Below are 55,597 nucleotides of genomic sequence, written 5' to 3' on the forward strand. Positions count from 1 at the left end.
GAGCCAGGGCGCTGCCCGCCGCGGTGAAAGCGAGTGCCGCGCACGCCGTCAGAATCCTGATTGCGCGATGCGGCCGTTGAGTTGACGAGCGAATCATGCGTTGTCTCCTTGTCTTGAGATGGCGCTTCGATGAACGTGAGCGCCGCGGCTTTCAGCGGCGCGATTTCGACAGCAAATGTCCGAGCCCGAGATTGGTCGCGATCTGCCAGATATAAACGCGCGAGTAACGCACGCCGTAGCGCCGCTCGATCAACTCGCGCAGGCGCGCGTTGGTCCAGGTGGCGCTTTCGAAGCCGTGCTCGCGGGCCGATCCCTGCAAGGCGGCGGCGATCCAGTCGAGCGCTTCCCGGTCGAGCACCGACGCGCGCCCGCCGACGCCCATCTGCGCGAGCGCGTCGAGGCCGCCCTCGGCGACGATCGCCTTGTAGCGCCGCACTGTCTGCACCGACAGATGCAGCGCGTCGGCCACCGTATCGACCGATGCGCCATCGAGCAGCATTCGCCCAGCCGTCATGCGTCGCATCACGCTCGGCAGTGTTTTCGGATGGGTGTGCATCGCGCGCGGCGCTCGAATGGTTCGGATTACATGCGAACCGCCCAATACGTCAGGCGCGGCACGGCGAGCCGCAAGCCGTATCCGGCGCTCGTCCCTGCGCCGGCCCATATGCAGGCCAGCACGCCGGCCCATGCGCGCCGAGAGCGGGTGCAACGTTGCGGCGTCCGTATGCGTTCATGCGTGCCCCCTTGTCGAATGGAGACGGCGGGACTTGATCGGGCGTGCTTGACGTCAGGTCGATGCGCGGCTTCGCGTGCGAGCCGGCTTACAGGGAAGTACCAATAAACGTTTTCGGGCGCGATGGGCAACCATCGGCGAAAATTTTTTGAGCTTGATAATTCGAAATGAATTGCCTATGAACGCTGCCAATAGGCAATAGATACCCATGCGGCAGCGCGCCGGCGATGCGCGGCGCGCAATGCCGCACGCGTGCGTTTCGACGCGTGTCCATGTCGACGCGCAGCGCGCGCCCTCACTCCGCCCGGCTGGGTTCGCAACGGCGCTCAGACGCGATAGAACTCGATGTCCTGGCCCGCGTGCACCGCGCGCTTGAGCCACTCGGGCATATCGCCGAGGCCGTCCCACGTGTCGCCATTCGCGTTGCGGAATATCGGCACGGCGCTGCCTGCCGATTGCGGCATCAAAGGCAACTGCGGCATCGGCCGCTTCGTCTTGGGCGCGCCATGAGCCCCGTTGGTCTTGGTGAAGGAGGGCGGTGGGGTCGCCGCCGCCGGCGCTTCGGCCAATGCTTCGGCCAACGCTCTTTCCGTAATGCCGAACTCAGCCATTCGGCTACGCAAATACGCAATGATGCTGTCTCGCTTTCTTTCGTCCACGGCTTTCCTGATTCAACTTTTTGATTTTCAGAGGACGAACCGAAACCCCGCGCGGACCGGGGCGGTTCGATGACTTGAATATATGTGTTTTATGAAGCGTGACGCAGGGCCTGCCTCACGTCAATTAGTGTATTTACCGCACGCCTATTAATTCGCCCGGCGACTTTGCCTTTAATGCGGGCATTGCCCCGAATGCGAACGTTCGCCCGCTCAAACGCCGCCGGACGGACGCGCGCAACGCGAACGCGCGGAAAGTCACGACGGGGAGCCACGAACCGGAGGCGAAGCCAGTGCCGCCGATGCAGCATGGCGGCCGAAAACCTCGCTTAACTCTATTGTATGCTGCCTGCGCCAACTGTTAAATCGTTTTAACGGCTATGTTGTTCCCCAGGTAATTCCGCACCGTGGGCGCGAATGGCGGCAATCAGTTCCGCCGGCGTAATTTCATAACGCACTTCGCGGTGAATGCCCGGTTTGCGCTCGTCGATTTCAATGAGCAGAACGGCTTTGCCGTCCGCCGCGGGTTCGAGGCGCAGCGAACGCACTTCCTGTCCGCTGGCGTCGTCGTATTCCGTCAGGAGCGTCATGGCGCCGGTGGCGGCGCTTCTCGGTATCGACATTCTTCCTCCCGTCTTGCGACGTCGTTGTTGTTGTTTCGCCGCGCCATCCACCAGCGTGCACGAAATTCGGGCGCGCTGCGCAAGGTGTCGGCTAGGCGAATAGAGCAGACGCGAAAGGCGGCGCGGCCCGCGCCGCCTTCCGGTATCTCATTATTGCCTGTCAAAAGCGCGCCCGTCCAGCGTCTGACTTTTGGCAGGCTTGCGACCCCGAATTTTACTCAGGCGGCGCCGGCGATCGCGTCGCGCGCCTGGCTCGCGATCTCGAACGAGCGCAGGCGCGCCCGGTGGTCGAAGATCTGCGCGGTAATGATGAGCTCGTCGGCCTGAGTCTGGGCGATCACCGAGCGCAGGCCGGCCTCCACGTCGGCCGCGTCTCCCACGACGGAACACGCGAGCGAGTGCTCGACGCCCGCGCGCTCGGCGTCCGTCCACGCGATCGCGTTCGTCGGCGGCGGCAACTGGCCCGGCGTGCCACGGCGCAGATTGATGAACTGCTGTTGCAGCGACGTGAAAAGAAAGTGCGCTTCATCGGCGGTATCGGCGGCGAAGACATTCACGCCGACCATCGCATAGGGCTTTTTCAGGGTCGCGGAGGGCCGGAACTGCGCGCGATAGACCTCCAGCGCGGTCAGCAGATAATCCGGCGCGAAATGCGATGCGAACGCGAACGGCAGGCCGAGCGCGGCGGCGAGCTGTGCGGAAAACAGCGACGAGCCGAGCAGCCAGATCGGCACATGCAGGCCCGCGCCGGGCACCGCGCGCACGCGCTGGCCTTCGACCGGATCGGCGAAATAGCGTTGCAGTTCGACGACATCGTCCGGAAACGAGTCGGCGCTGCCCTGTAAATCGCGGCGCAGCGCCCGCGCGGTCGTCTGGTCGGTGCCAGGCGCGCGGCCGAGGCCGAGATCGATGCGCCCCGGAAACAGCGACGCGAGCGTGCCGAACTGCTCCGCGATCACGAGCGGCGCGTGATTCGGCAGCATGATGCCGCCCGAACCGACGCGAATCGTCGACGTGCCCGCCGCGATATGGCCGATTACGACGGACGTCGCCGCGCTGGCGATGCCCGTCATGTTGTGATGCTCGGCGAGCCAGTAGCGCAGATAGCCCCAGCGCTCGGCGTGGCGGGCGAGATCGAGCGAATGAGCGAAGGCGTCGGCCGGTGTCGCGCCGAGCGGAACCGGAGAAAGGTCGAGTAGCGAAAAGGGGATCATTGCGGCTTTCCGAAAACGTGGCGATGCGCGATGCGGATCGCGCCGCAGGCCACGCGCTGAAAAAACCGATTGTGCCGAAACTCGGCGAAGTCTGCCGGATCGGTCAGGCGAGCCGTGGATAGCCCCGCGAAATCGCGTCGCGTTCGAGCGCGAGGATCGGTTCGTAGTCGGCGAGCGTGCGCTTTGCCACGCCCTTGAGCCGCAGCCGCCGGGCGAGCGGGGCGTCGCGGTCGAGCGCATCGGCGAGGGCGCGAAAAAGCGTGTCGAGCGCCTCTTGCGGCACACGCGCCGACGCGATGAACGGCAGCGCGCCCGCGCTGGCCGTCATGCCGATCACGCGCGCGCGCCCGGCGGGTTCCGGCAGATGCGTCTGCGCGAACGCATACGTGACGCAATCGATCGCAGCGACATCCGCGCGGGCGTCCGCGAGCGCGCGCAGCGACGCGAGATGCGCGCCGGTTTTCGTCACCGAGGCGAAAAACCGTCCGTCGTTCGCGAACGGCGCGACCGCGTGGCGCAGGAAGTTCATGCCGCTGTTGGAATCGTCGTCGTTATAGGCGGCGCGCAGGCCGCGGCAGGCTTCAAGCGACTGCGCCTCCACATGCGCGCCCGCGACGATCACGCTGCGATACGTGCCGTTCTCGCAGCCGGGCGCGTCGAAGTCGGGCGTCGCGACGAGCCGCACGCGATTCGCGAGCGCGTGCACGAGCGGATAGCCGCAGGTCTGCGACAGCAGCACGTCGTCGCGCAGCCAGAATGCGGTGAGATCCGGACCCGGATCGACAATCTCGAGCGTATCGCCGCGCGCACGCAGCCAGTCAGCGAGACCGTCGCGGACATGCGCGAGCAGCGCGCGCCAGTCGTCGGCGAGCGCGGGCGTGACGTTGTACATCGGCAGGGCGGCGATCCAGTGCATGCGCGCAATCGTACAGGGCGGCGCGTCAGCTCGCGAGGCGGGCCGTGTCGCGGCCACGCGCGGCTTCGTTGCGGCCCGCGTCCGCGCCCGCACCCGCGACTGGCGCGGCGAACGGATGCACCGGCTCGGCACCTTGCGCGAACGCGTGGCGGCGCGCCCATTCGCCGTATCCGCGCACGATGAAACCGCCATTGCTCGCGCGATAGGCGTCGCGCCGGCGCGCATAGATCTCGCCGAGCGCGAACCACGGCACGCCGGGCAGGTCGTGATGCACGGCGTGATAGTTGTTGTTGAGAAAGAGCAGCCGCCACGGCCACGCAGCCTCGTTGACGACCGTGCGTTCGCTTTCGCGCTCCGCCGCGCGATGCTCCTGAAATGAGCGCACCGAAGCCAGCGCGAGCGATGCATAGCCGACGCCGAACACGAACGCGCGCCACGGAATGCCGCAGCGGGATTCGAGCCAGCCCGCGAGCAGCGCGAGCAAGGCGAGATGCACGGCCCAGCTCGCGACGATCCGCCAGCGTCCTTCCGCTACGGCCTGCGCCGCCTCCCGCCACGACGCCGCGATCGAGAACCACGGCCCGATCAGCATGCGTCCCGCGAAGGTATTGCGCGCGGCGAGCGCGGCGCGCAGGACCGGGCCGGCGTTCGTCCATTGCGCGGGCGTCACGTAGTAGCTCTCGGGATCGCGGGCGGGGTCGGTGAGATGCACGTCGTCGTGATGGCGCAGATGCGATTCGCGATAGACCTCGTACGGAAACCACACCGCGAGCGGCGCGAGACCGAAAAGCATGTTGACGAGCGGCCAGCGCGTCGGATGCGCGTGAATCAGCTCGTGCTGCAGCGACATGTACCAGCACGAGAGCACCGCGAGCAGCGCGACGGAAGGCACGAGCCCGAGCGTGCGCGCATTGAGCGCGACGCCGAACCAGCCGCCGTAGATCGCGGCGATCACCATCCACGTCGGCCATTCGCTGCGCCAGCCGAAAGTGTCGCGCCGGCGCTGGAGTTCCTGGCGTTGGTCGTCGTCGAGATAGCGGGGCATGGCGGACTTGAGCAATGGCGAAGGGCCATCCTAGCGGGGCGCTTCATCCGTCCAAACCAACGATTCCGCCTAAGGTTTTCGCGATCGGCGAATAAGCTTCGATGACGAAACCGAATATTGGCCACGCTTTTGCGCACGGTATTCTTTGTCCCTTTAATACCCATCGCGCCCCCATGCACGAGCCGATCGAGCCGCACCGCACCCTGCCGCGCAAATCCGCGCGCCTCATCGCCGGACTGATCGCGTTCAATGTGCTCGCGTGGGTCTGGGCGCTCGTCGCGTTCCGTCACCATCCGCTGCTGCTCGGCACGTCGCTGCTCGCGTATTCGCTCGGCCTGCGCCACGCGGTCGACGCCGACCATATCGCCGCCATCGACAACGTCACGCGCAAGCTGATGCAGGAAGGCAAGCGCCCGCTGTTCGCCGGTTTGTTCTTTTCGCTCGGCCATTCGACGATCGTCATCGCGGCCACCGCGCTGATCGCCGCGACCGCGCTCGCCGTGCAGGGAAGCTTCGCTGAATTTCGCGAGATCGGCGGGATCATCGGCACGTCGGTGTCGTCGCTCTTTCTGTTCGCCATCGCGGCGATGAACCTCTTCGTGCTGCGCGGTGTGTGGCGCGCGTTCCGGCGCGTGCGGCGCGGCGAGGCGTGCCGCGACGAAGACATCGACCTGCTCGCCGCCGGCGGCGGCCCGCTCGCGCGTCTGGCGCGGCCGCTTTTCCGGCTGATCGGCAAGAGCTGGCATATGTATCCGCTCGGCTTTCTGTTCGGGCTCGGGTTCGACACGGCGACCGAAATCGGCCTGATGGGCATCGCGGCGGCCGAAGCGGCGCGCGGCATGTCCGTCTGGTCGATTCTCGTGTTTCCGGCGCTGTTCACGGCGGGCATGTCGCTCATCGACACCGCCGACAGCCTGCTGATGACGCGCGCCTACGGCTGGGCGTTCGTGAAGCCGGTGCGCAAGCTGTACTACAACCTCACCGTCACGTTGGCCTCGGTGCTGATCGCGGTGCTGGTCGGCGGCATCGAGGCGCTCGGGCTGATCGCGGACCGGCTGCAACTGAAGGGCGGGCTGTGGGATCTGGCCGCGTCGCTCTCGGAGCACTTCGGCGTGCTGGGCTATGGCATCGTCGGCGTGTTCGCTGCCTGCTGGCTCGTGTCCGTGCTGATCTACAAATGGCGCGGCTATGAAACGCTGGATGGCGGCATCGCCCGGTAAGCTGCTGGGCATTCTTCCTGCTTCGTGGATGCGCCAGCCGCTCATCCACTTCCCGTATCGAGCGGCGTTCAGGGAGAACGATCATGAACGAGCCGCAAGCCGGGGCGAACTCGCCGAATCTCGATAGCGCCGAACAGGAACAGGCCGCCGAGCATTCCGCGCCACATCCGCTCGTGATCCACGAGATCGTGCGCGAAGAGGGCGAAGTGGCGATGGAGCGGACCTTCGGCGCGCTCATGTGGTCGGCGCTCGCGGCAGGTCTCTCGATGGGCTTCTCGTTTCTCGTCCAGGCGATTCTCGAAAGCGCGCTGCCGGAAACCGGCTGGCGCGGACTGGTGTCGAGCTTCGGCTACACCATCGGTTTCGTGTTCGTGATTCTCGGACGCCAGCAGCTCTTCACGGAAAGCACGCTGACGGCGGTGCTGCCCGTGCTCACGCGGCGCGATGTCGGGACGCTGATCAAGGCGCTGCGGCTCTGGGCGATCGTGCTGTTCTTCAATCTCGTGGGCACGACGATCTTCGCCGCCATCCTGCAGATTCGCGGCGTGTTCTCGCCGGAAGTCGGCGACGCGCTCGCCCACCTTTCGATGATGCCGCTTTCAGCCGATTTCGCCGTGACGCTGGTGCGCGGCGTGTTTTCCGGCTGGCTCATCGCGCTGATGGTGTGGCTCCTGCCAAGCGCGCGCGCAGGGCGGCTGCTCACGATTCTGCTCGTGACCTACACCGTCGCCGTGAGCAAGCTCACGCACGTGATCGCCGGATCGGTCGAATCCGCCTATGCGGTGATGATCGGCGCGGCCAGCCTCTCCGATTACTTCCTCGTGTTTCTCGTGCCGACCTTCATCGGCAACGTGATTGGCGGCGTGTCGCTGGTCGCGATCGTCAACCATGCGGCGATCGCGCCGGAGATCACGAGCCTGCCGCGGACACGCCGCGACTGAACGGCGCAGGGCTTACTTGTTGCTGCCCGCGCCCGTGCCGTACAGGCCGTTGCCGAAGCCGGTAGTGCCATCCGGCTTCTGGTCCTTGCCGGCGGTCGCGGCGCGTCCCTTCGCGGCGTCCTTCGACTGCGGCTTGTGCGATTCGTGCATCGGCGTGCCCGAGGGCTCGCTGCGCGCGCTCGAATCCGACTGACGCTGCTCCTGTGCGCCGGCCCCGCCGCCGCTCGTGATCTGCGCGACGCCGTAAGTGCTGAACGCCGCGACGACGCTGGCGACGATCGCGTTCGCGAGCATCGGCCAGATCCGGCGCGCTCCGTGCGCACGCTCGTGACGATGGATGGACATGACGACTCCCGGCAAGATCGAAAGACTTGCTTTCGAGCAGGAACGATGCCAGGCCGGGCCGGGCGCGTTCGAGCCGCGCGTGTCATGACACATCGTGAGTTCGCAGGCCGTTGCCCGCCCGGCTCGTCACGAGACACGGGCGTCAACGATGGGATCGCGCCGCGGCGCGAGTGGCGAAAGCGGTGGTTCAGGCCGCTTTCGCCCAGAGCCTGTTGGTCGATTTCCTGCGGCTGCCCGAACCGTCGCGCGGACCGCTGTCGACGGTGTCGAGCGCAATGCGCAGCGCTTCGATACGCTGCTTCTGCGCCGGAACGAGCGCATAGCCTTTCGTCACGGCCGCAAGACGCTCGCGCCAGTATTCGACGTTGAGCGTGCCTGAAGCCTGCTTGTGCATCGTGCGGAGCTGCGCGAGCGCGCGCTCGATATGCTGAAGCTCAATATCGGCCAATGCCGAGGGCAAAAGGCTGCCCGCGGCCTCGCTTTTCTTCTTTTTCATGTGGTCTTCCTCTCGGCCATGCGGCGCGCCATCCCAACTTCGGATTTGCGCACCGTTCAGGCACCCCGTTCACCCGCGCTATTTTTTGAACCCGTCGCGGGTGGCCCTTGCTCTTTTCTTCGGATGACCGACCGTGGCCCTGATCAATGGGTCCGATCGTTAGCAAAAATGTACGCAAGGCGAGCCCGGTGGCTCCGTCTGTCATCGCACACTCGTGCGAGCGGACCGGGGAATTTCGATGTTGCGCCGCGAGAGGGGCGGCGCAACCAGCGCGAGGCGGCGCTTATTCGTCGTGCCCGGCCGTGCGCTTGCCGCTGCGGCCGATCTGCTCCTCCATCGCGAGATCGAGCTTGCTCACCTTGCGCGGCTTGGCCGGCTCGCGCGCGTTGACGAACGCGACGAACTCGTCCATCGGCATCGGCTCGGAGAGCTTTTTCGAGCCTTCTGCCGAGCGCTCGGCGAGATAGAAGTAGCCGCCGGGCATGGAGATGGCGGCGTAGCTGGCGTTGCCGCTGCGCGTTTTGAGCCGTTCGACGGCGCTGATGGCTTTGGTCGAGCGCATGGCTTACTTGTCCGTCGAGTCCTGGCTCGGCGTGTCCGAAGGCGCGCACTTCTTGCCCGCGCCCTCGATCCACAGATTCGACGGATGACGCTTGCCCGGATAAAAGCGATACGTGGTCTCGCCGTTGTCGTAACGCACCTTGATGACGTTCGAGTCGCCGAATTCGAGCATCACGCCTTGCGGAATGGCGGTCTGCTGATATTTCGCGTCGTGCTTCCTGGCTTCGTCGGCGATGCATTGCACGATGCCGTTCACCTTGTTCTGAGTCGACGATTTTTCGACTTCGGGTTGTCCGGCGTCTTCGTTGTGAAACTGGGCGCAGGCGGCGAAAAGCACAGGCAGCGCGAGCGCCGCGGCGAGTTTTTTCATGGTGTTTCCCGTTTTGTCTCTGTGTGCCGAACACGACATTAGAGCACAAGCCCTTTACAGTCCGGTCAGGTTCGCGGGGATGCTGGCGAGCGTTGCTGAAGGCGGCGCAGCAAGGGCCGCGCCCGCGTTGCGCATCACGCGTCCGGCGGCACGCCGAGCAGCGGCAGCGCCCCGCCGACGATGCCCGAGAACACCGGCCCGGCGACCGTGCCGCCGTAGTAGGTGCCGCCCGTGGGCTCGTCGATCATCACGGCGACGATCACGCGCGGATCGCTCATCGGCGCAATGCCGACGAACGACGCGCGGTACTTGTTCGCCGCGTACGAGCGCCCGACCTGCTTGCGCGCGGTGCCCGTCTTGCCGCCGACGCGATAGCCGTCGACCGCCGCCGCGCGCCCGGTGCCGTGATCGCCGATCGCCATTTCGAGCATGTTGCGCACGGCTTTCGCCGTTGCGGGCTTCGTCACTTCGAGCGGCGCGCGGCGCGTTTCGCCTTGAATCAGCGTCGCGGGGTGAAAGCGGCCGTCGCCCGCGTAGGCGGTGTAGATCTGCGCGATCTGCACGAGCGAGAGCGACAGGCCGTAGCCGTAGGCCATCGTCGCCTGCTCGATCGGCTTCCAGCGCTCGGGCGCGCGCAGCCGGCCGGTCGCCGCGCCCGGAAAGGTCAGTTCGGGCGCGCGGCCGATGCCGTAATCGCGATACTTGTCCCAGATCGTCTGCGCGGGAATCTGCAGCGCGAGCTTCGTCAGCGCGACGTTGCTCGACATCTGCACCGCCTCGGCCACGGTGATGACGCCGTGGTTCGACGTGTCGTGAATCACGTTCGGGCCGATCTTCATGCTGCCCGGCGCCGTGTCGATGCGCGTTTCGGGCCGCACCTTGCCGAGGTCGATCGACAGCGCGGCGACGAGCGGCTTGATCGTCGAGCCGGGCTCGAAGGTGTCAGTGAGCGCGCGGTTGCGCAACTGCTCGCCGGTCAGGCGCGTGCGGTCGTTCGGATCGAAGCTCGGATAGTTGGCGAGCGCGAGCACTTCGCCGTTTTTCGCATCGAGCACGACGACGCTGCCCGCGCGCGCCTTGTGCTTCGCGATCGCCGCCTTCAGTTGCGAATGCGCAAGCTGCTGGATGCGCCGGTCGATGGTCAGCTGAATGGTCTCCCCGTTCTGCGGCAGCGCCGGCTCGCCGATCTGCGACACGACGCGCCCGAGGCGGTCGCGGATCACTTCGCGCTGGCCGGCTTCGCCCGTGAGACGCGCGTCGGCGGCAAGTTCGACGCCTTCCTGCCCGTGATCTTCGTTGTTGGTGAAGCCGACCACGTGCGCCGCCGATTCGCCTTCGGGATAGAAGCGCTTCGTGTCCGGCACGAGCGTGATGCCCGCGCGCCCGATCGTCGCGATGCGCTCGGCGGTTTCGGCTTCCACCTGGCGTTTGAGCAGCACGAACGCGCGGTTGCCGTCGATGCGCCGCTGCAGTTCCTTTGGCGGCATGTCGAGCAGACGCGCGATTTCATTGCCGTGATCGCCGTCGAAGAGTTTCGGCGACAGCCACACTTCGTAGGTGGCGAGGCTCACGGCCAGCATCGCGCCGTTGCGATCGACGATGCGCCCGCGCGTCGCCGACAACGCCAGCGTGCGCTGATAACGCTTCTGTCCTTCGCCGAGATAGAACTTGTGGTCGATCACCTGCACCCACAGCGCGCGCCCGGCGAGCGCCATGAAGGCCGCCGTCACGCCGATGAGCACGAGCCGCGAGCGCCACGCGGGCAGGGTATGCACGAGCACCGTGCTGCGATGATGCGTCTGGAAATCACTGCCGCCGCGCGTCTTCTTCTTGAACATCGTGATCTTGTGATTTAGCTTGGTTGTGCCGGGCGCGATGCGCGCTCAAGGCAGGCGCGCGAGCGCGGCGTCGAGATCGGCGTTATCCGGCAGACGAATGCCGAGCTCGGTTTCAAGGACGCGGCGCAGCGCGGGCACATCGCCGAGTTCGCGATGCGTGCTGCCTTCGTGTTCGTCGTGCACCGAAAAACGCCGGTTGAGCAGGCCGAAGCGCTTGCCCGGCGCGAGGCGCGCGGCAAGCAGGTTGTGCAGGAAAATCGACTGCGGATACGTGGACACGAAATGGTTGGCCATGTCGTAGTCGGCGTCATACTGCGGGTCGAGGTCGAAGCGGTATACATTCGTCCACGCGCCGTTCACGAGCGCCTTCAGGATAAAGGCGGTCGGCTCGCCGCCCGCGTCGTCGAGGCGAAACGCGCCGTGAGGCGTGATCTGTTCGAGGCCGGTCTGAAGGGCGAGCGGCGCGGAGAGCGTCATGCCACCGAAGCCGACATCGGCGAGAAAGGTGCCTTCGTCGACATCGACGAGCAGCAGCATGTGCGTGCGCGCGGGCATGTCGGGCGCGTCGCGGCCCCACAGGACACGGCCCGCGAAGCCGCGCACGCGAAAACCCAGCGTCGTCAGGACGCTGCGAAACAGCAGATTGTGTTCGTAGCAATAGCCGCCGCGACGGCTCGCGACGAGCTTGTGCTGGATCGATTCGAGATCGAGCCTGACGGGACGGCCGAGCAGCACGTCGAGATTTTCGAAGGGAATCGCCTGGGGATGCAGCAGATGCAGCGCGCGCAGGGTATCGAGCGTCGGCTCGGGCCGGGCGGGGCCGCCGAAGCCGATGCGCTCGAAGTATGCGGTAAGGTCGATGGAAGTGTCGTGTGCGTTCATGGGTGTGCCGGCCTCTGGGGTCGTCGATGTCGCAATGTCCGCGCGCTCGGTCGCAGGCGCGCATATTTTACGACACGAAAGGTTAAAAATTACAAAATGCATACATTTTTCGACGCATTCGCTTGCGGCGCGTCGTCCGAATGAACTGTGCCGCATCGATGCAGGTCTTTCCAGGTTCAACGCGCAACTGACAAGGGGCGACACGCCATGCAGAACGAAGCGAACGAATCGAAACAGTCGAACCAAGCGGAGCCCGCATGCGAGACCTGCGCGGGCAAGCATCCCGCGCCGCCTTGCACGCTCGTAATCTTCGGGGCGGGCGGCGATCTCACCAAGCGCCTTCTGATGCCGTCGCTCTACAACCTGTCCGCCGACAAGCTGCTCGACGACAGCATGGAGATCATCGGCGTGAATCACGGCGAGCGCGAGACGTCCGAATGGCGCGACGAGCTCACGCAGTCGTTGCGCTCGTTCGCCTCGGACAAGGCGGCGACCTTTCACACGTCGCAACTGAACGAGGACGCGTGGAACTGGGTCGCCGGACGGCTCGAATATTTTGGCGGGGAATTCGAGGAAGACGAGACCTTCGCGCGGCTGAAGGCGCGGCTCGCCAAGGCGAAGTCGGGCAACGTCGTGTTCTATCTCGCGGTCGGCGCGCGCTTTTTCGAGCCGATCATCAAGCATCTCGGCGCGGCGGGGCTGCTCGAAGAGAAGGAGGGGCGCTTCAGGCGCATCGTGATCGAAAAGCCTTTCGGCAGCGATCTCGCGTCCGCGCAGGAACTGAACCGCTGCCTGCTCGAATTCGCGGACGAATCGCAGGTGTATCGCATCGACCATTTTCTCGGCAAGGACACGGTGCAGAGCATTCTCGCCGTGCGCTTCGCCAACGCGATGTTCGAGCCCGTCTGGCGGCGCGAGTACATCGACAACGTGCAGATCACCGCGGCGGAGACGATCGGCGTGGAAGGGCGCGGCCCGTTCTACGAGCAGACGGGCGCGTTTCGCGACATGCTGCCGAACCATCTGTTCCAGTTGCTCGGCATGGTGGCGATGGAGCCGCCCAATTCGTTCGATGCCGAATCCGTGCGCGACCGCAAAGCCGAAGTCTTCGACGCGATCCGCCCGCTCACGGCGAACGATGTCGTGCTCGGCCAGTACGAAGCGGGCCCGGCCGGTCCGGGCTATCGGGACGAGCCGGGCGTCGCGAAGGACAGCCGCACCGAGACCTATGCGGCGGCGCGCGTGTATGTCGAGAACTGGCGCTGGGCGGGCGTGCCGTTTTATCTGCGCACCGGCAAGCGGCTGACCGAGCGGCGCACGGAAATCGCCGTGCAACTGAAGGCCGTGCCGTTTCTGCTCTTTCGCGACACGCCCGTCGATGCCCTTACGCCGAACGTTTTCACGCTGCGCATCGATCCCGAGCACGGCACGAGCTTCGACTTCAACGTGAAGGTGCCGGGCCCGGTCATGCAGATCGGCAAGGTGCGCTCGAGATTCAGCTACGCGGATTTCTTCGCGGAGCGCGCGAACGTCGGCTATGAGACGCTGCTCTACGACTGCATGCTCGGCGACGCGACGCTCTTTCAACGCGCCGACAGCATCGAGACGGCGTGGGCGGCGGTCGATCGCGTGCTGCATCCGGACAGCCCGCTCGCCGTGCACGGCTATGCGGCGGGCAGCGCCGGACCGGAGGCGGCCGATCAGCTGCTCGCGCAGGACGGCCGCGTGTGGCGGTCGCTCACCGATCCGCACAAGAAAGACTGATCTCATCCATCCGAGAACGACAACCAATAGGACAACGAGCGTGAGCACAGCATCCAAAGCCAGACACAAGACGCATGTCACTGCCGACAAACTCGCGATCAAGGCCGAGCGCATCCTCGCGATCGATATCGGCGGGACCGGGCTGAAGGCCGCGATCATCTCGGAAGACGGCGAGATGAAGAGCGATCGCGTGCGCGTGGCGACGCCGCATCCGGCGAAACCCGACGTGGTCGTCGAGACGCTGATCGAGCTGGTGAAGCCGATCGTCGCCGAGCCGCCGACGCATATTTCCATCGGTTTTCCGGGCGTCGTGCGCGACAACGTGGTCGTGACCGCGCCGAATCTCGGCACGACGCAATGGCGCGGCGTGCCGCTCGCGCAGTTGCTCGCCGAACGACTCGGCAACGTGCCCGCGCGCATGATCAACGACGCCGACATGCAGGGGCTCGCGGCAATCGAAGGGCGCGGCATCGAGATGGTGCTGACGCTCGGGACCGGCGCGGGCACCGCGCTTTTCCGCGATGGCGAGCTGATGCCGCATCTGGAGCTCGCGCATCATCCGGTCGCGAAGGACAAGACCTACGACGAATATATCGGCAACGCGGCGCGCGAGAAGGCGGGCAAGAAGCGCTGGAGCCGGCGCGTGGAAAAGATCATCGGTATTCTCGCGACGCTCGTGAACTACGACCGTCTGTGGATCGGCGGCGGTAATGCGGCGCACATCAAGTTCAAGCTGCCCGACAACGTGGCGATCGTGTCGAACGCGGCGGGCATCGAAGGCGGCGCGCGGCTGTGGCATCCGCGCTCGGTGCGCGAGACGCGCCAGTTGCCGCACTTCAACCAGCGCGAAGGGGCGAACTGATGAACGCCAACGGCAAATACGGCCTCTTCAGCGCGACCGGCGACGGCGCCGCGGCGTTCGACGCGCTCGCGCAAGTGGAGCTCGTCGTGACCGATTGCGACGGCACGCTGCTCTACACCGACAAGGCGCTCGGTCAGCCCGCCATCGACGCGGTGCGCCGCCTGCTTGACGCCGGCGTGCGCTTCACGGTGGCGAGCAGCCGGCCGGGCAAGGGCATGCGGCATATCGTCGAGGCGCTCGGCGTCGATATGCCGTACGCGTCGTACAACGGCGGCAGTCTGGTGCGGCCGCGGACGTGGGAACTGCTGTCGTCGCACAAGCTGCCGCGCGATGTCGTGCAGACGTCGCTGGAGATGTTCGCCGCCGCGAATGTCGACGTGTGGGTCTTCATCGACGATAACTGGTATCTCACGAATCCCGACGCGACCTACGTGCCGCTCGAAACCCGCACGGTCGGCTACGAGGGCGTGCGCGTCACGCGTTTCGACGACATCGATCTCGACGCGGTCGACAAGATCGTCGGCTCGACGGCGGATACGGCGCACCTCGCGCAGGTCGAAGCCGCCTTGCAAAAGGCGCTGGAAGGGCGCGGCCACGCGGCGCGCTCGCAGACCTACTACCTCGACGTGACGAGCCTCGAAGCGAACAAGGGCACGGCGGTGCGCGAACTCGCGCGGATCGCGAACGTGCCGCTCGACCGCGTGGCCGTGCTCGGCGACATGGGCAACGACATGGCGATGTTCGAGATCGCGGGGGTATCGATCGCGATGGGACAGGCGTCGGAAACCGTGCAGCGTCGCGCGAGCCTGGTCTCGAAAAGCAACGACGAGGACGGCTTCGCGATCGGCATCGACGCGCTGCTGGCGGCGCGGCACGAGGCGCGAAACGGGTAAGGCGGGCAGGGTGGGCATCGACGCGAGGCGCCGCCAGCGTGGCGAAGCGCGAGGCGTCGAAGTACAGGGCGATCCGCGAAAGGGTTCAGAAGCGTGCGCTGCGGATCAGGCTCACGCCGGTTGCATGACTACGAGGTGAATCAGCGACGGCGCATCGGCGCGCGCGGTGCGCCGCCGCCTGCGCGTTCGTCCTTGTGACGGAAGTTGATGCGGCCCTTGGTCAGGTCGTACACCGAGAGTTCCAGCGTCACGCGGTCGCCGGCGAGAATGCGGATGTGGTTCTTGCGCATGCGGCCCGAGGCGTACGCGCCCACGACGACGCCGTTGTCCAGCGTCACGCGGTAGCGGCTGTCGGGAAGCACTTCGTCAACGATGCCGTCGAGTTCGATGAGTTCTTCTTTCGCCATATGGGGCTCCTGTGGTCAGTTGTAATGGGTGCTGCTGTACACGATGGACATTGCGTGTTTCACGCCAATGAATGCCCGCGCCGGGCTGCCCGGCGCAATCGTCGCGGCGATTGGTGAGAGGCGATGCAAAGCGCGGCCTGGCACGCCCGGCACGATCAAACGTGCCCTTCGGAGCGCGCCGCGTCTCGCTTTCAGGCTCGTCGTGAGCTTGACGGCATAGGCCGGACGACCGTGCATGCCGCGTTGGCGGCGCGCCGTGGCCGGCATGACCGGGGCGGCGACATCGGCGTACAGCGAGCCGACGTGCGGTGTGAAACGAAAAACGATGAATCCGGGAAGTGAGCGCGCTTGCGGTACGCTTACGTCATATGCGGTCGAGGGGCCAATTTGCAAGGCCTGCCGACATTTTCGCGCAAATCGGTTGATTAGACAACGAATTTCGTTGAAAGGTTCCGGTTTGGCCGCCAGCCGTTGCGCCGGAGACGGGGTGGGCGCGGTGGGTGTTATAGCCATCCGGCCTTCCTGAAGCGCCAGTAGAGCACGACATCGACGACGAGCATCACCCCGAGCACCGCCGGGTAGCCGTACGCCCAGTCGAGCTCCGGTATTCGATGAAAGTTCATGCCGTAGATGCCGGCGATCATCGTCGGCACGGCGAAGAGCGCGGCGAACGAGCCGAGGCGCTTGGTCACTTCGCTCTCCGCGAGCGCGATCAGGCCGAGATTCACCTGGATCGCCGTGACGATCATTTCGCGCCGCCCCTCGATGGTCTTCACGATGCGCAGCAAGTGATCGTACACATCGCGGAAATATTCCTGCATGCCGGAACAGACGCCGGGCGAGCGGCCGCCATACAGTTTGCTGACAGCTTCGAGCAGCGGCGCGGTGTGATGCTGAAGAATCGTCATGCGGCGCTTCAGCGAATACAGATCCTCGATGATCTCGCGCGATTCCACCGAGCCTTTCTGCTCGAAGATGCGCTCTTCCACTTCGTCCACTTCCGCACCGAGCGTTTCGAGCACGGGAAAGTAGCGATCGACGACCGCATCGAGCAGCGCATACATCACGAACGCGGGGCCGTGCTTGAGCAGATGCGGCTCGCGCTCGCAGCGCTTGCGCACCTCCTGAAAGCCTTGCGTCGTGCGATTGCGCACCGAGAGCACGTAGTTCCTGCCGACGAACACGTTCATTTCGCCGACGAGCACGTCGCCTTCTTCATCGAACTCGACCGTATGGAAGACGGCGAACAGCGAGTCGCCATATTCCTCGATCTTGGGCCGCTGATGGCCATGCTGCGCGTCTTCGACCGCCAGTTCGTGCAGTCCGAACTGATGCGTCATGTGCGCGAGCTCGCCGGGACCGGGCTCTTTCAGTGCAACCCAAATGAAAGAGTCGGGCAGATCCCGATACGCGTTGATATCGTCGATCTCGACGTCGGCGAGCTTGCGGCCGTTCTGATAAGCCGCGCAATTGACCAGCATGAGGCGCCCTTTATAGTTATGTCGATGTGACGGGCCACGCGTCGACGGGCGCTCGAAGTCGCATGATTCGCTTGGGGCGCGAGCGCGTGGCCTCCGTCTTCGAATCTTAGCCGGACATGCGAGGTGTTGCCAGCGAGCGAGCATCTCCTGCCGCTCGTTGCGTGCCGTCAGTTCGATGCGTAGTCTAGACTGTGCTCCGACGGCGCCGGCAGCGACGCGACGTGCGTGGCTTGCGAGTCGAATTTGGTGAGCTTGCCCTCGACCGTCGCGCCGATATCCATGCGCAGCTTCTGGTAGAAGATGTTGCCCGTCACGCGCGCGTTCGACTGAAGTTCGACGAAATGCGCGACGGTGACGTCGCCGGTAACGCAGCCGTTGATGATGACATCGTAGGCGCTGACGTTGCCGCGAATCGCGCCCTGGTCGCTGATGACGAGCAGCGTTTCTTCGCCGGGGCGGCCCGTCACGTTGCCCGTGACCTGGCCGTCCATGCGCAGGCCTTCGCTGAACTCGAGATCGCCCGAGATATGGACGTTATGCGCGACGAGCGTCGCGAGTTTGGCGAGCTTGACGTTGTTGGGATCTTTCTTCGACGAGAACATGTCGGGTCCTTGTGATGCGGTAAAAGGGTTGCGTGAAGCGCGCTGCTCAGTGGGATCAGTTGGGTCCGCGCTGTTTCTTGAGGAACGCGAGGTCCGTTTGCAGGCGCTGAATGTCGGCGGCGCTGTCCTTCACCCGTTGTTCGAGCGAGGCGCGGCTCGCCGCTTCCTGCTCGAACGCGAACTGTGCGTGCGCAAGCTGGTCGCGCAGCTTTTGTTCGGAGACGGGCGGCGCGCACAGCGTATCGAGCTTGCGCACCTCTTCGTGCGAGCGCTTGAGCGCGAAGCCCGCGGCGGCGAGCGCCGCGATCGCGCACACCGCCGCGATCGCGCCCAGCCAGATGCCGCCCCCGCGCTTGGGCGTGAGCGAATAGGACTGGCGCGTGAGCTGCGAGCGCCGCTTCGAATCAACTTTGCGCATTCGGCTTGCGCTTGAAGAGCGCCAGATAAGGATTGGGATTGATCTGCGCGCCGTCGACGATCACTTCGAAATGCAGGTGCGGGCCCGTGGAGCGCCCGGTCGAACCGACCTCCGCGATTTCCTGCTGGGGCATCACGTAGTCGCCGGTCTTCACGAGGAGGCGCGACGCATGCCCGTAGCGCGTCACCATGCCGTTGCTGTGACGAATATCGACCGCATTGCCGTAGCCGTTGCGCTCGCCGGCCTGCACGACGCGTCCGCCCGCGCTCGCGAGAATCGGCGTGCCGGTCGGCGCGACGAGATCGACGCCCGGATGAAAGCTCAGACGCCCGGTGAACGGATCGTAACGATTGCCGTAAGGCGAGCCGCTGCGCGAGCCGGGCGCCGGATCGCGGCCGGGAAACGCCATGTACGAGGCGTAGTGGGCAAGCGTCTGCGTCTGCAGTTGCGAGACTTCGTCGTTCAGGCAATCGATGACGCGCTGCGAGCCCTTGAGGCGCTGGCGCGGCGTGCCGCTGCTTGCGCGCGCGGTATCGCACAGCCGCGGCGGCAGCGCCGGCCCGCCCGCGCCGTCGAGCGCCGCGTTGCCTTCCTCGCTGTCCGGCAGCGGTGGCACATCGTGTACGCCGGGGGCGCTCGCGCCGCCGTGCGCGGCCTTCAGGCGGTCGTCGAAATCGTGCAGCTCGTGAACCTGCGCGGATAGCCCTTCGACGCGCGGCGTGAGCTGGATCAGCGCGGCGTTCAGACGGCCGAGTTCCTCGATCTCGTACGAGCGGCGCGACATCAGCGCCTGCTCTTCGCCGAGATGGCTGCGGGCGAACATCGTGCCGATCGCGATGCCGAGCGCGAGCGCGGCGATCAGAAGCGCAATGGCGCCGATGATCGCGATGGCGCGCGCGGTGCGCGCTTCCACGAAACGGATGCGCTGGCGGGACATGGTCCGCCGTGACCAGATGACGAAAGCCATCAGCGCGGGCGGCGGCTCAAGAAGCCGGCAGAAGAAAAACTAGGAAAATTCACGGATGGGAGTGCGCCGCGCTCTCCACGGCAAAACAATGAAACTGGGCGGCGATTATGCCGTACGCTTCATCGGCCGGTCATGTTTAAACAGGATATCGAAGCAAAATTCCACGATTTTGTGCGGTTAAATTTTGTTGCGTGCAAACGGTGAGGTTCGCTAGCACGTTTGTCTGGTCTGCACTGTCATAAAACTTCGATTCATCAGGATGACTTGACGTCGACCCATGCCATCTGCTGGCCATCGCCCATCAGGAAGGCGCGATTCGCTTCCGCCGCCGCGCGCAGATAGTCCCACACGGCGGTGATGCGCTTCAGCTTGCGCAAGTCCTCGCGGCACGACAGATAAAAGGCGCGCGTGACGACGATCTCGTCGGGCAGAACGGGCACGAAGCGCGGATCGGGCGAGGTCATAAAACACGGCAGGATCGCGAGCGCGCGCCCTTGCAGCGCGGCGAAGTACTGCGCGATCGCGCTCGTGCTGCGCCAGCGCGACACCGCGCCCGGCACGGCGCGTTCGAGATACAGCAGCTCGTAGCTGAAGGCGAGATCGTCGATATAGCTGGCGAAGCGATGCCGGCGCAGGTCCTCGGCGCTGCGGATCGGCTCGTGCGCGTCGAGATACTCGGCCGTTGCGTAGAGCTTGAGCCGGTACTCGCAGAGCTTCGTATAGACGTACTGGCCCTGCTCGGGGCGCTCCAGCGTCACCGCGATATCCGCCTCCCGCTTCGAGAGGCTCACGAAATGCGGCACCGGCAGCAGGTCGATGGAAATGTTCGGATGCGCGTCCTGAAAGCGCGCGAGCTGCGGCGCGAGAAAGAAGCAGCCGAAGCCTTCCGTCGAACCGACGCGCACATGGCCCGACAACGCATGCCCCGTATTGGCGATCTGCTCGGTGGCCGACTGCACCGTCGTCTCGATCGAATCGACGAAGCCGAGCAGGCGCTGGCCTTCGGCGGTCAGAATGAATCCGCCGCTGCGCGACTTGTCGAACAGGAGGGTGCCGAGCGCGTCTTCGAGCGCCCGGACGCGCCGCGCGACCGTCGTGTAATCGACGCCGAGGCGCTTGGCCGCCCCGCTCGCGCGCTGCGTGCGGGCGACTTCCAGAAAGAAGCGCAGGTCGTCCCAGTTGAGGCGGCCGAGGTCGAGTTTGCCGGGGCTTTGCATGGCGTTTTTTTGCATATCGATCGGGTGTTTTTATAGTGCCATGATGGACTTTTGCATAACTATACTCAAGCAAACGAGCCTGCCCAAGCGCGGGCCGAATTTCTATAAAACGGAGACGACATGCTTTTCCCCTGCGCCGCCCGGCGTGTCTTCGTTTTTCGCCTGTCCGCAACTCATCCACAAGGAGTGACTCGTGAATATCGCTGCTGAACATCCGGCGCAGAGTGCGTCCGTCCGTACGGCCAAACTGCTCATCGACGGCCAGTTGGTGGATTCGAAAACGGCCGAGTGGCGCGACATCGTCAATCCGGCGACGCAGGAGGTGGTCGGCCGCGTGCCCTTCGCGACGACGGACGAAGTGAACGCCGCCGTTGCCGCAGCGCACAAGGCGTTTCAGACCTGGCGCACGACGCCGCTCGGCGTGCGCATGCGCCTCATGCTCAAGTTTCAGGATCTGGTGCGCCAGAACCAGAAGCGCATCGCTCAGACGCTCACGGCCGAGCAGGGCAAGACACTTGCCGACGCCGAGGGCGACATCTTCCGCGGGCTCGAAGTCGTCGAACATGCATGCTCGATCAGCACGCTGCAGCAAGGCGAGTTTTCCGAAAACGTCGCGGGCGGCGTCGATACGTACACGCTGCGTCAGCCGATCGGCGTCTGCGCGGGCATCACGCCGTTCAATTTCCCCGCGATGATTCCGCTGTGGATGTTCCCGATGGCGATCGTCTGCGGCAACACTTTCGTGCTGAAGCCATCGGAGCAGGACCCGCTTTCGACGATGGAGCTCGTCGAACTGGCGCTCGAAGCAGGCGTGCCGGCGGGCGTGCTCAACGTCGTGCACGGCGGCAAGGAGGTCGTCGACGCGATCTGCACGCATCCCGATATCAAGGCGATTTCCTTCGTCGGCTCGACGGCCGTCGGCACGCACGTCTACAACCTCGCGAGCCAGCACGGCAAGCGCGTGCAATCGATGATGGGCGCGAAGAATCACGCCATCGTGCTGCCCGATGCGAACAAGGAGCAGACGCTCAACGCGCTCGCGGGCGCGGGCTTCGGCGCGGCGGGTCAGCGCTGCATGGCGACGTCGGTGGCGGTGTTCGTCGGCGCGTCGAAGGACTGGATTCCCGAACTGGTCGAGAAGGCGAAGACGCTCAAGGTCAACGCGGGCACGGAGCCGAACACGGACGTCGGACCGGTCGTGTCGAAGACGGCGAAGGAACGCATTCTCGGGCTTATCGGCAAGGGCGTGGAAGAGGGCGCGACGCTCGCGCTCGATGGCCGCGGGATCGGCGTGACGGGCTACGAGCAGGGCAACTTCATCGGCCCGACGGTCTTCACGAACGTCAACACCGACATGTCGATCTATAAGACCGAGATCTTCGGCCCGGTGCTGTGCGTGCTCGAAACCGACACGCTCGACGACGCCATCGCGCTCGTCAACCGCAATCCGATGGGCAACGGCGTGGGTCTCTTCACGCAAAGCGGCGCGGCGGCGCGCAAGTTCCAGAGCGAGATCGACATCGGACAGGTAGGCATCAACATCCCGATTCCGGTGCCGGTGCCGGCGTTCAGCTTCACGGGCTCGCGCGGCTCGAAGCTCGGCGATCTCGGGCCGTACGGCAAACAGGTCGTGCAGTTCTATACGCAGACGAAAACCGTCACCGCGCGCTGGTTCGACGACGCCACCGTGAACGACGGCGTGAACACGACCATTTCCCTTCGCTGAGGAGGCGTCTCATGCAAATCGGCTTCGTGGGTCTGGGTCACATGGGCGGTCCGATGGCCGCCAATCTGCTGAAGGCGGGCCACGCCGTGACGGCGTTCGATCTCGTGCAGGACGCGCTCGACGCGGCGAAAACGGCGGGCGCGACGCTGGCCGTGTCGCCGCGCGCGGCGGCTGAAGGCGCGGAGGTCGTCATCACCATGCTGCCAGCCGCCCAGCACGTGAAAGCGGTCTATCTCAACGATGACGGCGTGCTGGCGGGCGTCGCGAAAGGCGTGCCGCTGGTGGACAGCAGCACGATCGATCCGGCCACCGCGAAACTCATCGGCGCGGCGGCGGGCAAGCAGGGCAATCCGTTCGCGGATGCGCCGGTGTCGGGCGGCGTCGTCGGCGCGCAGGCGGGCACGCTGACCTTCATGGTCGGCGCGGACGAAGCGCTTTTTGAAACGCTGCGTCCCGTGCTGGCCGGCATGGGCAAAAATATGGTGCGCTGCGGCGAGACCGGCACGGGTCAGATCGCGAAGATCTGCAACAACCTGCTGCTCGGGATTTCCATGATCGGCGTCGCCGAAGCGATGAAGCTCGGGGAAACGCTCGGCATCGATCCGACGAAACTGGCGAGCATCGTCAATACATCGACGGGGCGTTGCTGGAGTTCGGATACGTGTAATCCCTATCCGGGCATCGTCGAAACGGCGCCCGCGTCGCGCGGTTATTCGGGCGGCTTCGGCGCGGATCTCATGTTGAAGGACCTGGGCCTCGCCGTCGATGCCGCGCGCGGCGCGAAGCAGCCGGTCTTCATGGGCGCGCTGGCACAACAGTTGTATCAGTCGATGAGCCAGCAGGGACTCGGCGGATTGGATTTTTCGGGCATCATCAAGCTATACGCAAAGCAACAAATCGAGTAAAAGTGAATCAAAGAAGTAAATGATCTGGCACGCACGTGCGTGCCAGATCGGCTTCAATAAATAACGGCTTTATTCAGTTGCACTGCACAACGCATCGCGCAAAAGCATACTGGGCGCGATCATCGGGAATACGATGATTCGCTTTCCAAAAAAATGTCCTATTCTGAAAGCACGACGCCCGTATGCCGTTCGAGTCGAACGCTCCGGTTGCGCCACGGTGCTGGTAGAACGCCCGTCGTTTTCGGGCAATCAGATGAGGAGTACGCGATGCAAGTAACACGACACTTCAATATGGAATTGCGGCACGCCACGGTGCCGACTTATGTAGCCAGCTATTTCTTTCCGTTGCTGCTATTGGCATACGAAGTCTGGCGTGTAGGGTCCTGGGTGGCGGTAAACGGCTTCAACTTCATGAACTTCAACTCGATGGGTTACGAGTTCGCGTTGATGATTGCCGTGTTCTGCATGCAGATCATCGTGGAAATCGCGTTCCTCGCGGGCGCCGTGCTGACGAAGCATAAAGACGTCGGGCATCGGGTGGCCAATTTGTTGCTCGGTCTTTTCTGCTCGATGGTCGTGCTCGGTTTCGACCTTGCGCTGCAATATGGCCTGAGCGGAACTTAATAGGGCAATACCTGATTCGTCTTAGTAAAAAATCAACGCCGGCTGATTATCAGCCGGCGTTTTTATTTGTGCATTGCAACTTGAAGCCGATTTAACAACCCGCCGCGCTTGGCAGCGACGGCGGCGTTTCCGAACGTTCCTCATAGCATTTTCTGTCCGCATCCTTCAATGCGCTGCGCAGGCCTTCTTCAACCACCGGGTGATAAAAAGGCAGCTTGAGCGCTTCATCCAGCGTCAGTTCGAGTTGCAGCGCCCACGCGAGCAGATGACCCAGATGTTCCATCGCCGGGCCGCAGCCTTGCGCGCCGCGCAGCTTGCCGGTTTTCGCGTCGGCATAAACATGCAGCAGGCCGCGATTCTGCCGCATCACGCGGCTTCGGCCCTGGTTCTCGAACGATGCCTCTCCGGTCACGGTCATCTGCTTGTCGAGCTTGTCGTAAGACGCGCCGACGATCGCCACCTGCGGCTCGCTGAACACGAGCGAAAACGGCACCTTGCGTTTGACCGCCCGCACGTCGGGAAAGCGCGCGGCGTTGTCGCCGGCCAGTTTGCCCTCGTCGGCGGCGTCGTGAAGCCACGGACGCGTACCGTCGCAATCGCCCGCGACGAAGATCGCGCTCTTGCCGCATTGCATCGTGGTTTCGTCGAATCGCGGCACGCCTTTTTCGTTCAGGTCGATGCCCGCATTTTCCAGCGCAAGCGGCTTGAGGTTCGGCGCGCGGCCCGTCGCGGCGAGAACCAGATCGAACGACTCGGCGCGCGTTTCGCCCTCGGCGGAGGCAAAGCGCAGGAACGGCTTGCCGTCGCGCAGGGACATCTCGTCGAGCTTCGCGTCGGCATCGAGGTGGAATTCGTCGGCGAGCGCGGCGACGAGTGCATCGCGCACGGGCTTGTCGCTGAGCGCCGCCACGTGGCCGCTCTTGCCGAACATGAAAATCTCGACGCCCAGACGCGCGAGCGCCTGCCCGAGTTCAAGCGCGATCGGCCCCGCGCCGAACACGGCGATGCGCTTGGGCAGCGTGCGCAGTTCGAACAGATCGTCGCTCGTGATGAGCGTGTCGCCGAACACTTTCAGCTCGTCGGGCACGGTGGGCGCAGCGCCCGTCGCGATCACGATGCGCTTCGCCGCCACGCGCGTATGGTCGCCGACGGCCAGGCGCGTCGGCGATTCGAAGCGCGCCTGGCCGCGCAACAGCGAACCGTCCGGCAGCGCATCGATTTCGGCGAGCACACTCTTGACGAAGCTGTCCCGCTCGCGGCGCACATAGTCGAGCACGCGCGCATGGTCGGCGTCGAGCTCATGCGTGCCTTCGATGCCGCGCGGCGCGAGCGCTTGCGCATCGTGCAGGCCATTGGCCGCCGCGAGCAGCAGCTTGGACGGCATGCAGCCGACGCGCGCGCAGGTCGTGCCGAACTCGCCGCTCTCGATCAGCACCGCGCTCACGCCCGCGAGCCGCGCCGCGCGAAACGCGGCCATGCCGGCCGTGCCCGCGCCGATCACGGCGACGTCCACTTCAATTTCGTTCATCGCGTTTCCCGTCGTTTCATCGTCGATGCGTGCTTCAGCCGTTGTCCGCGAATCCCGGATAGAGCGTCATGCCGCCATCGACGAAAAGCGTCGTGCCGACGACGTAATCGCTCTCGTCGGACGCGAGCCAGACAGCCGCACGGCCGATATCCTCGACCTCGCCGACGCGCCCGTACGGAATCAGCGTCAGCAGCTTGTCGAGCTTCTCCGGTGTGTTCCAGACGTCCGCGTTGATCGGCGTGCGGATCGCGCCGGGTGCGATGCCGTTGACGCGGATGCGCTGCGGCGCGACTTCCTGCGCGAGCGTTTTCATCATCATCTGGATGCCGCCTTTGGACGCCGCGTAGTTCGCATGCCCCGCCCACGGAATGACTTCGTGGACCGAGCTCATGCAGATGATCTTGCCGAGCGCTTTCGACACGTCGCGCATGCCGCGCCGCTCGAACTCGCGCACCGCGCGCTGCGCCGTGAGAAATTGCCCGGTGAGATTGGTTTCGATGACAGTCTTCCAGTCGGCGAGCGTGAGCGCGGTGAATTTTGCGTCCTTCTGCAAACCCGAATTCGCGATGACGATATCCACCGTGCCCCAGCGTTTCACGACGGCATCGAACATGGCATCGACTTGCGCTTCCTCGGCGACGTCCGCGCCCACGGCGATCGCCTCGCCGCCTTTCGCGGTAATCGCAGCGGCGAGTTTCTCGGCGGGTTCCGCGTGCGCGTGATAGTTGATGGCGACGTGCGCGCCCGCATCGGCAAGCGCGATCGCGACGCCCGTGCCGATGCCCGAACTCGCGCCCGTCACGAGCGCGATCTGGCCTGCCAGGGGTTTATGCATGTGCGTGTCCGTCTGAAGGTCCAACGGGCGCGCCGCAAGATGCGCGCCCGGCGGCGCTCACGCGTCCAGCAAGCCCTGATACACCTCCGCGTACTGAAGCGCCGCCGCTTCCCAGCCGAAGTTCTGCCCCATCGCGCGTTTGACGACCGCTTTCCAGTCCGTGCGCCGCGCCTTCAGCGCGAACGCGCGCCGAATCGCGCCGACGATGCCCGCACGGTCGAAGCTGTCGAAGACGAAGCCGGTCGCGAGATCGTCGGCGAGATTTTCGAGGGAGGAATCGACGACGGTATCCGCGAGCCCGCCCACGCGATGCACGAGCGGCAGCGAGCCGTAGGCAAGCGCGTAGAGCTGCGTGAGACCGCACGGCTCGAAGCGCGACGGCACCATCACGACGTCGCTGCCCGCGATGATCGAATGCGACAGCGTCTCATCGAAGCCGAGCTCGACCGCGACCGCGCCCGGATGTGCCGCCGCCGCGTTCTTCATGCCGGTTTCGAGCGCCGGGTCGCCGGTGCCGAGCACGGCGAGCTGGCCGCCGCGCTGCACGATGTCCGGCACGGCCGAGAGCAGCAGATCGAGACCCTTCTGCTCGGTCAGCCGGCTGACGACGCCGAAGAGCAGGGCGTCGTCGTCCTTCGCGAGGCCCATGCGCTCCTGCAGCGCCGCCTTGCACTTCGACTTGCCCGAGGCCGGTTTCGCCGCCGTGTATTTCGACGCGATGGATTCGTCGACGGCCGGGCTCCATATCGAATAATCGACGCCGTTCAGAATGCCGGCGATATCGTGCGTGCGCGTCTGCAACAAGCCGTGCAGACCCGCGCCGTGCGCCTGCGTCTGGATTTCGCGCGCGTAGGTCGGGCTCACGGTCGTGATGCGGTCGGCGTAATAGAGGCCCGCCTTAAGGAAGGAGACGTGACCGTAGAACTCCAGGCCTTCCACCGCGTAGAAGTCGGCGGGAAGCTGGAGCAGGCCGAAGTCCGCCGCCGGGAACGTGCCCTGATACGCGAGGTTGTGCACGGTCATCACGCTCGCCACGCGCGGCGCGCCGCTGCGTTGGAACGCGCGCAGGTAGGCGGGCGCGAGTCCCGCGTGCCAGTCGTGCGCGTGCACGATATGCGGCTTCCATGCCGGATCGGCGCCCGTCGCGATACGCGCCGCCGCCCAGCCGAGCAGCGCGAAGCGGCGGTCGTTGTCGGCATACGGATGATTCGCCGCATCCATGTACGGATTGCCCGGACGGTCGTAGAACCGGTCCGCGCGCACCACGTAGACGATCACGCCGTGCGGCTTCAGCACGCCGCGCTCCAGCCGCACGTTGCCCGCGCCGAACGCGCCGCCCAGATCGGCGACGGGTTCGAGGTCCGCGAGCCCCGCGAGCACCGCCGGGAAGCCCGGCAACACGACGCGCGCATGCGTGCCCAGTTGCGATTGCGCCGGCGGCAGCGCGCCGACCACATCGGCGAGGCCGCCGGTCTTCAGCAGCGGATACATTTCTGCTGCGGCATGCAGCACGCAAACGGTCATCGGCGCTCCTGTCGATTCGGTTCGTTTCGTCGCGTCCGGCTAGCGCTGCGAGAGCCGCGCCAGCGCATCGCGCGTGATCAGCGTGACGCCGGATTCGGTGCGGAAGAAGCGCGCGGCGTCGTCGTCCGGATCCTCGCCGACCACGAGACCTTCCGGCACCGTGCAGCCCCGGTCGATCACGACCTTCTGCAGGCGGCAACTCGGCCCCACGGTCACTTGCGGCAACAAGACTGCCTCATTGATGTTACAGAACGAGTGCACCCGCACCGCCGACGAAAACACCGACTTCGACACCTGCGATCCCGAGATCACGCAGCCGCCGCACACGAGCAGATTCGTGATCGCGCCTTGCTGGCCGTTCAGGTCGCGCACGAACTTGCCGGGCGGCAGTTGCTCCTGATTCGTCCAGATCGGCCATTTGCGGTCATACAAATCGAGTTCCGGGATCGTCGAGGCGAGGTCGAGGTTGGCCTCCCAGTACGCGTCGACGGTGCCGACGTCGCGCCAGTACGCGGGCGCGTCCGGATCGCTGCTGGAGGTCACGCACGACATGCCGAACGGATGCGCGATCGCCTTGCCCGTGGTCACGACGCGCGGAATGATGTCCTTGCCGAAATCGTGATCCGTGTTCGACGTCTCGATGTTCTCCTGCAGCATGTCGTAGAGATACTTCGCGCTGAACACGTAGATGCCCATGCTCGCAAGCGCGACGTCGGGCTTGCCGGGCATGGCGGGCGGATCGGCGGGCTTTTCGAGGAAATCGGTGACGCGGCGGTTTTCATCGACATGCATCACGCCGAATGCGACCGCGTCCATGCGCGGCACCTCGATGCAGCCGACCGTGCAGTCCGCGCCGCTCTCCACATGGTCGAGCACCATGCGCGTGTAGTCCATCTTGTAGATGTGATCGCCCGCCAGCACGATGACGAACTCCGGCCCGATGGAGCGCACGATATCGAGGTTCTGATACACGGCGTCAGCGGTGCCGCGATACCAGCTCGAATCGACGCGCTGCTGGGCCGGCCAGATATCGATGAACTCGTTGAACTCGCCGCGCAGAAAACCCCAGCCGCGCTGCAGATGGCGGATGAGCGAATGCGCCTTGTATTGCGTGACGACGGCGATGCGGCGGATGCCGGAATTGAGGCAGTTGGACAGCGCGAAATCGATGATGCGGTACTTGCCGCCGAAATGCACGGCGGGCTTCACGCGCTTGTCGGTGAGCGGCCCGAGACGCGTGCCGCGCCCGCCGGCAAGGACGATTGCGAGGGTCGACTTCTGCAAATCGGTGCGATTCTTAGACAGCGTCTCCATGTCAGCCTCCTGATTTGACCTGCGACTATTGATGTATTGCCGTGTGTTCGTCCTCGTATGCTTTTCGATGTGGCCGCCGCGCAGCCGTTGCAGCATTATCCGGCGCGCGTTCGGATTCGTGTGCCGGAGTTCGCGATTTTTTCGCTGAGCGCAGCGCGCCGGTTTATGCGGTGCGGTTCGAGCAAGGCGCGTGCCGAACGCGCACGGGCGTGCTGTGCGCCGCGTCCGGCCCGCCGATGTGTTGCAGCCGCGCGACCGTTTGGGCTTCTGATCGATCGCGCCGCTCGACAAAGCGCGTTCGCTCAATTTATAACGAGACGCCATGCCGCAGTGCGTCGAGGCGCGGCACAATACGATGCATGCGATGCCCGACGCCGCTTTACGCGCGGCGCCTGCGGGCGTGGTATCCGAAGCCGCCGTCGCGCTGCGCTGCACGACGCCGGCGCGACAAACGTTTCACCTGACCGGACACGATCAATCGGGAAAGCAGAACATGAACAACGTCCTGAGCATTCAATCGCATGTGGTGTTCGGCCATGCGGGCAACAGCGCGGCGGTCTTTCCGATGCGGCGTCTCGGCGTCAACGTCTGGCCGCTCAACACCGTGCAGTTCTCCAATCACACGCAATACGGCCGCTGGACCGGCAGCGCGTTCGACGCCGACGAACTCCAGAACGTGATCGAGGGCATCGGCGCGATCGGCGTGCTGGCACGCTGCAACGCGGTGCTGTCGGGCTACATGGGCACGCCGGAGCAGGGGCGCGCGGTCGTCGAGATCGTGAAGATGGTGAAGGCGGTGAATCCGCGAGCGCTCTATTTCTGCGATCCGGTCATGGGCCAGACGGGCGGCTGCACGGTCGCGCCGGGCATCGAGGATTTCCTCGTCACGACGATGCCCGAAATCGCCGACGCGATCATGCCCAATCACGTCGAGCTCGAAAAGCTCGTCGGGCGTCCGATCGAAACCGTGGAAGAGGCCGTCGATGCCTGCCGGGAAATCATCGCGCGCGGCCCGCGCACCGTGCTGGTGAAACACCTGCTCGACCGCAACAGCCGCGCCGACACCTTCAACATGCTCGCCGTCACGCCGACCGAAGCCTGGTTCGCGCAGCGTCCGCTTTATCCGTTCGCGCGGCAGCCGGTGGGCGTCGGCGATCTGACGAGCGCGGTGTTCGTCGCGCGCACGCTGCAGGGCGATTCGTTGCGCAACGCGCTGGAGCACACGCTCGCGGCGGTCAACGCGGTCGTCAGGGCGACTTACGAGGCGGGGCGCTACGAGCTGGAAATCGTCGCGTCGCAGGATGAAATCGCGAAGCCGATCGACCGTTTCCCCGCGATTCGCGTGACCGGCACGGAGATGGTCAAAGGCGGCTAGTCCGCTTTGCCGTTCGCCTCCATCAGGCCGAAGCGCCAGGACAGGCGCCGCGTCGCGGCGAGCAACGCGCGGGCGAGCGGACCGTCCGCGGCGCTGTCGAAGCCGCCCGCCGAGCCGATCAACGCGATCACGAGGCACACGCTACCCGTGTGATCGAACACCGGCGCGGCGAGCGTGTGGATGCCGGGCACCGGCGCGCCGAGCGCGGTGTCGAGGCCGTCTTTCCGGATGCCGTCGAGGCGCGCCGCATCCGGTTTCGCGTCCGCCGCGCCCGCGAGACGGATGCCGTCCTGCTGCATCAGGCTCGCGCGCATGTCGGCGGGAAGATGCGCGGCAAAGACGCGTCCGATCGCCGTATTGACGAGCGACATCGCTGTGCCGATGCGCAGGCTCACGTGCTGCGGCCGCGCCGACTCCTCCAGCCGGATCACCGTGGGACCGAGCGGCCCGAGCGCGGCGGCCGCTACGGTCATCGAGGTGCTCGCGGCGAGCGCGACGATCTCGCTTTCCGCGTCGCGGATCGGCGAAAGACGCTGCAGCGCGATGAGCCCGAGCTCCCGGCTCAACGCGCCCGCATGAAACAGCCCGGCGTCGTCGCGCGCGAGCAGGCCCACCTTCACGAGACTCACCAGATGCGCGAACGCTTTCGCCGGCGGCATGCCGGCCGCGGCGGCGAGATCGCGTAACGTAAGCGGCTCGCCTGCGGCGACCAGCGCGCGCAGGAGATCGCCCGTCGCGTCGAGCGCGTTGATGCCGCGCTGCGGCCTCGCGTCTTCGTCGAATGTCGTCATGGGAGTAGGTCCGTGATGGTGCGCGCGGCGTCTTTCAGCGCGCGGGCGAGCGCGCCGTCCCAGGCGACGTCGGCGAGGCCGGTCGGTCCGATCGCCGTGAGCGCGAGCTGCATGCGCCCGGCGCTGTCGAACACCGGCACGCTCATGCTGCTGACGCCCGGGCTCGGCGCATCGACGCTGCGTTCGATGCCGCGCGTCCGTATCTCATCGATGCGCGCGTCCATGCCGGGCGCATCCGTCTCCTGCTGATGCGCAAGCATCGCGGCGACGCGGCTTGCGTCGTCGAAGGCGCGGAATACGCGGCCCGTCGACGTCGAGGACAGCGACATCACCGTGCCGACGTGCAGATTCACATGCAGCGGATGGCCGCCGCGTTCGTAGCGCACGATCGTCGGCCCCTGCGGCCCGGCGACGCTGACCGCGACGCTCATGCCCGTGGCGAGCGCCAGCGCCGCGACGCGCGGCGCGGCCGCCCGGTACGCCGGCTGATGCTCCAGATTCAGCAGCCCGAGCCGCAGCGAAAGCGGGCCCGGCTCATAATTCCCCGTGAGCGCGTCGCGCTTCACCAGCCCGAGCCGCGTGAGACTCACGAGATAGGTATGCGCCTGCGCGCTCGACAGTTCCGCTGCTTCGGCGAGCGCGCCGAGCGCAAGCGGCTCGCGGCGCGCGGCGAGCGCCGCGAGCAGTCGCGCGCCGACTTCGACGCTCTGAATCCCGCGCTGCTTCTTTTCCTCGCTGGTTTCGGAACTGGCCAAGTGCACTCCGCGTTCGATGAAAAAGGCAGATGTTATCCGAGCAGCAAGCGTCCGATGAGGCGATTCAGTATTTACCCGGAATTTGCAAATAACAAGTGCGCTTGCTGTTGACAAATATCGGCATCGCGCCGATCATCCACGCATCCTCACGAGAATGGAAGCGAGACACGATCATGGCAAAAGCATTCGCATCGCAGGCCGATCTGGAAGAGAAGAAGATCACCTTCACGCAACTGTCCGAGAACGCCTACGCCTACACGGCGGAGGGCGATCCGAACTCGGGCGTCATCATTGGCGACGACGGCGTGCTGATCGTCGATACGACCGCGACGCCCGCGATGGCGCAGGATCTCATCGAGAAAATCCGCAGCGTCACCGACAAGCCGATCAAATACGTCGTGCTGTCGCACTATCACGCGGTGCGCGTGCTCGGCGCGTCGGCGTATTTCGCGGAAGGCGCGCAGCAGGTTATCGCGAGCCGCGGCACGTATGAAATGATCGTCGAGCGCGGCGAGCAGGACATGAAATCGGAGATCGAGCGCTTTCCGCGTCTTTTCGCGGGCGTCGAGACCGTGCCGGGCCTGACGTGGCCGACGCTCGTCTTCGAGCGCGAAATCACGCTGTTCCTCGGCAAGCTCGAAGTGAAAATCGCGCATCTCGGCTCGGGCCACACGAAGGGCGATACGGTCGTCTGGCTGCCGTCGCAGAAAGTGCTGTTCTCGGGCGATCTGGTCGAATACGACGCGGCCTGCTATTGCGGCGATGCGCAACTCGAAGAATGGCCCGCGACGCTCGAAGCGCTGCGCGCGCTGAAGGCCGACAAGCTCGTGCCGGGGCGCGGCCCCGCGCTGCTGTCGCCGGCCGAAGTGGACAAAGGCCTCGACTACACGAAGGATTTCGTCACGACGCTGCTGCAGGCGGGCCGCGAAGCCGTCGCCGATAAGCTCGATCTGAAAGGCTCGATGGCGCACACGCGCAAGGCGATGGACCCGAAGTTCGGCCACGTCTTCATCTACGAGCACTGTCTGCCGTTCGACGTCTCGCGCGCCTACGACGAAGCGAGCGGCATCAAGCATCCGCGCATCTGGACGGCCCAACGCGACAAGGACATGTGGGCCGCGCTGCAGGACTGACGTTCTTCTCTGGCGGCGCGCTCTAGCGAAAGCGCGCCGCATTCCCCTCTAAAGGCTCAACAGGCGCGCAAGACGCCGGCCTAAACACGCCCATCTGGAGCGAGACATGTCGAAGTCGATCGTTACGGCGGCGCTCAACCCGAGCGCCGCCGGGGAAGCGCACGCCCTCACCGACGAGGCGCTGTTGCGCAAAGTCGCGTGGCGCATCATTCCGTTTCTGTTCCTCTGCTACGTGGTGTCGTTTCTGGACCGCATCAATATCGGCTTCGCGCAATTGCAGATGAAGCACGATCTCGGCTTCTCCGATGCGATGTACGGTCTCGGCGCAGCCGTCTTCTACGTCGGCTATGTGCTCTTCGAGGTGCCGAGCAATCTGTTGCTCGCGAAATTCGGCGCGCGCCGGACGTTCACGCGCATCATGCTGCTGTGGGGCGCGGCGTCCGTCGGCATGATGTTCGTCGCGACGCCCGGCCATTTTTATCTGCTGCGTTTTCTGCTCGGCGTGTTCGAGGCGGGCTTCTTTCCGGGCATCGTGCTGTATCTGACGTACTGGTTTCCGGCGAAACGGCGCGCGGGCGTGATGTCGGTGTTCTTCGCGGGCGTCGCGGTCGCGGGCGTGTTCGGCGGGCTCGTGTCCGGCTGGATCATGCGCGACATGGCGGGCGTCATGGGGCTGCACGGCTGGCAGTGGATGTTCGCGATCGAAGGCGCGCCAGCGGTGCTGCTCGGCCTGATCGCGTTGCGCCTGCTCGTCGATACGCCGCGCGATGCGCGCTGGCTCACGCAGCCGGAGCAGGAGCGGCTCGCGGCGCTGTGCTCGGAACCGTCCGGCGACGCGGGCGCGCACGACCGCCACGGTCTGCTCGATGCGCTGCGCAACCCGCGCATCTATCTCTTCGCGTTCATCTATTTTTCGCTGACGTGCGCGTCGCTCACGCTGAGCTTCTGGATGCCGCTGATGATCCGCGATTTCGGCATCACCGACGTGATGTCAGTGAGCCTGTACACGGTGGTGCCGAACGCGATCGGCGCGGTGGGACTGATTCTGATCGCGCGTCATTCCGACCGCGTCGGCGAACGGCGCAAGCATTTCGCGTGCTGCACGATCGGCGGCGGCCTCGCGCTCGCGGCGCTCACGCTGCATCCGCCGAGCTTTGCGCTGATGCTCGCGATTCTGTCGCTCGCCGCAACGCTGATCTTCGCCGCGCTGCCGATCTTCTGGGCCGTACCCGCGAGCCATCTGCCGGGCAAGAGCGCGGCGGCGGGCATCGCGTTCATCAGCAGTATCGGCATTACGAGCGGGATCGTGAGTCCGTGGGTGATCGGGCAGATCCGCACCTCGACGGGCAGCATGGATCTCGCCGTGCATCTGCTCGCCGTGCTGCTCTTCGCGAGCGGCGCCGCGCTGTTCTTTGGGTTGCGGCGTCGCGCGTGAATTCAGGAGGCCGCGGCTGCGGCCAATGCCTTGAAATTCTCCGGCGTCGCGAAGGCGAGATATTCGGCCTGCATCTCGGGCGTGAGGAATTCGAGCATCGTCGAGTTTTCGATCCAGAGTTCGATCACATGGAAGAAGTCGTTGCCGCGCGTGCAGTGCACCGCGCGCCAGCCCTCGCGCTCGCCGATCGCGACGACTTCCGCCGCGCCGAGTTTCGTCGCCATCGCCATATGGAAGGCGCTGTACTGCGGGCGCTTGAACGTGCCTGCGCCGTAGCTCACGCTGTCCTCTTGATCGCCGCCCGGCGTGATCACCTGATCGCTCGGATACACCTCGATGATGCTGCCGCGATCGTCGCCCGCGACGGCCATCCACGCGCCGGGAAACGGCGAAAAGGGCGCGGCGAATCCGCCCCATAATTCGGCGAGCACCTGCGCGACGTGTTTCGGATCGTTGGCGGGCATGGAGGCGTGGAAGATCATCGCGATGGACTCCGGTGGATGCGGGGAGAAAGTCGATTCGCAGTGCTGCGGTGCCGGGATTCTTGCAGAGTCTATTGATATGAGTGTTTTCATACGCGTCAGGACTCAGCGCTTATCCGACAAACGCAGCGCGAATTAAGCGGCCGCCGCGGATTGCCGCGCCGTCATGCCGATGCGAAAGCGGCCAGATCCGCCGTCAGCCGTGCGGCATCGCTCAGAAAGATACCGTGCGGCGCGCCTTCGTACACGAGGAGCCGCGCATTCGGAATCAGGCGCGCCGTGCGTTGCGAGGTCAGTTCCAGCGGATTCGATACGTCGGCATCGCCCTGCACGATGAGCGTCGGCACATCGACATCGCGCAACTCGTCGCGGAAATCGCCGCCGTTCACTGTTTCGTTGCAGGCAAGAAGCGCGTGATGCGAGGTGCGCAGCGCCATTTCGCGAATCCAGTCGATCATGGCCTGTGACGCGCGCGGTCCCGCGAACGGACGCGCATTGTCGGCGAGCCATTGCGGATAGTCGGTCATGAGATCGTGCTGAAAGGCGTCGGCATAAGCGCGATCGATGCCGCCGGGATTGTCCGGCGTCTTCGCGAGCATCGGCAAGGTCGAGGCGATCAGCACGAGCCGCGCGACGCGCGCGCTGCCGTGACGCGTCAGATAGCGCACGGCTTCCGCGCCGCCCATCGAATAGCCGGCGAGCGTGAGACCGGACAGATCGAGCGCTTCGATGATACCGGCGAGGTCGTCCGCGAGCGTGTCGTAGTCGTAGCCGCCGCCCGGATCGCTGGAACGTCCGTGGCCGCGCCGGTCATAAGCGACGCAGCGAAATCCCTGGCGCACGAGCGGCAGCATCTGGTATGCCCACATGTCGCCCGGCAGCGAATAGCTCGGAACGAAAAAGATCGTCTTGCCGTTTGCAACGGCGTGCTCGGGCCGCCAGTCGCGGTAGAACAGCTCGACGCCATCGGCGGTTCCAATGAACCCCGGCCGGGTGATGGTTGCATGAAGTCGCATGTCCGTCTCCTTGTCGATGAGCAATGTGATGGCATCGTCGCAGGAGAAAGGCGGCCGGACAATTACGTCGAAGGTAAAGGATGGTTGCCTCGGAGCAGTAGTTACTTGGGCAAAAGCTTCGCTGCGAACGAAACTCTGGCCGTCAATTCGTACCCTCCAATTTGCGCGGGACCACGTGCGCGCCTACATCGCCACTTATGCGTATGCTTCGCTTCGATCGATTGAAAAAGGTAGGGAAAGGGGTTCTCATCGAAGCTTTGACAGCGAATTGCCCACGTTAGTATGCAAGATGAATGGGGCTGAGGCCGACGGACTGAAATGGCACTGGGCGGCCAATGGCTGAGGATGATGCAACACAAACACCTATAAGCATGAACGTAACGACGTCAGATGACTGTATCGGGATCTCGCCCGATCATCCGTGGGCAAAACACTTCATCGCTCTGGCGTACCGCGATGGGGCTTTCTCATTAATTCCGAATAATTTTTTTAAGGATTGGCTCGACGAAGAGGCGACTGTCGGGACTTTTCGCATCGGCAGAGCGTCGGGCTTGGGAGTCGGCTCGATCGCCAAGTATGACGCCGACGCGCAGAGCCTCAATATCGGGAAGTTCGTCGCCGGTGGCCTCAGATTGCGCTTCCTTCTGAACGGTCAGCACGAGATGAAGACGATCTCGACCGCCATGTTCAGTGTGTACGGTAACGGCTTGCGAAACGTTGCGCCGCCGCAAATGCCGACACGGTTATCCACAATGACGTTTGGATCGGTGACGAAGCGCTGTTCCTTGGAGGTAGCACTGTGGAGAGTGGATGTGTGATCGGTGCGCGAACCGTCATACCCCCTAACTTCCGAAGCGAGCCGTATGGAATCTATGTGGGCTCTCCCGCGCGTCTCGTCAAATTCCGTTTTCCCGAAAAAATACGGGAATGCCTCATGGAATTGGCATGGTGGGACATGCCGCTGCAATGGATCAAAGACCACAATGACGCTTTTCTCGCTGATTTGACCAGTGACGAGGGACGTGCGCTGGAGATGCTGTCTGAGTTGAAGCGAGCGAAAAGTTCTTGGGTTGAAGCGCCGCAGGCGGGCTAAAGCCGAAGTCACTCAGCGCCCCAAGGCAGATCTTGCCGTCGCGAAGCATTCCCCTTAGAAATGAAAAACCGGCGTGGCCGCATGCACAAAAAAAAGCCGCCCGAGAGAAGGCGGCGAGAGCGCGTCCGGTGTGGGCCTCGTCGTCGAGGGTGGACGCGTGAGGAGACAGGAGCAACCATGTGCAGTATGGCAAAGCCTCGCGCGGCGCTCAATCGCCATGTCGAATTACTGCGTTTCAGCATTCATTTGATGAATGGTACGGAATGCGAATGAATCGAGGCATTGGTGCGAAGTTTAAGATTTTTCTCGCCTTTATCCGGGCTTTTCGCTCGCGAGATTGAGATAGACTCGGCGGACGTTTCAAACATCCGCGGCGCCGCCATTCATGCCCTTCGATTCAACTTCGCCGCCGCTTTTCGACCATGCGGATCACGCGCTTTCCATCGCACTCGACCTTCGTAGTTCGGGCGACTGGCCCGCGCTCGAACAGTTCTGCCTGAACGCGCTGCAGCGCTTCCCGCAGGATATCGAATTGCGGTGGCAACTGAGTCATTGCTTCTGGCTGCGTCACGACAGCGTCGCGGCGGAAGCCGTCATGCGCGAGGCCGCGCTGCATCATCCCGGCAATGGCCTCGTGAGCGGCGCGATCGCGATGTATCTCAACGAGCAGTCGCGCTTCGCCGAAGCCGAAGCGATGTATCGCGTGGCGCTGACCGAATCGCCGGATGAGCACGGTTTCGCCATCGATCTCGCGGATCTCGAATTGCGGCGCGGCGCGTGGCGCGACGGCTGGCTGCGCTTCGATCGCCGCCTGAATCGCTCGCAGCATGGCGAGAACGGCGTCGTCGCGCGGATGGAGCGTGTCGGGCCGAGCTGGCGCGGGCAAGCGCTGGATGGCAAACGGGTCGTGGTGTACAGCGAACTCGGGCTCGGCGACGATATCCAGTTCGTACGTTACTTTCCTCAGTTCGCGGAAGGCGTGCGGCGCAACGGCGGCGAGGCGCTGCTCGCGGTGCGCGCGGCCTTGCATCCGCTTATCCGGCGCTTCGTGCCGGATTGCGTCGCGCTCGAAGCGCACGACTTCGGCACGGTCGATTACACCGTCGCAATGATGAGCATGCCGCTGTGGATCGGGCTGCTGCCGCATCAGGTCGATGGTCGCGCGTATCTGCATGCCGCGCCGGAACGCATCGACATATGGCGGCGCATGCTCGCGTCGGACGGCAGCGATGCGTTGCGCGTCGGTCTCGTATGGGCGGGCAGCCCGACGCACCGCCGCGACGCCCAGCGCAGCGTGCCAATCGCCGCGCTCGCGCCGCTCTGGCGCTTGCCGGGCGTCGCTTTCTACCCGGTCGCACCGGGCCGCGAAGGGGATATCGCGGCAATGCGCTCGGCCGGCGCGCGCATCGCGGAACTGCCGGAATATACCGAGCATTTTCATGATTCGGCCGCGCTCGTCAGCGCGCTCGACGTGCTCGTGACCGTGGACAGTTCGCCGCTCCATCTTGGCGGCGCGCTAGGCAAACCCGTGCTCGCGATGATCGATGGCGCGTCGCACTGGTGCTGGGGGGAGGGCGAGACGCAGCCGTGGTACGACTCGGTGCGGCTCGTGCGGCAGCGCAGGCCGGGCGACTGGACGCCCGTGGTGGAGCGTGTCGCCGCGGCGCTGTGCGGGCGGCTCGCCCAGCGTGCCGCAATGCGAAGTCAGCAGGCGTCGGCGCTCGCCAGTCTCGGGTAGCCGGGCTGGTTCGAATCGATCGTCGTCACGCACGCGCCGTCGCTGAGATCGAGGGTGCTATCGACATCGCGCTTCGAGCCGTCTTTCATCTGCACGCTGTAGCGGTAGACCTTCGCCGTGGGTTCCGGGCTCTTCTGGAACAGGCTCGTCAGATCGAAGCTCAGACCCGCGCCGGCACCCGCGCCGCTCCAGCCATTGCCGCCGAGTCCGCCGCCGCCCACCCCGAGCGTGGGACCGGACGAAGGCGCCGCGCCCGTCGCAACCGTCGTCAGATATTGTTTGCCGACGATGCGGCCCACCGCCAGTGTGCTATCCGCCGGCAACGGCGCCGAGGCGCCCGGTGCGCTCGCGCATGCGGCGAGCATCGCAAAAGCGATGACCGCGAAGCCTGCGCTTGCCGCGCGTCGAATAATGGTGTGATCCGATTTCATTCCAGCCTCTTGCGTGCGTCTGCACGCGTTTCATTGGCCCTCGAAGCGATCGTGCGATTCTCGCGTGGAATCGCATGCTCGCGCCGGCGCGGCTGGAAGCGTCGTCAGAAAAACGCCGCCCGAAGGAGGGCGGCGCGTGCCGGCGATCGGCTCCAAGACCGGCGGGCCGGCGCGCTTCGCGAGGGACGCGAATGCGCGGCCGGAATGTTGAACGAATGCGGGTGGCGATTGAACCAGATTGCTCCGATTCAACGTGCAATGTCGCGTTTAGTCACTACTTCAGCAAATAAGCGACGATCGCATCGCAGACGCGGCCGAACATCTGCGTGCCGGTGACGGTCGTGCAGCCGCGTGCGCGGGCCGCTTCGATGAAGGGCGTAAGCGGCGGCTTGGTCACGACGTCGCCGACGAACGTCGTCGAAGGCAGGTTGGAGACGTCGATCGGCAGCGGATCGCCCGGACGCATGCCCGCCGGCGACGCGTTCACGATGAGGTCGTAAGTCTCTGCGGGCGAATCGTCGGCGACGCTCACCGCGCCGCGGCCCAGTGCGGCGAGTCGCGAGGCGAGGGCGCCGGTGCGCGCGGCATCGAAATCGCGAATCGCGAGCGACGCGACGCCCGCATCGACGAGCGCATGGCCGATCGCCGAGCCTGCGCCACCCGCGCCGATCAGCAGCGCCCGCTTGGCGCGCGGCTCGCAGCCGGCGTCGCGCAGGGCCGCGACCATGCCGATGCCGTCCGATGCGCCGCCGTGCCAGGTGCCGTCGGCGTTGCGCTTGAGCATGTTGACCGCGCCGAGGAACGCGCCTTCATCGGTGAGCGACTTGCAATATGTCGTCGCGCTGAACTTGTGCGGCACCGTGATGATCACGCCGTCGCAGTTCTGCAAGCGGTCGATGCCGGCGAAGAACGCGTCGAGATCGTCCGGCGCGACGTGGGCTGGAATCACGATGGCGTCGCGGCCAGCCGCACGCAATGCAGCCGTGACGCCGGACGGTGAACGCACCTGCGCGATCGGGTCGCCGACGATGAAATAGACGCGCGTCGCGCCGCTCAAGCCCGCGTCGAGCGATGCGGAAAAGTTAGTGTCCTGCGCCATTGCCTCAATTGTCTCCGTGAATTCGCATATCTGAATGCTAGTTGAAAATGGAATAGCATTCAACAAAAATAGAATCTGTCACGAAAGCAACTAACGGTCAAGTATTGTTCACAACCGCAAACGCGTGCCGGCGCGGCACGCGAACCGACGCGTCTACAGCGTCTCGGGCGCGGGTTCCGCCGGACTGGCGCCCGCCGCCGCGAGCGCTTCGTGCAGCGTCTCGAAAACATTCGACGCGCCGAGCACCGGCGTCAGCCCATGCCGGTCCATGTCGTTGCGCAAGAATGGGTTCACGCGCCCGAACAGCACCGCGACGCCGCGTCCGCGCAGCGTTTCGATCAGATCGCCGATCGTGCGGGCGGCGGAATAATCGAGATCGGTGATCGCGCCCGCATCGACGATCACGTGGCGCACATCTTCGGACGCCGTATCGACGAGCTGCGTCAGTTCCGACGCGAAAAAGTGATCGTTCGCGTAGAAGAGGTCTGCGCCGAAGCGGTAGACGATCAGATTCGGCGCGGTCATCGCGCCGGGCTTCGTCGGCATGAACTGCCACGGTTTGCCGGGCGCGACGGGCGTGAGCACCATCGTGTGTGGATGGTAGCTGTGGCGCACGTGCCGCATGAGCGACAGCGCGACCGCGAGCAGAATCCCATGCTCGACGCCCACCAGCACGACCGCGCCCGCCGTGATGAGCGCGAGCGCGAACTCGCCGGGGCTTTCGGCGCGAATGTCCTTCAGGCTTTGCACGTTGACGAGCCCGATCGCGATGGTGAAGACGATGGCCGCCAGCACGCAATGCGGCAGATATCGCAGATAGCCGCTCAGAAAAAGCAGGACGATCGCCACGACCGCTGCGAACACCAGTTGTCCGAACTGGCTGCGCGTGCCGGCGCGTTCGGCCATCGCGGTCTGCGTCGGGCTGCCGTTGACGACGAACGTCCCGCTCATCGCCGCCGCCGCGTTGGCCGCCGCGAGGCCGAGAATATCGCTGTTGGTATCGACTTCCTCGCGATACTGCTGCGCGAACACGCGTGCCGCCGCGGCGCTCTGCGCGATGATCATCACGAAGCACGACGCCGCCACCGGCATCAGTTCGAGACATTGCTGCCAGGTGACAGCGGGAAAGCGCAGCGGCGGCAATCCGCCTTCGACCGCGCCGAGCACCGAGATGCCGTGCGCGGCGAAGTCGAACGCCTTGCTCGCGGCGATGCTGCCGATCACCGCGATGAGTGCGACCGGCACGCGCGGCGCGATGCGCTTGCAGCCGAGAATCGCGACGATCACGGCCAGCGCGAGCGCAAGCGTCGGCCCGTGCGCGTGCATCGCATGACTGACGACATAGGCGAGCTGCGCCAGGCTGCGCGACGACGGATACGGCACGGTCATGCCGAATAGATCGCCGAGCATGGCGATCGACACCTGAACGCCCACGCCCGCCAGAAACCCGACGAGCACCGTGCGCGACAGAAAATCGGCAAGAAAGCCGAGTTTGAAGAGCCGCGCCAGCAGGAGGAGCGCGGCCGTCTGCAGCGCGACCATGCCCGCGAGCGCGACGTATTCGGGGCTGCTCATCGCAGCCATCGACGAGAGTTTGCTCGCGAAAATCGTCGCCGTGGCGGAGTCGGCCGCCACCACGAGATGCCGCGACGCCCCGAACAGCGCGAACGCGATGAGCGGGATGAACGCGGTGTAGAGACCCGTCACCGCGGGCATGCCGGCGATGCGCGCGTAGCCGAGCACCTGCGGAATATCCATCGACGCAAGCGAGACGCCGGCGAGCGCGTCACGCAACGCCGCAGCGCGATCGAGCGGAAGAATGCCTTTGAGAAATCGCCTGCCCGCCGCCGGGCTTCGAGTCGGATCGTGCATGTGGACACCGTGTTCCTGGAGAAACGAATCGTGCCCCATTGAGCGGGCGGTGCCAAGCCGCGGTTTTGTCTACCGACAAAGGCGCGTTTCAATCACCCAGGCGCGTCATACGTCGAACGGCGTCTCAAAAAAGAGCTTGGCTTCCTCTGCTTTTCTGGAATACTATTCCACTATCAAAGCGAGTTCTAAAGAGAACGGAACGGAGCCAAAGCGGAATGGTGGAGACACTGGATAACTTGGGACCCAACGAGACCTTCGACGTGGTCGTCGTCGGGGCGGGCGGCGCGGGCATGTCGGCGGCGCTGGTCGCGGCCATCGACGGCGCGCGCGTGCTGCTCGTCGAGCACACGGAATACGTCGGCGGCACGACGGCCTACTCGGCGGGCACGACGTGGATTCCCGCGTCGATGCACGCGGCGAGCGTCAATCGCGACGATACGTCCGCGAACGCCGAAGCCTTTCTGACTCGCGCGGTCGGCGAGCGTAGCAGCGCCGCGATGCGCCGCGCGTTCCTCGATGCGGGCCCGAGAGCGGTGGCGCATATCGAAGCGAATTCCGACGTGAAATACCGCGCGCGGCCGTTTCATCCCGATTACCTGTCGGAAGTCGAGGGTTCGACCTTGCGCGGCCGCGCGCTGGAACCGCTGCCGTTCGACGGCCGCAAGCTCGGACGCGCGTTCTCGCTGATCCGTCCGCCGATTCCCGAATTCACCGTGCTCGGCGGCATGATGGTCGATCGCGACGATGTCGGGCATCTGCTCAACATGACGAAGTCGTTCGCGTCGTTGCGGCATGCGGCGAAACTGCTTGCGCGTCACGCCCGCGACCGCATGAGTTCGCCGCGCGGCACGCGCCTCGTGATGGGCAACGCGCTGATCGGGCGCTTGCTGTATTCGTTGCTTCAGCGCGGCGTCACGGTGCTGACGAGCACGAAGGTCGAGGCGCTTCATTCAGGCGCAAACGGCATCGAAGCCGTCACGCTCAGTCGTATCAACGAACGGCGGCGCGTCGCCGTGAAGGGCGGCGTGATTCTCGCGAGCGGCGGTTTCAATCGGCATCCGAAGCGTCGCGGCGAGATGCTGCCGGGCGCCGATCCCGCCTGGTGCCCCGGCGCGCCCGGTCACAGCGGCAGCGCGCAGGATCTCGCGCTCGCGGCGGGCGCGCGTTTTGGCGATGGCGCGTTGTCGAACGCGTTCTGGGCGCCGGTTTCCGTGCGCAAGCGCGCCGACGGCACCACGGCTGTGTTTCCGCATTTCCTGATGGATCGCGGCAAGCCGGGCATGATCACCGTCGATAAAGCGGGCAAGCGCTTCGTCAACGAGAACACGTCGTATCACCTGTTCGGCATCGCGATGCAGAAAGCGAACCCAACGACGCCCGCCGTGCCCGCGTATCTCGTCACGGATTCCGAAGGATTGCGCAAGTACGGCCTCGGCATGGTGCGTCCGGGCGGAAAGGGACTCGCCCCGTTTCTCGCCGATGGCTATCTCGTGGAAGGCACGACGCTAGATCAACTCGCGGACAAGCTCGGCATCGACAAGAACGGACTCGCGGAGAGCGTCGCGCGCAACAATCGGTATGCGCAAACGGGCGTCGATTTGGATTTTCAGCGCGGCACGACGGCGTATCAGAACGCCAACGGTGACGCCAGCTCGACCGGCCCGAACAAGTGCCTCGGCCCGATCGGAACGGCGCCGTTCTACGCGGTGCGGCTCTATCCGGGCGATATCGGTGCTGCGACCGGCCTCGTCACCGACAGCGACGCGCGCGTGCTGAATCGCGCCGACGCGCCGATCGACGGCCTCTACGCCTGCGGCAACGACATGCAATCGGTCATGGGCGGCGTTTATCCCGGCCCCGGCATCACGCTCGGGCCCGGTCTCGCGTTCGGCTATCTCGCGGCGCGGCACGCGGCGGCGCGCGCGAAACAACCGGCGAGCGCCGCGCTCACACTTCCGCTCGAATGCGACACGCACGTGCCCGCCCGATGAAACACGAACCGATTCTCGAATGCGACGTGCTCGTGCTGGGTTCCGGCGCGGGCGGTTTGTCCACCGCGGTGACGGCGGCGACGCAGGGCTTGTCCGTGCTCGTCTGCGAGAAGGAAGACGTGTTCGGCGGCACGACGGCGTGGTCGGGCGGCTGGATGTGGATTCCGCGCAATCCGCTCGCGACGCGCGCGGGCATCGTGGAAGACGAAAGCGCGCCGCGCACGTATCTGAAGAACGAGCTCGGCGCGAACTACGACGCCGCCAAGGCCGATGCGCTCATCGAGCACGGCCCGCGCATGGTCGAATTCTTCGAGCGTCATACGTCGATGCGTTTCATCGACGGCAACCGCATTCCCGATTTTCATACGACGCAAGGCGCGGCCACGGGCGGCCGCTCGGTCTGCGCGATGCCGTTCGATGGCCGCGAGCTCGGGCCGCTCATCGGCAAGCTGCGCCCGCCTTTGGCCGAAGTGACGATCAAGGGCATGGCGATCGCGTCGGGACAGGATCTCGCGCATTTCCTCAATGCGACGCGCAACGCGAAGTCGGCGTGGCACGTGACGAAGCGCTTCGCCGCGTTCGCCTGGCACAAACTGCGCTACGGCCGCTCGATGCATCTCGTGAACGGCAACGCGCTCGTTGCGCGGCTGTTGAAATCGGCGGCGGATCGCGGCGTCGATCTGCGCACGCGCGCGAAGGCAGTCTCGCTCTTGCGCAAGGCGAATCGCGTGACGGGCGCGCGCGTCGAGATCGACGGCGTGATGCATGCGGTGCGTGCGCGATGCGGCGTCGTGCTGGCGTGCGGCGGATATCCGCACGACGCGAAGCGTCAGGCCGGCACGTTTCCGACGATGCCGCACTGGTCCGCCGCGCCGCGCAGCAATACCGGCGACGGCATTCGCATCGGCGAGGAAGCGGGCGCGCATTTCGATGCGTCGCTCGAAGCGCCCGCCGCGTGGGCGCCCGTGTCGCTCGTGCCGAAGCGCACGGGCGAGGCCGCTGCGTTTCCGCATCTGATCGAGCGCGCGAAGCCGGGCGTGATCGCCGTGACGCGCGCGGGCCGGCGCTTCACGAACGAGGCGTCGTCGTATTACGACTTCATCTCGTCGCTGATCGGCACGACGCCGCCGGGCGAAGAAGTGTGCGCGTGGCTCGTCTGCGATCATCGGTTTCAGCGGCGTTACGGGCTCGGTTTCGCGAAGCCGTTTCCGTTTCCGCTCAAGGCATATGAGCGCTCGGGCTATCTGAAATCCGCGCCGACGCTCGAAGCGCTGGCCGCACAATGCGGCATCGATGCGCGCGGTCTCGCCGATACCGTCGCCACGTACAACAGCTACGCGAAAGACGGCTTCGATCCGCAATTTCACAAAGGCTCGACGCCGTACAACCGCGTGCAGGGCGATGCATCGCACGCACCGAATCCGTGCCTCGCGCCGATCGCCGACGGGCCGTTCCATGCGGTGAAGATCGTGCCCGGCAGCCTCGGCACTTTCGCCGGCCTCGCGACGGATGCCCGTTCGCGCGTGCTCGATGACGCGCGCGCGCCGATTCCCGGCCTCTACGCGGTCGGCAACGACGCCGCGAGCATGATGGGCGGCCACTATCCGGCGGGCGGCATCACGCTCGGGCCCGCGATGACTTTCGGCTATCTCGCGGGCCTCGAACTGGCGTCGCCGGACATCGACGAAAACATCACGAATCTCCCGAACTTCAAACAGGCAAGGACGCTGCAATGACGCTCTACGACACAGTCACGTTGACGGTGAAAATCGGCACGAACGCGCAGGTTTTCGAAAACATTCAGGCAAGTGGCGACGCGCCCGGCTCGAAATTGCTCGGCTGCTGGTATTCGGATATCGGCGCGCTCGGCAAAGTGATGGTGCTGCGCGGCTTCGAATCCGAAGCGGCGTTGATCAAGGAACGCCAGCGTTTGCTGCTCGAAGGCAATCCGTTCGGCTGCGGCGAGTTCATCACGGATGTCGAAGTGAGCAGCTACGCGCTGTTCCCGTTTCTCCCGCCGATCGAGCCGGCCGTGCACGGCGGCATCTACGAGATGCGGGTCTACGGCACCAAGCTCGCGAGCCTGCAACATACGATCGACGCGTGGAAAAACGCCGTGCCGGAGCGCACGAAGCGCTCGCCGCTCATCGGCGCGATGTATGCGCTCGACGGCACCGTGCCGCGTTTTCTCAACATCTGGCCGTACCCGAGCGTGGACGAGCGCTCGCGCATTCGCGCCGAAGCCGTGAAGGACGGCATCTGGCCGCCCAAGGGCGGACCGGCCCATCTCACGACGATGGAAGCGACCATCTACGTGCCCGCGCCGTTCTCGCCGCTGCGCTAACCCTCACGGAGACGACGCAGATGTCACGACGCAAGCTGTCCTTGTCCGCACTGACGGTTCTCGAACTGACGCCGCCGCAGATGGTCGAGTGCGCGGCCAGGGCGGGCTACGATTTCGTCGGCTTGCGGCTTTTGCCCGCGACCGACACGGAAGTGCGGCACGAGATCGTCGGCGCGACGCCGATGAAGCGCGAAACGCTCGCCGTTTTGAGAGACACCGGCTTAGGCGTGCTCGATGCCGAAATCCTGCGGCTCAAGCCCGATACGAACGTCGCCGATTACGAGCCGATGCTCGCCACCGCCGCCGAATTGGGCGCGCGTTACGTGCTCGTCGCGGGCAACGATCCGGACGAGGCGCGCACGGCCGAGCGGCTCGCCGCGCTGTGCGATATCGCGAAGCCGTACGGCTTGTCGCCGTCGCTGGAGCCGATGCCCTGGACCGACGCGAAGGACATCGTGCAGGGCGCGCGCATCGTGAAGGCGGCGGCGCGCGCGAATACGGGACTGATCGTCGATCCGATTCATTTCGACCGCGCGGGTTCGTCGACGCACACGTTGCGCGAGCTGCCGCGCGAGTGGTTCGGCTACGTGCAGTTCTGCGACGCGCCCGCCGAACGGCCCGCCGATCTCGACACGCTGCTGTATCAGGCGCGCGCCGAGCGGATGATTCCGGGAGAGGGCGGGCTCGATCTGGCCGGCATTCTGCGCGCGCTGCCCGACGACCTGCCGCTTTCCATCGAAGTGCCGACGAACGCGTGGGCGAAGACCGCGAACGCGCTCACCCGGGCGACGCGCCTGCGCGAGGCGACGCTCGCGGTGCTTCGGGAGGCGTACGCCGAACTTTGACGCGCGCCAGTTGAATTCCGAGGTGGAATCGTGTTCTCATTCCGAATCATCGGAACTTCGAGAGACTGACACATGGCGGGAAATCTGGAGCGGGCGTTGTCGATCATCGAGCTGCTGGCGAAAAACGGCGGGCGCATGCAGCTCGCCGCCATCGCCGACACGCTCAACATTCCGCGCAGCGGCACGCACCGGCTGCTCGCGATGCTGATCGACGAAGGCTATGTCCGTCAGGACGAGGATCACGGCGAGTACATGCTCGCGCTCAAGCTCGTGTCGCTCGCGCTCATTTATCTGTCGACGGGCGGCGTGCTCGACGTGTCGCAGCCCGTGCTCGACCGGCTCGCGGCGCAGTCGGGCGAACTGGCGCGCGTGGGCGTGGTCGAGGACGATCACATTACGTTCGTCGGCAAGGCGCAGGGCGCGAAATCGGGCCTGCGCTACGATCCGGATATGGGCAGCCAGCCGCCGCTGCATTGCACGGCGAGCGGGCAGGCGTGGCTGTCGTCGCTATCGGACGAGGAAGCGCTCGAACTCGTGTCGAAGCAGGGCGGACTGGGCAAGCCGGGGCAGGGCGGGCCGAGGGCGCCGAAGACCATCCAGCAGTTTCTCGCGGATCTGCACGCGGCCCGCAAACGGGGTTATGGCATCGCGAGCGAGACCTACGAAGCCGGCATGACGTCGATGGCCGCGCCGATTCATCATCCGGTGACGGGCGTGGTCGTGGGCGTCGTGAGCCTCGCGGGCCCGACGAGCCGCCTGCCGGAAGCGCGGCTGAAGGAGCTTGCGCCGGCCCTGCTCGAAGCCGCGTCGGATATGGGCGCGGCGACGCTGAGCTCGCCGTATTTCAAGCGGCCGGCTGCGAGTGTGGAAGTGCCCGCTGAAAAGGTGCCGGGCAAGGCGAAGGCGAAGAACGTCAGCGCCGTTTGACGCCGTTTGACGCCGGATTAGGCCGAACGGACGAGGTGACGCGGCGAAAACGGCTGCGTTATCATCGTTTTCATCATGAAACGAGAATTTGAAATGCCCACTCCGCTCGATCCCATCGTGTCCGAATTCGCCACTGTCGAGGAAGCCGAGGCTTATGATCAGTGGTTTCGGGCGAAGATCCAGGCTGCACGCGACAATCCCGGCCCGCTCATCCCCCACGACGAAGCGATGTCGCGCATTCGCAAGAAGCTTCAGGCGAGAATCAGAGAGCAAGAGAAGCTGCGGAAGTGATGCTGCCGATTCGATGGACTACAAAAGCGCTCGACAACCTCGATGAACTGACTGATCACATCGCCGAAGACAGTATCTGGGCAGCGGTCGATATATTCGAGCTCATTCAAAACAGTGTCATCCCCGCGGCGACTCATCCTTACCTTTTCCGCCCGGGGCGTCTTTCGGGAACGCGCGAGATCGTCGCGCATCCCAACTACATCGTCGTCTACGAAATCGTCGATGGATGGATTCAGGTAATGGGCGTTGTCCATTCACGGCGCCAATATCCGCGATAGCCTGTCCTGGGGCGGAGCGCCTTTCATGCGGCGCTTCCTGCTCCCGTTCTACTCCTGCACTATCCTCAAAACACCCAGCCCTCGCGAGGCCGATCATGAACGCGACGTCCGTCGGCGCGCCCTTACGCGAAGTCGACGATTTACCGTCGCCGCGCGGCCTGCCTCTCGTCGGCAATCTGCACCAGTTGCCGCCCGCCACGCATCATCTGACGCTGGAGCGCTGGGCCGCCGAACTTGGCACGCCCTACGTGTTCCGCTTCGGCACGACGCCCGTCACGGTCTGGAACGATATCGAGCTGTCGCACGCGGTGTTGCGAGAGCGGCCGCATCGCTATCGTCGCTATGCGCCCATCGAGAATATTCTCAAAGAATTCGGCTGCAACGGGCTCTTTTCGATCGAAGGCGCGGCATGGGAGCCGCAGCGCCGTCTCGTGATGCAGGCGCTCTCGATTCCGCATATCAAGGCGTTCTATCCGACGCTCGCCGCGATCGCCGAGCGGTTGCGGCGACGCTGGGAAGCGGCGGCGCGCGCGGGCCGCGTGGTCGACATGACCGGGGACCTCAAGCGCTTCACGGTCGATGTGACGAGCGCGCTCGCATTCGGCGAAGATCCGAACACGCTGGAAAACGAGCGCGTGCTGATCCAGGAACAACTCGCGATGCTCCTGCCGATGCTGATGTCGCGCGTCAACGCGCCGTTCGCGTACTGGCACTACGTGAAGTTTCCGCGCGACCGCAAGTTCGACGAAGCCATGTCGGCCGTGCATCGCTATATCCGCGAACTAATGGCGCGCACGCGCGCGCGGATGCGCGAGCAGGCCGCGCAAACGCGCGAAAGCGCCGCGCCGCAGAATCTGCTCGAAGCGATGATCGCCATGCGCGATACCCCCGGCTCCGGCATCACCGACGACGAAGTCGCCGCCAACGTACTGACGATGCTCGTCGCGGGCGAGGACACCACGGCGACGTCGATTGCATGGGCGCTGCTCTTTCTCGGCACCGACGACGCATTGCAGGCGCGCGTCGCCGCGGACTCACGGCGCGTGCTCGGCGACGCGGCCGTCTGCTCCGACTACACCGCGATGCGCGAGCTCGACCTGTGCGAAGCCGTGTGCACGGAGGCGAGCCGGCTGCATCCGATTGCGCCCTATCTGTCGCTGGAGCCGCTCGAAGAAGTGCGTCTTCAAGGCGTGCGCTTGCCCGCGGGCACCAAGATGTTCCTCCTGAACCGCCCCGCGATGCTCGATCCGCACAACTTCGCCGATCCCCGCCGCTACGATCCCGACCGATGGCTGCATGACCAGTATCGCGAAGGCGCGCACGAGCCGCGCGCGTATCTGCAATTCGGCGCGGGACCGCGCGTATGTCCGGGACGGCACCTGGCGGCGGTGGAAATGCGGCTCGTCGTATCGATGCTGACGGCAAATTTCATCGCGCAACTGGCGACGAATCCCGCCGATATCCACGAGATCTGCGCCTTCGTCTCGGTGCCGAGCGAAATGCCGATGCGTCTTGTCCTGCGATAGCGGCGTTACCGCGCATCCGCGACATCGGCGGGCGCGACCGGCACGCCGCCGCCCGTCGCCATCCACAACACTTCGGCGTCTTCCTCGCTCGTCGAGATCGCCGCGTGGCCGGTGCGGCTGTCGAAATAGATGCTGTCGCCCGCGTTCAGATGCGTCGGCGCGTAGAGTTCGGAATACAGGCACACGCTGCCGCTGATCACATAGAGAAATTCCTCGCCTTCGTGGCGGCCCCAGTCGTCGAAGGCGTCGAGCGTGTGCGCCGAAATGCGGATGCGAAATGGCAGCATCGCCTTGTGCGCGAGCTCGGTGGCGAGCAGTTCCATCTGATAGCCGCGATACGCGTGGCGCTGCCCTTCGTCGCGGCGCGTGAGCGCGCGCCGGCCGCTTGCGCTCGGTGCGGGCGCGGTGCCGAACAGCTCGGCGAGATCGATCTGCAGACCGCGCACGATTTTCTGCAGCACGTCGAAAGTCGGCGACATTAGACCGTTTTCGATCTTCGAGAGCGCCGAGCGCGACACCCCGCACAGGCGGCTCGCCGTTTCGAGCGTCAGGTCTTGCGCGAGCCGCGCGCGTTTCACCCGGCGTCCGAGGTCGGCCGCGGATTGATCGGACATGTTCTTCGTGCTGAGGCTGGGCATGGGGAAATGCGGTCGTAAAGGCTTTTTTGTTTCCGATAATAACATCGCGCAAACGGCGCGCGCCTGCTGCGCGTACCGGCACGCTGCCCGAATCTACCGCCGCAAAAGGCCGCGCGCATTGGTGACAACCCCAATATTGATCACGTTGTCCACCGCCCGGACAGCGCGTATAGTTTCCAGGCTTACGCAAGTTTCCGATCAGAAACTTCGTTCCAGGGACAACCCGCTTCAAAAGGACTTCATCGTGGACGCACAATCGATTCTTTCCGACCTCGGCATCGCGAGCCTCGTGACCGACGGCGACCTCGTCGCCACTTCACCGATCAGCGGAGAAGTCATCGGCCGGGTGAAACAGCACACCACCGCCGACGTGGATGCCGCGCTCGGCGCCGCGCGCACCGCGTTCGCCACGTGGCGCAACGTGCCCGCGCCGCGCCGCGGCGAGCTCGTGCGGCTGCTCGGCAATCGCCTGCGCGAGAAAAAGGAAGCGCTCGGCCGCCTCGTGTCGCTCGAAGCGGGCAAGATTCTCCAGGAAGGTCTGGGCGAAGTGCAGGAAATGATCGATATCTGCGATTTCGCCGTCGGCCTCTCGCGCCAGTTGTACGGCCTCACGATCGCGTCCGAGCGCCCCGGCCACCGCATGGCCGAGACGTGGCACCCGTTCGGCGTGTGCACGATCATCTCGGCGTTCAATTTCCCGGTCGCGGTATGGTCGTGGAACGCGGCGCTCGCGCTCGTGTGCGGCAACGCGGTCGTGTGGAAGCCGTCCGAGAAAACGCCGCTCACCGCGCTCGCGGTCGATCGCATTATGCGCGACGCCATCGACGAATTCGGCTCCGCGCCGGCGGGCCTCGCTTCGCTGATCGTGGGCGGACGCGAAGTCGGCGCGGCACTCGTCGCGGACAAGCGCTCGGACATCGTCAGCGCGACCGGCAGCACGGAAATGGGCCGCAAGGTCGGCGTCGCGGTGGCGCAGCGCTTCGGCCGCTCGATTCTGGAACTCGGCGGCAACAACGCGGGCATCGTGTCGCACACGGCAAACCGCGATCTCGCGCTGCGCGGCATTCTCTTTTCGGCGGTCGGCACGGCGGGGCAGCGCTGCACGTCGCTGCGGCGTCTGTTCGTCCATGAAAGCATCTACGACGAAACCGTCGCGCGCCTGAAAGATCTCTACGCGAAAGTCCCGGTCGGCAATCCGCTGGAGCAGGGCGTGCTGATGGGCCCGCTCATCGACGTGCAGGCGTTCGCGCGCATGCAGGACGCGCTCGAACAGGCGAAGGGCGAGGGCGGCAAAGTGTCCGGCGGCGAGCGCGTCAGCGTGAAGGGTCACGAAAACGGCTATTACGTGCGCCCCGCGCTCGTCGAAATGCCGTCGCAAACGGAGGTCGTGCTGAAGGAAACCTTCGCGCCGATCCTCTACGTGATGCGCTATTCCGATTTCGATGACGCCATCGCCGCAAACAACGCCGCCGCGCACGGCCTGTCGTCGTGCACATTCACCACCGATCTGCGCGAAGCGGAGCGCTTCCTGTCGGCATCGGGCAGCGATTGCGGCATCGCGAACGTGAACATCGGACCGAGCGGCGCGGAAATCGGCGGCGCGTTCGGCGGCGAGAAAGAAACCGGCGGCGGCCGCGAGTCGGGCTCGGACGCGTGGAAGGCCTACATGCGCCGCGCGACCAACACGATCAACTATTCGTCGGAATTGCCGCTCGCGCAGGGCATCGACTTCAATCTCGGCTGAGGGCACGGTGAGTCCAGGCGTTGTCATCGTCGGTGGTGGGGTGATCGGCAGTTCGGTCGCGTATTTTCTGCGTGCGGCCGATCCGTCCGTGCCGGTCACGGTGATCGAGCGCGATCCGACTTACGCGTGCTCGTCGTCGGCGCTTTCGGCGGCGTCGATCCGGCAGCAGTTCTCCACGCCGCTTTCCGTGCGCATGTCGCTCTTCGGCATCGAGTTCCTGCGATCGGTCGGCGAGCGGCTCGAAGTGGATGGCGAGCGTCCGTCGATCGATCTGCACGAGGGCGGTTATCTGTTTCTCGCGACCGCGCAGGGCGAGGCGACGCTGCGCGAGAATCACGCGTTGCAGCGCGAACTCGGCGCGGACATCAGCCTGCTCGATCCCGCGCGATTGCAAGCGCGCTTTCCGTGGCTGAACACCGAGGATCTCGCGGCGGGCGCGTTCGGCGAAAGCGGCGAGGGCTGGTTCGATGGCTACGGCCTCGTGCAGGCGTTGCGGCGCAAGGCGCAAGCGCTCGGCGCGCGGTATGTGCCGACGGAAGTGGTCGGCATCGAACGCGCGGGCCGGCGTGCCACGGCCGTGCGCGCGGCGAACGGCGAAACCTACGCGTGCGATGTCCTCGTGAACGCGGCGGGCGCGTGGGCGCGCGGCGTCGCGGCGATGCTCGGCGTCGAGATTCCGGTGTATGCACGGCGGCGCAGCATCTTCAACGTGTCGTCGCCCGCGAAGCTCGAACGCGCGCCCTTGCTGATCGATCCGAGCGGCGTCTACTTCCGTCCGGAGGGGCGCACGTATATTTGCGGCACGTCGCCCTCGGCGGACAACGACCCCGACGACCTGCCGCTCGATCAGGTCGATCACGCGCTGTTCGACGATGTGATCTGGCCGACGCTCGCGCACCGCGTGCCGGAATTCGAGGCGCTGCGCGTCGAGCGCTGCTGGTCCGGCTATTACGAATACAACGTGCTCGACCAGAATGCGATCATCGGCGCGCACCCGGACGTCGAGAATTGCATTTTCGCGAACGGCTTCAGCGGACACGGGCTGCAGCAAGGCCCGGCGACGGGACGCGGCGTGAGCGAACTCATCCTGCACGGACGCTACGAAACGCTGGATTTATCGCCGCTCGACTGGACGCGCGTGCTCGAAGGGCGCCCGTTCATCGAAAAGAATGTCGTATAACAGATAAAAGACCGGCGAATGCCTTTTTCCATAATCGATGATTTAAGTCTGCCCGGTCCCGAACCGGGCATTTTTTTAGCTACGGAAATAGACAAGCGCATTGAGACCGGTTTGCCGGTGCGTTTCGAACGGGCATTCTTATCATCATCGTCATGCAATCGGGCTGCGTCCATTAATGAAATCCACTAGGGCCAGCCGCCTTCGAGAAGCGCATTCTGGAACCATCAAACGCTTTTTCGCGCTTTAACGAAAGGAGACAAAACATGGAAGCCAATACGAGCGCGCATTACTATGCCTGGATCGATGAAGGCGAAATGCCTCACGATACGAGCGTCCCCGTGTCGCACCGGTCCACACAGGTATCGGCGGCGCCAGAATATGTCGCGGAGATCTGCGGACGTTTTGCCAAAACCGAAGAGGAAAAAAATTCCTGCGTGATTCGCGGCTATAACTGAACGCCTTAAAACAGTGTGTTGCGCGCCTGACACGGTTTGTCATCGCGCGCATAAACTTGAGAGATGACGCGCATGGCGTGATTCATGACGCGACCTCATGAAACGTGTAATGCCGGTGATATTCATTCGGTAATGCGGCCGTGTGTGTGCGTTATCTGACAGAAGACGCCGTGTAAATCGAACCCGCCGCGTGCGGGTTTTTTCATGTTTGCCGTGCGTCGCCACGGTCCGCCCGCGTTCGGCAGCCCGCCCCCGCCGATGGCACAATCGCTCGCAACGAGGCGATATCAGGAGCAAAGGTGGCGAATCTGGATCTCGACAATCCGTTTCTCGAAGCGCTTGGCGCGGTCTTCACCGAATGGCGGGCGGGCTACGCCGAATTCAGGATGCCGATTCATGCCGGTCATCTGAACCGGCAGCGCATCCTGCAAGGCGGCGCGATCGCCACGCTGCTCGACGCGGCCTGCGGCTACGCGGGTCTTTTCACGACGGGCGCCGCGCCCGTGCACGGCTTCACGCTCTCGCTCACGGTGAATTACCTGGATCGCGGCATTGGCGATCAGGTCGTCGCGAAGGGCTTTCTCGAACGGCAAGGCCGCTCGGTGTATTTCGCGCGCGGCGAGGCGTGGATCGACGGCCGCGTGATGATCGCGAGCGCGCAAGGCACCTTCAAATACGCGCGCTGATGGCCACGCGAAATCTTCTCAGACGTCTGGATCTCACGACGCTGCAGCTCTTTCTGGCGGTGTTCGAGGAAGGCACGCTGACGCGCGCGGCGGAGCGCGAGGCGATCGCGGTCTCGGCGGCGAGCAAGCGGCTGCTCGAACTGGAGCAGGCGGTGGGGGCGGTGCTGTTCGAGCGCAAGGCGCGCGGCATGGACCTGACGCCCGCGGGCGAAACGCTGCTGCATCACGCGCGGCGCGTGCTGCGCGATGTCGAGAACATCGGCATCGAACTCGCGGAGCACGCGAGCGGCGTGCGCGGCTACGTCCGGATGATGGCGAATCTGTCGGCGATCGTCGAATTCCTGCCGGAAGACCTGCGCGCGTTCTCGTCCGTGCACGATCAGATCAAGATCGATCTGGAGGAAAGGCCGAGCGGCGGCATCGTCGAAGGCGTGGCGGACAGTCTCGTCGATCTCGGCATCTGCTCGGGCGACGCCGACACGCGCGGCCTCGAAAGCGCGCATTACCGGCACGACCGCCTGTGCATCGTGACGCCGGGCGATCATCCGCTGGCGCATCGCGAAAG

The 55,597-nt window shown here is 65.1% G+C and carries 57 protein-coding genes and 1 pseudogene (2 of these 58 only partly in view); 26 read left to right on the plus strand and 32 right to left on the minus strand.

All coding sequences use genetic code 11. From position 1 onward, the window contains the following. The 7 genes from AWB70_RS19225 to AWB70_RS19255 all read right to left on the minus strand — a co-directional run. Positions 1 to 97 carry the start of a copper-binding protein gene (locus AWB70_RS19225; RefSeq protein ID WP_053569519.1) on the minus strand. Its footprint begins 509 nt before the window's first position, so only the first 97 of its 606 coding nucleotides appear in the window; its start codon is at positions 95 to 97; its stop codon lies beyond the left edge, outside the window. 54 nt (positions 98 to 151) lie between these two features. Further along, entirely contained in the window at positions 152 to 556 is a 405-nt protein-coding gene (locus AWB70_RS19230) for a helix-turn-helix domain-containing protein (RefSeq protein ID WP_014250988.1), read from the minus strand. Between the two features lie 503 nt (positions 557 to 1,059). Beyond that, positions 1,060 to 1,314: an H-NS family nucleoid-associated regulatory protein gene (locus AWB70_RS19235; RefSeq protein ID WP_374730244.1), complete on the minus strand. Its 255-nt coding sequence runs from the start codon at positions 1,312 to 1,314 to the stop codon at positions 1,060 to 1,062. Between the two features lie 446 nt (positions 1,315 to 1,760). After that, complete coding sequence (locus AWB70_RS19240) at positions 1,761 to 1,979, minus strand: hypothetical protein (protein ID WP_041731739.1); 219 nt, start codon at positions 1,977 to 1,979, stop codon at positions 1,761 to 1,763. A gap of 251 nt (positions 1,980 to 2,230) precedes the next feature. Then, entirely contained in the window at positions 2,231 to 3,226 is a 996-nt protein-coding gene (locus tag AWB70_RS19245; protein WP_053569517.1) for an LLM class flavin-dependent oxidoreductase, read from the minus strand. A gap of 103 nt (positions 3,227 to 3,329) precedes the next feature. After that, positions 3,330 to 4,142 (minus strand): phosphate/phosphite/phosphonate ABC transporter substrate-binding protein, encoded by an 813-nt coding sequence (locus AWB70_RS19250; protein ID WP_053569516.1) that lies wholly within the window; start codon positions 4,140 to 4,142, stop codon positions 3,330 to 3,332. A gap of 25 nt (positions 4,143 to 4,167) precedes the next feature. Further along, a complete protein-coding gene (locus AWB70_RS19255) occupies positions 4,168 to 5,187 on the minus strand; it encodes a fatty acid desaturase (RefSeq protein WP_053569515.1) in 1,020 nt (339 codons plus the stop codon). 173 nt (positions 5,188 to 5,360) lie between these two features. Here AWB70_RS19255 and AWB70_RS19260 point away from each other — a divergent pair, with 173 nt between their 5' ends. After that, positions 5,361 to 6,407 (plus strand): HoxN/HupN/NixA family nickel/cobalt transporter, encoded by a 1,047-nt coding sequence (locus tag AWB70_RS19260; RefSeq protein WP_053569514.1) that lies wholly within the window; start codon positions 5,361 to 5,363, stop codon positions 6,405 to 6,407. Positions 6,408 to 6,490: 83 nt separating this feature from the next. Then, positions 6,491 to 7,348, plus strand: a complete 858-nt coding sequence (locus AWB70_RS19265) for a formate/nitrite transporter family protein (protein WP_053569513.1) — start codon at positions 6,491 to 6,493, stop codon at positions 7,346 to 7,348. Positions 7,349 to 7,360: 12 nt separating this feature from the next. Here AWB70_RS19265 and AWB70_RS19270 read toward each other — a convergent pair whose 3' ends face one another. The 6 genes from AWB70_RS19270 to AWB70_RS19295 all read right to left on the minus strand — a co-directional run bounded on the left by AWB70_RS19270 (position 7,361) and on the right by AWB70_RS19295 (position 11,840). Then, positions 7,361 to 7,693, minus strand: a complete 333-nt coding sequence (locus AWB70_RS19270) for a hypothetical protein (protein ID WP_045454186.1) — start codon at positions 7,691 to 7,693, stop codon at positions 7,361 to 7,363. A gap of 187 nt (positions 7,694 to 7,880) precedes the next feature. Then, positions 7,881 to 8,189 carry a hypothetical protein gene (locus AWB70_RS19275; RefSeq protein WP_014250979.1) on the minus strand — a complete coding sequence of 103 codons (309 nt, stop codon included), beginning with the start codon at positions 8,187 to 8,189 and terminating at the stop codon, positions 7,881 to 7,883. A gap of 283 nt (positions 8,190 to 8,472) precedes the next feature. Continuing rightward, on the minus strand, positions 8,473 to 8,751 hold the full coding sequence (locus tag AWB70_RS19280) for a hypothetical protein (protein ID WP_053569512.1): 279 nt from the start codon (positions 8,749 to 8,751) through the stop codon (positions 8,473 to 8,475). Between the two features lie 3 nt (positions 8,752 to 8,754). After that, positions 8,755 to 9,120, minus strand: coding sequence for a hypothetical protein (locus AWB70_RS19285; RefSeq protein WP_014250977.1), 366 nt, complete (start codon positions 9,118 to 9,120; stop codon positions 8,755 to 8,757). 134 nt (positions 9,121 to 9,254) lie between these two features. Then, entirely contained in the window at positions 9,255 to 10,958 is a 1,704-nt protein-coding gene (locus AWB70_RS19290) for a peptidoglycan D,D-transpeptidase FtsI family protein (protein WP_053569511.1), read from the minus strand. A 45-nt stretch (positions 10,959 to 11,003) separates the two neighbouring features. After that, a complete protein-coding gene (locus tag AWB70_RS19295) occupies positions 11,004 to 11,840 on the minus strand; it encodes an arylamine N-acetyltransferase family protein (RefSeq protein WP_053569510.1) in 837 nt (278 codons plus the stop codon). A gap of 207 nt (positions 11,841 to 12,047) precedes the next feature. Between AWB70_RS19295 and zwf the strand changes: the two genes are divergently transcribed. From zwf to AWB70_RS19310, 3 genes are read left to right on the plus strand one after another with little or no spacing between them, the layout of a single operon-like run. Beyond that, complete coding sequence (gene zwf / locus AWB70_RS19300) at positions 12,048 to 13,604, plus strand: glucose-6-phosphate dehydrogenase (protein WP_087086296.1); 1,557 nt, start codon at positions 12,048 to 12,050, stop codon at positions 13,602 to 13,604. 40 nt (positions 13,605 to 13,644) lie between these two features. Next, a complete protein-coding gene (locus AWB70_RS19305; protein ID WP_014250973.1) occupies positions 13,645 to 14,466 on the plus strand; it encodes an ROK family protein in 822 nt (273 codons plus the stop codon). Next, complete coding sequence (locus AWB70_RS19310) at positions 14,466 to 15,359, plus strand: Cof-type HAD-IIB family hydrolase (protein ID WP_053569508.1); 894 nt, start codon at positions 14,466 to 14,468, stop codon at positions 15,357 to 15,359. The genes AWB70_RS19305 and AWB70_RS19310 overlap by 1 nt, the downstream gene beginning before the upstream one ends. Before the next feature lie 140 nt (positions 15,360 to 15,499). Here the strand turns inward: AWB70_RS19310 and infA are convergent, their stop codons facing one another. From infA to AWB70_RS19345, 7 genes are all read right to left on the minus strand, one after another. After that, a complete protein-coding gene (gene infA, locus AWB70_RS19315) occupies positions 15,500 to 15,766 on the minus strand; it encodes a translation initiation factor IF-1 (protein WP_006999277.1) in 267 nt (88 codons plus the stop codon). A gap of 15 nt (positions 15,767 to 15,781) precedes the next feature. Then, positions 15,782 to 16,279, minus strand: a complete 498-nt coding sequence (locus AWB70_RS19320) for a hypothetical protein (RefSeq protein WP_143281659.1) — start codon at positions 16,277 to 16,279, stop codon at positions 15,782 to 15,784. Then, a complete protein-coding gene (gene corA / locus AWB70_RS19325) occupies positions 16,270 to 17,247 on the minus strand; it encodes a magnesium/cobalt transporter CorA (protein WP_014250970.1) in 978 nt (325 codons plus the stop codon). The genes AWB70_RS19320 and corA overlap by 10 nt, the downstream gene beginning before the upstream one ends. Positions 17,248 to 17,414: 167 nt before the next feature. Then, the gene (locus AWB70_RS19330) at positions 17,415 to 17,849 is read right to left on the minus strand and encodes a bactofilin family protein (protein WP_014250969.1); all 435 of its coding nucleotides are present in this window, start codon (positions 17,847 to 17,849) and stop codon (positions 17,415 to 17,417) included. Between the two features lie 55 nt (positions 17,850 to 17,904). Continuing rightward, on the minus strand, positions 17,905 to 18,267 hold the full coding sequence (locus AWB70_RS19335) for a hypothetical protein (protein WP_014250968.1): 363 nt from the start codon (positions 18,265 to 18,267) through the stop codon (positions 17,905 to 17,907). Further along, positions 18,254 to 19,204 (minus strand): M23 family metallopeptidase, encoded by a 951-nt coding sequence (locus AWB70_RS19340; protein WP_175585636.1) that lies wholly within the window; start codon positions 19,202 to 19,204, stop codon positions 18,254 to 18,256. The genes AWB70_RS19335 and AWB70_RS19340 overlap by 14 nt, the downstream gene beginning before the upstream one ends. Positions 19,205 to 19,488: 284 nt before the next feature. Then, the gene (locus AWB70_RS19345; RefSeq protein ID WP_053569852.1) at positions 19,489 to 20,451 is read right to left on the minus strand and encodes a LysR family transcriptional regulator; all 963 of its coding nucleotides are present in this window, start codon (positions 20,449 to 20,451) and stop codon (positions 19,489 to 19,491) included. A gap of 193 nt (positions 20,452 to 20,644) precedes the next feature. Here AWB70_RS19345 and AWB70_RS19350 point away from each other — a divergent pair, with 193 nt between their 5' ends. The 3 genes from AWB70_RS19350 (at position 20,645) to AWB70_RS19360 (ending at position 23,706) form a co-directional block, all read left to right on the plus strand. Beyond that, positions 20,645 to 22,177 (plus strand): CoA-acylating methylmalonate-semialdehyde dehydrogenase, encoded by a 1,533-nt coding sequence (locus AWB70_RS19350; RefSeq protein WP_045454170.1) that lies wholly within the window; start codon positions 20,645 to 20,647, stop codon positions 22,175 to 22,177. Between the two features lie 11 nt (positions 22,178 to 22,188). Then, entirely contained in the window at positions 22,189 to 23,082 is an 894-nt protein-coding gene (mmsB, locus tag AWB70_RS19355; protein WP_053569506.1) for a 3-hydroxyisobutyrate dehydrogenase, read from the plus strand. Positions 23,083 to 23,349: 267 nt separating this feature from the next. Next, positions 23,350 to 23,706 carry a hypothetical protein gene (locus tag AWB70_RS19360; protein ID WP_041731727.1) on the plus strand — a complete coding sequence of 119 codons (357 nt, stop codon included), beginning with the start codon at positions 23,350 to 23,352 and terminating at the stop codon, positions 23,704 to 23,706. 91 nt (positions 23,707 to 23,797) lie between these two features. Here the strand turns inward: AWB70_RS19360 and AWB70_RS19365 are convergent, their stop codons facing one another. From AWB70_RS19365 to glgC, 4 genes are read right to left on the minus strand one after another with little or no spacing between them, the layout of a single operon-like run. Further along, positions 23,798 to 25,234, minus strand: a complete 1,437-nt coding sequence (locus tag AWB70_RS19365; RefSeq protein ID WP_053569505.1) for a dihydrolipoyl dehydrogenase — start codon at positions 25,232 to 25,234, stop codon at positions 23,798 to 23,800. Positions 25,235 to 25,268: 34 nt separating this feature from the next. Further along, positions 25,269 to 26,069: an SDR family oxidoreductase gene (locus AWB70_RS19370; RefSeq protein ID WP_053569851.1), complete on the minus strand. Its 801-nt coding sequence runs from the start codon at positions 26,067 to 26,069 to the stop codon at positions 25,269 to 25,271. A 57-nt stretch (positions 26,070 to 26,126) separates the two neighbouring features. After that, on the minus strand, positions 26,127 to 27,593 hold the full coding sequence (gene glgA, locus AWB70_RS19375; RefSeq protein ID WP_053569504.1) for a glycogen synthase GlgA: 1,467 nt from the start codon (positions 27,591 to 27,593) through the stop codon (positions 26,127 to 26,129). 39 nt (positions 27,594 to 27,632) lie between these two features. Further along, positions 27,633 to 28,907 (minus strand): glucose-1-phosphate adenylyltransferase, encoded by a 1,275-nt coding sequence (gene glgC, locus AWB70_RS19380; RefSeq protein ID WP_014250959.1) that lies wholly within the window; start codon positions 28,905 to 28,907, stop codon positions 27,633 to 27,635. 493 nt (positions 28,908 to 29,400) lie between these two features. Between glgC and pdxY the strand changes: the two genes are divergently transcribed. Next, a complete protein-coding gene (gene pdxY / locus AWB70_RS19385) occupies positions 29,401 to 30,282 on the plus strand; it encodes a pyridoxal kinase PdxY (RefSeq protein WP_014250958.1) in 882 nt (293 codons plus the stop codon). On the opposite strand, the gene AWB70_RS19390 is transcribed toward pdxY, so the two are convergent. Both AWB70_RS19390 and AWB70_RS19395 read right to left on the minus strand, forming a co-directional pair. Beyond that, positions 30,279 to 31,073, minus strand: coding sequence for an IclR family transcriptional regulator (locus AWB70_RS19390; RefSeq protein ID WP_053569503.1), 795 nt, complete (start codon positions 31,071 to 31,073; stop codon positions 30,279 to 30,281). The two genes, pdxY and AWB70_RS19390, sit on opposite strands and share 4 nt — an antisense overlap. Then, positions 31,070 to 31,828 (minus strand): IclR family transcriptional regulator, encoded by a 759-nt coding sequence (locus tag AWB70_RS19395; RefSeq protein WP_053569850.1) that lies wholly within the window; start codon positions 31,826 to 31,828, stop codon positions 31,070 to 31,072. The genes AWB70_RS19390 and AWB70_RS19395 overlap by 4 nt, the downstream gene beginning before the upstream one ends. A 173-nt stretch (positions 31,829 to 32,001) precedes the next feature. Here AWB70_RS19395 and AWB70_RS19400 point away from each other — a divergent pair, with 173 nt between their 5' ends. Then, the gene (locus tag AWB70_RS19400) at positions 32,002 to 32,961 is read left to right on the plus strand and encodes an MBL fold metallo-hydrolase (RefSeq protein ID WP_014250956.1); all 960 of its coding nucleotides are present in this window, start codon (positions 32,002 to 32,004) and stop codon (positions 32,959 to 32,961) included. A gap of 106 nt (positions 32,962 to 33,067) precedes the next feature. Continuing rightward, positions 33,068 to 34,396, plus strand: a complete 1,329-nt coding sequence (locus tag AWB70_RS19405) for an MFS transporter (protein ID WP_053569502.1) — start codon at positions 33,068 to 33,070, stop codon at positions 34,394 to 34,396. A gap of 2 nt (positions 34,397 to 34,398) precedes the next feature. Here AWB70_RS19405 and AWB70_RS19410 read toward each other — a convergent pair whose 3' ends face one another. After that, entirely contained in the window at positions 34,399 to 34,878 is a 480-nt protein-coding gene (locus AWB70_RS19410) for a hypothetical protein (RefSeq protein ID WP_053569501.1), read from the minus strand. 164 nt (positions 34,879 to 35,042) lie between these two features. Then, positions 35,043 to 35,894, minus strand: coding sequence for an alpha/beta fold hydrolase (locus AWB70_RS19415; protein WP_053569500.1), 852 nt, complete (start codon positions 35,892 to 35,894; stop codon positions 35,043 to 35,045). 371 nt (positions 35,895 to 36,265) lie between these two features. Between AWB70_RS19415 and AWB70_RS19420 the strand changes: the two are divergent. Continuing rightward, positions 36,266 to 36,987 (plus strand): annotated as a pseudogene (locus tag AWB70_RS19420) (LbetaH domain-containing protein). A gap of 385 nt (positions 36,988 to 37,372) precedes the next feature. Continuing rightward, on the plus strand, positions 37,373 to 38,725 hold the full coding sequence (locus tag AWB70_RS19425) for a glycosyltransferase family protein (protein ID WP_053569499.1): 1,353 nt from the start codon (positions 37,373 to 37,375) through the stop codon (positions 38,723 to 38,725). Here the strand turns inward: AWB70_RS19425 and AWB70_RS19430 are convergent. The 3 genes from AWB70_RS19430 to AWB70_RS19445 form a co-directional block, all read right to left on the minus strand. Beyond that, entirely contained in the window at positions 38,692 to 39,156 is a 465-nt protein-coding gene (locus tag AWB70_RS19430; RefSeq protein ID WP_053569498.1) for a hypothetical protein, read from the minus strand. The genes AWB70_RS19425 and AWB70_RS19430 overlap by 34 nt on opposite strands. Before the next feature lie 274 nt (positions 39,157 to 39,430). Continuing rightward, positions 39,431 to 40,255, minus strand: a complete 825-nt coding sequence (locus AWB70_RS19440) for a shikimate dehydrogenase family protein (protein WP_053569496.1) — start codon at positions 40,253 to 40,255, stop codon at positions 39,431 to 39,433. Between the two features lie 153 nt (positions 40,256 to 40,408). Continuing rightward, positions 40,409 to 42,127: a SulP family inorganic anion transporter gene (locus AWB70_RS19445; RefSeq protein ID WP_053569495.1), complete on the minus strand. Its 1,719-nt coding sequence runs from the start codon at positions 42,125 to 42,127 to the stop codon at positions 40,409 to 40,411. A gap of 215 nt (positions 42,128 to 42,342) precedes the next feature. On the opposite strand from AWB70_RS19445, the gene AWB70_RS19450 reads away from it, so the two are divergent. The 8 genes from AWB70_RS19450 to AWB70_RS19485 all read left to right on the plus strand — a co-directional run bounded on the left by AWB70_RS19450 (position 42,343) and on the right by AWB70_RS19485 (position 50,329). Next, on the plus strand, positions 42,343 to 44,118 hold the full coding sequence (locus AWB70_RS19450) for an FAD-dependent oxidoreductase (protein WP_053569494.1): 1,776 nt from the start codon (positions 42,343 to 42,345) through the stop codon (positions 44,116 to 44,118). Next, a complete protein-coding gene (locus AWB70_RS19455) occupies positions 44,115 to 45,854 on the plus strand; it encodes an FAD-dependent oxidoreductase (protein ID WP_053569493.1) in 1,740 nt (579 codons plus the stop codon). Before AWB70_RS19450 ends, AWB70_RS19455 begins: the two co-directional genes overlap by 4 nt. After that, the gene (locus AWB70_RS19460; RefSeq protein ID WP_053569492.1) at positions 45,851 to 46,462 is read left to right on the plus strand and encodes an NIPSNAP family protein; all 612 of its coding nucleotides are present in this window, start codon (positions 45,851 to 45,853) and stop codon (positions 46,460 to 46,462) included. The genes AWB70_RS19455 and AWB70_RS19460 overlap by 4 nt, the downstream gene beginning before the upstream one ends. A gap of 20 nt (positions 46,463 to 46,482) precedes the next feature. After that, complete coding sequence (locus tag AWB70_RS19465) at positions 46,483 to 47,307, plus strand: sugar phosphate isomerase/epimerase family protein (protein WP_053569491.1); 825 nt, start codon at positions 46,483 to 46,485, stop codon at positions 47,305 to 47,307. A gap of 72 nt (positions 47,308 to 47,379) precedes the next feature. Beyond that, positions 47,380 to 48,234, plus strand: coding sequence for an IclR family transcriptional regulator (locus tag AWB70_RS19470; protein WP_053569490.1), 855 nt, complete (start codon positions 47,380 to 47,382; stop codon positions 48,232 to 48,234). Positions 48,235 to 48,327: 93 nt separating this feature from the next. Beyond that, positions 48,328 to 48,525: a type II toxin-antitoxin system RelB family antitoxin gene (gene relB, locus AWB70_RS19475; RefSeq protein WP_053569489.1), complete on the plus strand. Its 198-nt coding sequence runs from the start codon at positions 48,328 to 48,330 to the stop codon at positions 48,523 to 48,525. After that, positions 48,525 to 48,803, plus strand: coding sequence for a type II toxin-antitoxin system RelE/ParE family toxin (locus AWB70_RS19480; RefSeq protein ID WP_053569488.1), 279 nt, complete (start codon positions 48,525 to 48,527; stop codon positions 48,801 to 48,803). Before relB ends, AWB70_RS19480 begins: the two co-directional genes overlap by 1 nt. 95 nt (positions 48,804 to 48,898) lie before the next feature. Continuing rightward, a complete protein-coding gene (locus tag AWB70_RS19485; RefSeq protein WP_053569487.1) occupies positions 48,899 to 50,329 on the plus strand; it encodes a cytochrome P450 in 1,431 nt (476 codons plus the stop codon). Positions 50,330 to 50,334: 5 nt separating this feature from the next. Here AWB70_RS19485 and AWB70_RS19490 read toward each other — a convergent pair whose 3' ends face one another. Beyond that, positions 50,335 to 50,967 carry a helix-turn-helix domain-containing protein gene (locus tag AWB70_RS19490; RefSeq protein ID WP_045454119.1) on the minus strand — a complete coding sequence of 211 codons (633 nt, stop codon included), beginning with the start codon at positions 50,965 to 50,967 and terminating at the stop codon, positions 50,335 to 50,337. A 244-nt stretch (positions 50,968 to 51,211) separates the two neighbouring features. Between AWB70_RS19490 and amaB the strand changes: the two genes are divergently transcribed. From amaB to AWB70_RS19515, 5 genes are all read left to right on the plus strand, one after another. Beyond that, positions 51,212 to 52,711, plus strand: coding sequence for an L-piperidine-6-carboxylate dehydrogenase (gene amaB, locus AWB70_RS19495; RefSeq protein WP_053569486.1), 1,500 nt, complete (start codon positions 51,212 to 51,214; stop codon positions 52,709 to 52,711). A gap of 7 nt (positions 52,712 to 52,718) precedes the next feature. Continuing rightward, positions 52,719 to 53,891, plus strand: coding sequence for an NAD(P)/FAD-dependent oxidoreductase (locus tag AWB70_RS19500; protein WP_053569485.1), 1,173 nt, complete (start codon positions 52,719 to 52,721; stop codon positions 53,889 to 53,891). 263 nt (positions 53,892 to 54,154) lie between these two features. Further along, the gene (locus AWB70_RS19505) at positions 54,155 to 54,346 is read left to right on the plus strand and encodes a hypothetical protein (RefSeq protein ID WP_014250937.1); all 192 of its coding nucleotides are present in this window, start codon (positions 54,155 to 54,157) and stop codon (positions 54,344 to 54,346) included. Positions 54,347 to 54,645: 299 nt separating this feature from the next. Then, positions 54,646 to 55,032: a PaaI family thioesterase gene (locus AWB70_RS19510; protein ID WP_014250936.1), complete on the plus strand. Its 387-nt coding sequence runs from the start codon at positions 54,646 to 54,648 to the stop codon at positions 55,030 to 55,032. After that, positions 55,032 to 55,597 carry the 5' portion of a LysR family transcriptional regulator gene (locus tag AWB70_RS19515; RefSeq protein ID WP_053569484.1) on the plus strand. The gene runs 352 nt beyond the window's last position, so 566 of the gene's 918 nt are visible here — the first part of the coding sequence; its start codon is at positions 55,032 to 55,034; its stop codon lies off the right edge, out of view. Before AWB70_RS19510 ends, AWB70_RS19515 begins: the two co-directional genes overlap by 1 nt.

This window comes from Caballeronia cordobensis, from assembly GCF_001544575.2.
GTDB lineage: Bacteria > Pseudomonadota > Gammaproteobacteria > Burkholderiales > Burkholderiaceae > Caballeronia > Caballeronia cordobensis.

Excerpts from the sequence above, each read along its gene's own strand:
- AWB70_RS19230 (WP_014250988.1), bottom strand. The coding sequence starts at position 556 with ATGCACACCCATCCGAAAACACTGCCGAGCGTGATGCGACGCATGACG.
- AWB70_RS19240 (WP_041731739.1), bottom strand. The coding sequence starts at position 1,979 with ATGACGCTCCTGACGGAATACGACGACGCCAGCGGACAGGAAGTGCGT.
- AWB70_RS19245 (WP_053569517.1), bottom strand. The coding sequence starts at position 3,226 with ATGATCCCCTTTTCGCTACTCGACCTTTCTCCGGTTCCGCTCGGCGCG.
- AWB70_RS19250 (WP_053569516.1), bottom strand. The coding sequence starts at position 4,142 with ATGCACTGGATCGCCGCCCTGCCGATGTACAACGTCACGCCCGCGCTC.
- AWB70_RS19255 (WP_053569515.1), bottom strand. The coding sequence starts at position 5,187 with ATGCCCCGCTATCTCGACGACGACCAACGCCAGGAACTCCAGCGCCGG.
- AWB70_RS19260 (WP_053569514.1), top strand. The coding sequence starts at position 5,361 with ATGCACGAGCCGATCGAGCCGCACCGCACCCTGCCGCGCAAATCCGCG.
- AWB70_RS19265 (WP_053569513.1), top strand. The coding sequence starts at position 6,491 with ATGAACGAGCCGCAAGCCGGGGCGAACTCGCCGAATCTCGATAGCGCC.
- AWB70_RS19270 (WP_045454186.1), bottom strand. The coding sequence starts at position 7,693 with ATGTCCATCCATCGTCACGAGCGTGCGCACGGAGCGCGCCGGATCTGG.
- AWB70_RS19275 (WP_014250979.1), bottom strand. The coding sequence starts at position 8,189 with ATGAAAAAGAAGAAAAGCGAGGCCGCGGGCAGCCTTTTGCCCTCGGCA.
- AWB70_RS19280 (WP_053569512.1), bottom strand. The coding sequence starts at position 8,751 with ATGCGCTCGACCAAAGCCATCAGCGCCGTCGAACGGCTCAAAACGCGC.
- AWB70_RS19285 (WP_014250977.1), bottom strand. The coding sequence starts at position 9,120 with ATGAAAAAACTCGCCGCGGCGCTCGCGCTGCCTGTGCTTTTCGCCGCC.
- AWB70_RS19290 (WP_053569511.1), bottom strand. The coding sequence starts at position 10,958 with ATGTTCAAGAAGAAGACGCGCGGCGGCAGTGATTTCCAGACGCATCAT.
- AWB70_RS19295 (WP_053569510.1), bottom strand. The coding sequence starts at position 11,840 with ATGAACGCACACGACACTTCCATCGACCTTACCGCATACTTCGAGCGC.
- zwf (WP_087086296.1), top strand. The coding sequence starts at position 12,048 with ATGCAGAACGAAGCGAACGAATCGAAACAGTCGAACCAAGCGGAGCCC.
- AWB70_RS19310 (WP_053569508.1), top strand. The coding sequence starts at position 14,466 with ATGAACGCCAACGGCAAATACGGCCTCTTCAGCGCGACCGGCGACGGC.
- infA (WP_006999277.1), bottom strand. The coding sequence starts at position 15,766 with ATGGCGAAAGAAGAACTCATCGAACTCGACGGCATCGTTGACGAAGTG.
- AWB70_RS19320 (WP_143281659.1), bottom strand. The coding sequence starts at position 16,279 with ATGGCTATAACACCCACCGCGCCCACCCCGTCTCCGGCGCAACGGCTG.
- corA (WP_014250970.1), bottom strand. The coding sequence starts at position 17,247 with ATGCTGGTCAATTGCGCGGCTTATCAGAACGGCCGCAAGCTCGCCGAC.
- AWB70_RS19330 (WP_014250969.1), bottom strand. The coding sequence starts at position 17,849 with ATGTTCTCGTCGAAGAAAGATCCCAACAACGTCAAGCTCGCCAAACTC.
- AWB70_RS19335 (WP_014250968.1), bottom strand. The coding sequence starts at position 18,267 with ATGCGCAAAGTTGATTCGAAGCGGCGCTCGCAGCTCACGCGCCAGTCC.
- AWB70_RS19340 (WP_175585636.1), bottom strand. The coding sequence starts at position 19,204 with ATGTCCCGCCAGCGCATCCGTTTCGTGGAAGCGCGCACCGCGCGCGCC.
- AWB70_RS19345 (WP_053569852.1), bottom strand. The coding sequence starts at position 20,451 with ATGCAAAGCCCCGGCAAACTCGACCTCGGCCGCCTCAACTGGGACGAC.
- mmsB (WP_053569506.1), top strand. The coding sequence starts at position 22,189 with ATGCAAATCGGCTTCGTGGGTCTGGGTCACATGGGCGGTCCGATGGCC.
- AWB70_RS19360 (WP_041731727.1), top strand. The coding sequence starts at position 23,350 with ATGCAAGTAACACGACACTTCAATATGGAATTGCGGCACGCCACGGTG.
- AWB70_RS19365 (WP_053569505.1), bottom strand. The coding sequence starts at position 25,234 with ATGAACGAAATTGAAGTGGACGTCGCCGTGATCGGCGCGGGCACGGCC.
- AWB70_RS19370 (WP_053569851.1), bottom strand. The coding sequence starts at position 26,069 with ATGCATAAACCCCTGGCAGGCCAGATCGCGCTCGTGACGGGCGCGAGT.
- glgA (WP_053569504.1), bottom strand. The coding sequence starts at position 27,593 with ATGACCGTTTGCGTGCTGCATGCCGCAGCAGAAATGTATCCGCTGCTG.
- glgC (WP_014250959.1), bottom strand. The coding sequence starts at position 28,907 with ATGGAGACGCTGTCTAAGAATCGCACCGATTTGCAGAAGTCGACCCTC.
- pdxY (WP_014250958.1), top strand. The coding sequence starts at position 29,401 with ATGAACAACGTCCTGAGCATTCAATCGCATGTGGTGTTCGGCCATGCG.
- AWB70_RS19390 (WP_053569503.1), bottom strand. The coding sequence starts at position 31,073 with ATGACGACATTCGACGAAGACGCGAGGCCGCAGCGCGGCATCAACGCG.
- AWB70_RS19400 (WP_014250956.1), top strand. The coding sequence starts at position 32,002 with ATGGCAAAAGCATTCGCATCGCAGGCCGATCTGGAAGAGAAGAAGATC.
- AWB70_RS19405 (WP_053569502.1), top strand. The coding sequence starts at position 33,068 with ATGTCGAAGTCGATCGTTACGGCGGCGCTCAACCCGAGCGCCGCCGGG.
- AWB70_RS19410 (WP_053569501.1), bottom strand. The coding sequence starts at position 34,878 with ATGATCTTCCACGCCTCCATGCCCGCCAACGATCCGAAACACGTCGCG.
- AWB70_RS19415 (WP_053569500.1), bottom strand. The coding sequence starts at position 35,894 with ATGCGACTTCATGCAACCATCACCCGGCCGGGGTTCATTGGAACCGCC.
- AWB70_RS19425 (WP_053569499.1), top strand. The coding sequence starts at position 37,373 with ATGCCCTTCGATTCAACTTCGCCGCCGCTTTTCGACCATGCGGATCAC.
- AWB70_RS19430 (WP_053569498.1), bottom strand. The coding sequence starts at position 39,156 with ATGAAATCGGATCACACCATTATTCGACGCGCGGCAAGCGCAGGCTTC.
- AWB70_RS19440 (WP_053569496.1), bottom strand. The coding sequence starts at position 40,255 with ATGGCGCAGGACACTAACTTTTCCGCATCGCTCGACGCGGGCTTGAGC.
- AWB70_RS19445 (WP_053569495.1), bottom strand. The coding sequence starts at position 42,127 with ATGCACGATCCGACTCGAAGCCCGGCGGCGGGCAGGCGATTTCTCAAA.
- AWB70_RS19450 (WP_053569494.1), top strand. The coding sequence starts at position 42,343 with ATGGTGGAGACACTGGATAACTTGGGACCCAACGAGACCTTCGACGTG.
- AWB70_RS19455 (WP_053569493.1), top strand. The coding sequence starts at position 44,115 with ATGAAACACGAACCGATTCTCGAATGCGACGTGCTCGTGCTGGGTTCC.
- AWB70_RS19460 (WP_053569492.1), top strand. The coding sequence starts at position 45,851 with ATGACGCTCTACGACACAGTCACGTTGACGGTGAAAATCGGCACGAAC.
- AWB70_RS19465 (WP_053569491.1), top strand. The coding sequence starts at position 46,483 with ATGTCACGACGCAAGCTGTCCTTGTCCGCACTGACGGTTCTCGAACTG.
- AWB70_RS19470 (WP_053569490.1), top strand. The coding sequence starts at position 47,380 with ATGGCGGGAAATCTGGAGCGGGCGTTGTCGATCATCGAGCTGCTGGCG.
- relB (WP_053569489.1), top strand. The coding sequence starts at position 48,328 with ATGCCCACTCCGCTCGATCCCATCGTGTCCGAATTCGCCACTGTCGAG.
- AWB70_RS19480 (WP_053569488.1), top strand. The coding sequence starts at position 48,525 with ATGCTGCCGATTCGATGGACTACAAAAGCGCTCGACAACCTCGATGAA.
- AWB70_RS19485 (WP_053569487.1), top strand. The coding sequence starts at position 48,899 with ATGAACGCGACGTCCGTCGGCGCGCCCTTACGCGAAGTCGACGATTTA.
- AWB70_RS19490 (WP_045454119.1), bottom strand. The coding sequence starts at position 50,967 with ATGCCCAGCCTCAGCACGAAGAACATGTCCGATCAATCCGCGGCCGAC.
- AWB70_RS19505 (WP_014250937.1), top strand. The coding sequence starts at position 54,155 with ATGGAAGCCAATACGAGCGCGCATTACTATGCCTGGATCGATGAAGGC.